The 56532-nt window shown below is 68.9% G+C and carries 59 protein-coding genes, 1 tRNA gene and 1 pseudogene; 24 read left to right on the forward strand and 37 right to left on the reverse strand.

Annotation, left to right across the window (positions count from 1 at the left end):
- From NG1_RS09045 to cobC, 7 genes are all read right to left on the reverse strand, one after another.
- The coding region (locus NG1_RS09045) for a non-ribosomal peptide synthetase (RefSeq protein ID WP_245659844.1) at positions 1–3915 on the reverse strand (3915 nt) is incomplete at its 3' end.
- A gap of 179 nt (positions 3916–4094) precedes the next feature.
- Complete coding sequence (locus NG1_RS09050; protein WP_062969613.1) at positions 4095–6566, reverse strand: FAD-dependent monooxygenase; 2472 nt, start codon at positions 6564–6566, stop codon at positions 4095–4097.
- 306 nt (positions 6567–6872) lie between these two features.
- On the reverse strand, positions 6873–8060 hold the full coding sequence (locus NG1_RS09055; RefSeq protein WP_062969614.1) for a bifunctional RNase H/acid phosphatase: 1188 nt from the start codon (positions 8058–8060) through the stop codon (positions 6873–6875).
- 31 nt (positions 8061–8091) lie between these two features.
- Positions 8092–8829 (reverse strand): zinc ribbon domain-containing protein, encoded by a 738-nt coding sequence (locus NG1_RS09060; RefSeq protein ID WP_062969781.1) that lies wholly within the window; start codon positions 8827–8829, stop codon positions 8092–8094.
- Between the two features lie 72 nt (positions 8830–8901).
- Entirely contained in the window at positions 8902–9546 is a 645-nt protein-coding gene (locus NG1_RS09065) for a hypothetical protein (protein ID WP_062969615.1), read from the reverse strand.
- A 136-nt stretch (positions 9547–9682) separates the two neighbouring features.
- Positions 9683–10792, reverse strand: coding sequence for a Nif3-like dinuclear metal center hexameric protein (locus tag NG1_RS09070; RefSeq protein ID WP_062969616.1), 1110 nt, complete (start codon positions 10790–10792; stop codon positions 9683–9685).
- Between the two features lie 231 nt (positions 10793–11023).
- On the reverse strand, positions 11024–12064 hold the full coding sequence (gene cobC / locus NG1_RS09075; RefSeq protein ID WP_062969617.1) for an Rv2231c family histidinol phosphate aminotransferase CobC: 1041 nt from the start codon (positions 12062–12064) through the stop codon (positions 11024–11026).
- Positions 12065–12108: 44 nt separating this feature from the next.
- On the opposite strand from cobC, the gene NG1_RS09080 reads away from it, so the two are divergent.
- Both NG1_RS09080 and NG1_RS09085 read left to right on the forward strand, forming a co-directional pair.
- The gene (locus NG1_RS09080; protein WP_051175021.1) at positions 12109–12627 is read left to right on the forward strand and encodes a low molecular weight protein-tyrosine-phosphatase; all 519 of its coding nucleotides are present in this window, start codon (positions 12109–12111) and stop codon (positions 12625–12627) included.
- Complete coding sequence (locus tag NG1_RS09085; protein ID WP_062969618.1) at positions 12627–13520, forward strand: SURF1 family cytochrome oxidase biogenesis protein; 894 nt, start codon at positions 12627–12629, stop codon at positions 13518–13520. Before NG1_RS09080 ends, NG1_RS09085 begins: the two co-directional genes overlap by 1 nt.
- Positions 13521–13577: 57 nt before the next feature.
- On the opposite strand, the gene NG1_RS09090 is transcribed toward NG1_RS09085, so the two are convergent.
- Complete coding sequence (locus NG1_RS09090; RefSeq protein WP_062969619.1) at positions 13578–13976, reverse strand: VOC family protein; 399 nt, start codon at positions 13974–13976, stop codon at positions 13578–13580.
- A 106-nt stretch (positions 13977–14082) separates the two neighbouring features.
- Positions 14083–15000 (reverse strand): cobalamin biosynthesis protein, encoded by a 918-nt coding sequence (locus NG1_RS09095; RefSeq protein WP_062969620.1) that lies wholly within the window; start codon positions 14998–15000, stop codon positions 14083–14085.
- A gap of 148 nt (positions 15001–15148) precedes the next feature.
- On the opposite strand from NG1_RS09095, the gene sigJ reads away from it, so the two are divergent.
- Positions 15149–16102, forward strand: a complete 954-nt coding sequence (gene sigJ, locus NG1_RS09100; protein ID WP_062969621.1) for an RNA polymerase sigma factor SigJ — start codon at positions 15149–15151, stop codon at positions 16100–16102.
- Here sigJ and ald read toward each other — a convergent pair whose 3' ends face one another.
- Both ald and NG1_RS09110 read right to left on the reverse strand, forming a co-directional pair.
- Positions 16103–17212 (reverse strand): alanine dehydrogenase, encoded by a 1110-nt coding sequence (ald, locus tag NG1_RS09105; RefSeq protein WP_062969782.1) that lies wholly within the window; start codon positions 17210–17212, stop codon positions 16103–16105.
- Between the two features lie 129 nt (positions 17213–17341).
- Positions 17342–18109, reverse strand: a complete 768-nt coding sequence (locus NG1_RS09110) for an MBL fold metallo-hydrolase (protein ID WP_062969622.1) — start codon at positions 18107–18109, stop codon at positions 17342–17344.
- 71 nt (positions 18110–18180) lie between these two features.
- Here NG1_RS09110 and NG1_RS09115 point away from each other — a divergent pair, with 71 nt between their 5' ends.
- The 3 genes from NG1_RS09115 (at position 18181) to NG1_RS09125 (ending at position 20019) form a co-directional block, all read left to right on the forward strand.
- Positions 18181–19149 (forward strand): GlxA family transcriptional regulator, encoded by a 969-nt coding sequence (locus NG1_RS09115; protein ID WP_062969623.1) that lies wholly within the window; start codon positions 18181–18183, stop codon positions 19147–19149.
- Between the two features lie 2 nt (positions 19150–19151).
- Positions 19152–19667 (forward strand): gamma carbonic anhydrase family protein, encoded by a 516-nt coding sequence (locus tag NG1_RS09120; protein ID WP_062969624.1) that lies wholly within the window; start codon positions 19152–19154, stop codon positions 19665–19667.
- Positions 19668–19833: 166 nt separating this feature from the next.
- Positions 19834–20019 (forward strand): hypothetical protein, encoded by a 186-nt coding sequence (locus NG1_RS09125; RefSeq protein WP_040865840.1) that lies wholly within the window; start codon positions 19834–19836, stop codon positions 20017–20019.
- A gap of 24 nt (positions 20020–20043) precedes the next feature.
- Here the strand turns inward: NG1_RS09125 and NG1_RS09130 are convergent, their stop codons facing one another.
- Both NG1_RS09130 and NG1_RS09135 read right to left on the reverse strand, forming a co-directional pair.
- Positions 20044–21042 (reverse strand): GAF domain-containing protein, encoded by a 999-nt coding sequence (locus NG1_RS09130; protein WP_062969625.1) that lies wholly within the window; start codon positions 21040–21042, stop codon positions 20044–20046.
- A 104-nt stretch (positions 21043–21146) separates the two neighbouring features.
- Positions 21147–21959 (reverse strand): SDR family NAD(P)-dependent oxidoreductase, encoded by an 813-nt coding sequence (locus NG1_RS09135; protein ID WP_062969626.1) that lies wholly within the window; start codon positions 21957–21959, stop codon positions 21147–21149.
- 342 nt (positions 21960–22301) lie between these two features.
- Between NG1_RS09135 and NG1_RS38170 the strand changes: the two are divergent.
- Positions 22302–22658, forward strand: a pseudogene (locus NG1_RS38170) (TetR/AcrR family transcriptional regulator); the annotation flags it as partial.
- Here the strand turns inward: NG1_RS38170 and NG1_RS38175 are convergent.
- Positions 22626–24593, reverse strand: coding sequence for an Eco57I restriction-modification methylase domain-containing protein (locus NG1_RS38175; protein ID WP_084498798.1), 1968 nt, complete (start codon positions 24591–24593; stop codon positions 22626–22628). The pseudogene NG1_RS38170 and the gene NG1_RS38175 sit on opposite strands and share 33 nt — an antisense overlap.
- Before the next feature lie 172 nt (positions 24594–24765).
- Between NG1_RS38175 and NG1_RS09150 the strand changes: the two genes are divergently transcribed.
- On the forward strand, positions 24766–25452 hold the full coding sequence (locus NG1_RS09150; protein ID WP_062969628.1) for a nitroreductase: 687 nt from the start codon (positions 24766–24768) through the stop codon (positions 25450–25452).
- An 81-nt stretch (positions 25453–25533) separates the two neighbouring features.
- Here the strand turns inward: NG1_RS09150 and NG1_RS09155 are convergent, their stop codons facing one another.
- From NG1_RS09155 to aceE, 7 genes are all read right to left on the reverse strand, one after another.
- Positions 25534–26019, reverse strand: a complete 486-nt coding sequence (locus NG1_RS09155; RefSeq protein ID WP_062969629.1) for a winged helix-turn-helix transcriptional regulator — start codon at positions 26017–26019, stop codon at positions 25534–25536.
- A gap of 188 nt (positions 26020–26207) precedes the next feature.
- Positions 26208–27641, reverse strand: coding sequence for an acyl-CoA carboxylase subunit beta (locus NG1_RS09160; protein WP_040865737.1), 1434 nt, complete (start codon positions 27639–27641; stop codon positions 26208–26210).
- 122 nt (positions 27642–27763) lie between these two features.
- Complete coding sequence (locus NG1_RS09165) at positions 27764–29014, reverse strand: KasA/KasB family beta-ketoacyl-ACP synthase (RefSeq protein ID WP_062969630.1); 1251 nt, start codon at positions 29012–29014, stop codon at positions 27764–27766.
- Positions 29015–29024: 10 nt separating this feature from the next.
- Complete coding sequence (gene acpM / locus NG1_RS09170) at positions 29025–29324, reverse strand: meromycolate extension acyl carrier protein AcpM (protein WP_040865735.1); 300 nt, start codon at positions 29322–29324, stop codon at positions 29025–29027.
- A 120-nt stretch (positions 29325–29444) separates the two neighbouring features.
- Positions 29445–30359, reverse strand: coding sequence for an ACP S-malonyltransferase (locus tag NG1_RS09175; RefSeq protein WP_062969631.1), 915 nt, complete (start codon positions 30357–30359; stop codon positions 29445–29447).
- Positions 30360–30487: 128 nt separating this feature from the next.
- Entirely contained in the window at positions 30488–31822 is a 1335-nt protein-coding gene (locus tag NG1_RS09180) for a PucR family transcriptional regulator (protein ID WP_062969632.1), read from the reverse strand.
- Positions 31823–31833: 11 nt separating this feature from the next.
- On the reverse strand, positions 31834–34749 hold the full coding sequence (gene aceE, locus NG1_RS09185; RefSeq protein ID WP_062969633.1) for a pyruvate dehydrogenase (acetyl-transferring), homodimeric type: 2916 nt from the start codon (positions 34747–34749) through the stop codon (positions 31834–31836).
- Positions 34750–34962: 213 nt separating this feature from the next.
- Here aceE and NG1_RS09190 point away from each other — a divergent pair, with 213 nt between their 5' ends.
- The 4 genes from NG1_RS09190 to NG1_RS09205 all read left to right on the forward strand — a co-directional run bounded on the left by NG1_RS09190 (position 34963) and on the right by NG1_RS09205 (position 36700).
- Positions 34963–35520 carry an Rv2240c family protein gene (locus tag NG1_RS09190; protein WP_062969634.1) on the forward strand — a complete coding sequence of 186 codons (558 nt, stop codon included), beginning with the start codon at positions 34963–34965 and terminating at the stop codon, positions 35518–35520.
- Between the two features lie 126 nt (positions 35521–35646).
- Positions 35647–36069: a DUF3052 domain-containing protein gene (locus tag NG1_RS09195; RefSeq protein WP_062969783.1), complete on the forward strand. Its 423-nt coding sequence runs from the start codon at positions 35647–35649 to the stop codon at positions 36067–36069.
- Between the two features lie 77 nt (positions 36070–36146).
- Positions 36147–36611, forward strand: a complete 465-nt coding sequence (locus tag NG1_RS09200; RefSeq protein WP_062969784.1) for a peroxiredoxin — start codon at positions 36147–36149, stop codon at positions 36609–36611.
- A gap of 17 nt (positions 36612–36628) precedes the next feature.
- Positions 36629–36700: transfer RNA gene (locus NG1_RS09205), tRNA-Val, on the forward strand.
- Positions 36701–36816: 116 nt separating this feature from the next.
- Here the strand turns inward: NG1_RS09205 and NG1_RS37380 are convergent.
- On the reverse strand, positions 36817–37038 hold the full coding sequence (locus NG1_RS37380; protein ID WP_168434107.1) for a tyrosine-type recombinase/integrase: 222 nt from the start codon (positions 37036–37038) through the stop codon (positions 36817–36819).
- A 183-nt stretch (positions 37039–37221) separates the two neighbouring features.
- Positions 37222–37413 carry a hypothetical protein gene (locus tag NG1_RS09215; protein WP_062969636.1) on the reverse strand — a complete coding sequence of 64 codons (192 nt, stop codon included), beginning with the start codon at positions 37411–37413 and terminating at the stop codon, positions 37222–37224.
- Between the two features lie 636 nt (positions 37414–38049).
- Here NG1_RS09215 and NG1_RS09225 point away from each other — a divergent pair.
- From NG1_RS09225 to NG1_RS09235, 3 genes are read left to right on the forward strand one after another with little or no spacing between them, the layout of a single operon-like run.
- Positions 38050–38382, forward strand: coding sequence for a hypothetical protein (locus tag NG1_RS09225; RefSeq protein ID WP_062969638.1), 333 nt, complete (start codon positions 38050–38052; stop codon positions 38380–38382).
- Positions 38360–38887, forward strand: coding sequence for a DUF6879 family protein (locus NG1_RS09230; protein WP_062969639.1), 528 nt, complete (start codon positions 38360–38362; stop codon positions 38885–38887). The genes NG1_RS09225 and NG1_RS09230 overlap by 23 nt, the downstream gene beginning before the upstream one ends.
- Positions 38884–39750: a helix-turn-helix domain-containing protein gene (locus tag NG1_RS09235; RefSeq protein ID WP_062969640.1), complete on the forward strand. Its 867-nt coding sequence runs from the start codon at positions 38884–38886 to the stop codon at positions 39748–39750. The genes NG1_RS09230 and NG1_RS09235 overlap by 4 nt, the downstream gene beginning before the upstream one ends.
- Before the next feature lie 526 nt (positions 39751–40276).
- Here NG1_RS09235 and NG1_RS38780 read toward each other — a convergent pair.
- Together NG1_RS38780 and NG1_RS09240 are read right to left on the reverse strand one after the other, a co-directional pair.
- Positions 40277–40408: a hypothetical protein gene (locus NG1_RS38780; RefSeq protein ID WP_281218144.1), complete on the reverse strand. Its 132-nt coding sequence runs from the start codon at positions 40406–40408 to the stop codon at positions 40277–40279.
- A gap of 229 nt (positions 40409–40637) precedes the next feature.
- Positions 40638–41282 carry a nitroreductase family protein gene (locus NG1_RS09240; protein ID WP_062969641.1) on the reverse strand — a complete coding sequence of 215 codons (645 nt, stop codon included), beginning with the start codon at positions 41280–41282 and terminating at the stop codon, positions 40638–40640.
- 225 nt (positions 41283–41507) lie between these two features.
- Here NG1_RS09240 and NG1_RS37810 point away from each other — a divergent pair, with 225 nt between their 5' ends.
- Positions 41508–41876, forward strand: a complete 369-nt coding sequence (locus NG1_RS37810) for a MarR family winged helix-turn-helix transcriptional regulator (protein ID WP_281218159.1) — start codon at positions 41508–41510, stop codon at positions 41874–41876.
- 191 nt (positions 41877–42067) lie between these two features.
- On the opposite strand, the gene NG1_RS09250 is transcribed toward NG1_RS37810, so the two are convergent.
- Positions 42068–42508, reverse strand: coding sequence for a hypothetical protein (locus NG1_RS09250; protein WP_157113934.1), 441 nt, complete (start codon positions 42506–42508; stop codon positions 42068–42070).
- A 304-nt stretch (positions 42509–42812) separates the two neighbouring features.
- Here NG1_RS09250 and NG1_RS09255 point away from each other — a divergent pair, with 304 nt between their 5' ends.
- A complete protein-coding gene (locus NG1_RS09255) occupies positions 42813–43340 on the forward strand; it encodes a CAP family protein (protein ID WP_157113935.1) in 528 nt (175 codons plus the stop codon).
- Between the two features lie 434 nt (positions 43341–43774).
- On the opposite strand, the gene NG1_RS09260 is transcribed toward NG1_RS09255, so the two are convergent.
- Positions 43775–44302, reverse strand: a complete 528-nt coding sequence (locus tag NG1_RS09260) for an allene oxide cyclase barrel-like domain-containing protein (RefSeq protein WP_157113936.1) — start codon at positions 44300–44302, stop codon at positions 43775–43777.
- Between the two features lie 193 nt (positions 44303–44495).
- On the opposite strand from NG1_RS09260, the gene NG1_RS09265 reads away from it, so the two are divergent.
- Both NG1_RS09265 and NG1_RS09270 read left to right on the forward strand, forming a co-directional pair.
- Entirely contained in the window at positions 44496–45074 is a 579-nt protein-coding gene (locus NG1_RS09265) for a GNAT family N-acetyltransferase (protein ID WP_062969646.1), read from the forward strand.
- A gap of 93 nt (positions 45075–45167) precedes the next feature.
- Positions 45168–45890 (forward strand): hypothetical protein, encoded by a 723-nt coding sequence (locus NG1_RS09270; protein ID WP_062969647.1) that lies wholly within the window; start codon positions 45168–45170, stop codon positions 45888–45890.
- Positions 45891–46021: 131 nt separating this feature from the next.
- Here NG1_RS09270 and NG1_RS09275 read toward each other — a convergent pair whose 3' ends face one another.
- Positions 46022–46840, reverse strand: a complete 819-nt coding sequence (locus NG1_RS09275; RefSeq protein WP_062969648.1) for a class I SAM-dependent methyltransferase — start codon at positions 46838–46840, stop codon at positions 46022–46024.
- 326 nt (positions 46841–47166) lie between these two features.
- Between NG1_RS09275 and NG1_RS09280 the strand changes: the two genes are divergently transcribed.
- Positions 47167–48012 carry a methyltransferase domain-containing protein gene (locus NG1_RS09280; RefSeq protein ID WP_084498799.1) on the forward strand — a complete coding sequence of 282 codons (846 nt, stop codon included), beginning with the start codon at positions 47167–47169 and terminating at the stop codon, positions 48010–48012.
- A gap of 12 nt (positions 48013–48024) precedes the next feature.
- On the opposite strand, the gene NG1_RS09285 is transcribed toward NG1_RS09280, so the two are convergent.
- The 5 genes from NG1_RS09285 to NG1_RS35325 form a co-directional block, all read right to left on the reverse strand.
- Entirely contained in the window at positions 48025–48366 is a 342-nt protein-coding gene (locus tag NG1_RS09285; RefSeq protein WP_062969650.1) for a hypothetical protein, read from the reverse strand.
- Positions 48363–48740 (reverse strand): hypothetical protein, encoded by a 378-nt coding sequence (locus tag NG1_RS09290; protein WP_062969651.1) that lies wholly within the window; start codon positions 48738–48740, stop codon positions 48363–48365. The genes NG1_RS09285 and NG1_RS09290 overlap by 4 nt, the downstream gene beginning before the upstream one ends.
- A 166-nt stretch (positions 48741–48906) precedes the next feature.
- Entirely contained in the window at positions 48907–50028 is a 1122-nt protein-coding gene (locus NG1_RS09295) for a helix-turn-helix domain-containing protein (protein WP_062969652.1), read from the reverse strand.
- 46 nt (positions 50029–50074) lie between these two features.
- Positions 50075–50284 (reverse strand): hypothetical protein, encoded by a 210-nt coding sequence (locus NG1_RS09300; protein ID WP_157113937.1) that lies wholly within the window; start codon positions 50282–50284, stop codon positions 50075–50077.
- A gap of 115 nt (positions 50285–50399) precedes the next feature.
- Positions 50400–50567, reverse strand: a complete 168-nt coding sequence (locus tag NG1_RS35325) for a DUF3145 family protein (RefSeq protein WP_084498800.1) — start codon at positions 50565–50567, stop codon at positions 50400–50402.
- 88 nt (positions 50568–50655) lie between these two features.
- Between NG1_RS35325 and NG1_RS35330 the strand changes: the two genes are divergently transcribed.
- Both NG1_RS35330 and NG1_RS09305 read left to right on the forward strand, forming a co-directional pair.
- Positions 50656–50883, forward strand: coding sequence for a ribbon-helix-helix domain-containing protein (locus NG1_RS35330; RefSeq protein ID WP_157113938.1), 228 nt, complete (start codon positions 50656–50658; stop codon positions 50881–50883).
- Positions 50871–51296 (forward strand): type II toxin-antitoxin system VapC family toxin, encoded by a 426-nt coding sequence (locus NG1_RS09305; protein WP_245659846.1) that lies wholly within the window; start codon positions 50871–50873, stop codon positions 51294–51296. The genes NG1_RS35330 and NG1_RS09305 overlap by 13 nt, the downstream gene beginning before the upstream one ends.
- A gap of 253 nt (positions 51297–51549) precedes the next feature.
- Here NG1_RS09305 and NG1_RS09310 read toward each other — a convergent pair whose 3' ends face one another.
- Both NG1_RS09310 and NG1_RS09315 read right to left on the reverse strand, forming a co-directional pair.
- Complete coding sequence (locus tag NG1_RS09310) at positions 51550–52083, reverse strand: DUF3145 domain-containing protein (protein WP_040865831.1); 534 nt, start codon at positions 52081–52083, stop codon at positions 51550–51552.
- A 95-nt stretch (positions 52084–52178) separates the two neighbouring features.
- The gene (locus NG1_RS09315; RefSeq protein WP_062969654.1) at positions 52179–53012 is read right to left on the reverse strand and encodes a serine hydrolase domain-containing protein; all 834 of its coding nucleotides are present in this window, start codon (positions 53010–53012) and stop codon (positions 52179–52181) included.
- A 42-nt stretch (positions 53013–53054) separates the two neighbouring features.
- Here NG1_RS09315 and NG1_RS09320 point away from each other — a divergent pair, with 42 nt between their 5' ends.
- A complete protein-coding gene (locus NG1_RS09320) occupies positions 53055–54248 on the forward strand; it encodes a serine hydrolase domain-containing protein (RefSeq protein WP_062969655.1) in 1194 nt (397 codons plus the stop codon).
- A 107-nt stretch (positions 54249–54355) separates the two neighbouring features.
- A complete protein-coding gene (locus NG1_RS09325; protein WP_062969656.1) occupies positions 54356–54703 on the forward strand; it encodes an iron chaperone in 348 nt (115 codons plus the stop codon).
- Positions 54704–54710: 7 nt separating this feature from the next.
- Here the strand turns inward: NG1_RS09325 and NG1_RS09330 are convergent, their stop codons facing one another.
- Together NG1_RS09330 and NG1_RS09335 are read right to left on the reverse strand one after the other, a co-directional pair.
- Positions 54711–55841 (reverse strand): NDMA-dependent alcohol dehydrogenase, encoded by a 1131-nt coding sequence (locus NG1_RS09330; protein ID WP_062969657.1) that lies wholly within the window; start codon positions 55839–55841, stop codon positions 54711–54713.
- Positions 55842–55985: 144 nt separating this feature from the next.
- Positions 55986–56516, reverse strand: a complete 531-nt coding sequence (locus NG1_RS09335; protein ID WP_062969658.1) for a DinB family protein — start codon at positions 56514–56516, stop codon at positions 55986–55988.
- Between the last annotated feature and the right edge of the window lie 16 nt (positions 56517–56532).

Consider the following 56532-nt stretch of genomic DNA (forward strand, 5'->3'; position numbering starts at 1 on the left):
CTGGTGCACCCCGAGCGCGGTGAGCGCGGTGGGTTCGGCCCCGGCCAGGGCGGTCGACCAGTACTCGCGGGCCGCGGCGTCGTGCGCCGCGCCCTGCTCGGCCTGCGCGTACTCGGCGAGCACGGTGGCCGGATGGGCAGTGGCCTCCACCTGGGTGCGGGTCATGCCGATGTGGTTGAGGTAGTCCAGCAGCAGTTCCAGCACCGACGTGGCCACACTCCAGCCGTCCAGGATGGCGTGGTGGAAGCTCAGCACCAGGTCCACCGTGCCGACCGGCTCCTGCGGGCCGGGGCGGACGAAGACCCGGATGGCGAACAGCGGAGCGAGCGCGATGTCGTACTGCGCGTGGGCGCGCTCCTGGAGATAGATCTCGATCAGGTCTTCGCCGTCCGCCTCGCCCATGTCGCCGAGGTCGACGATCTCCAGCTCGTAGTGCGGTGCGACGTGCACGATCTGCAACGGGACCGAATACCTGCTCAGCTCGAACGACGAGCGCAGCGCGGGTTGCCGCCGCACCAGCCGGTCCACCGCGTCCCGGAATTGCGATTCGTCCCAGGGGATTTCGAGCCGATAGCGGAACACGTCCTTGTAGGTGACCGAGTCGGCGCGCTCGACGCTGTGATACAGCATGCCCAGTTGCAGGGCCGTTGCCGGGAACGCGTCCTCGGCCTGGTGCAGCGCGGCGCGGTCGATCAGCGGCACCGTTTGCAAGGGGGCCGCGATGCGCCCGCGCTCGTCGTGGCGGTCGTCGCGCACGACCCTGGCCAACTCGGCGATGGTCGGCGCCTGGTAGAAGGCGTCCACGTCGAAGTAGAGCCCGGCGCGCTCGGCGGCGGTGCGCACGGCCAGCGCGAGGATGGAATCGCCGCCGTGGGTGAAGAAGTTGTCGTGCACGCCGATCGACTCGACGCCCAGCACGGTGCGCCAGACCTGCGCGAGCCGGGTCTCCACCGCGGTGCGCGGCGCGCCGCCTGCCGCCTGCTCGGCGCCGTGGCCGAGGACGAGTTGCTCGGCGAGTGCGCGCCGGTCCAGTTTTCCGTTGCGGGTCAACGGTATCCGCTCCACCCGGATCAACCGGGACGGCACCATGTAGCGGGGCAGCCGGGCCGCGAGTTGCTCGGCGATCTCCTCGCCGGAGACGTCGGCGCCGACAAAATAGCCGACCAGTTGCACGCCGTGCGCCTCTGAGACCTCGTCCACCACGGCCGCCGTGCGTACCCCGGCGCAGCCGAGCATGGCGTTCTGCACCTCGCCGAGGGTGATCCGGTTGCCGCGGATCTTCACCTGGTCGTCGAAGCGGCCCAGGTACTCGAGGTTGCCGTCGGGCAGCCATCGCGCCAAGTCCCCGGTGCGGTAGCGGCGGCGGCCCGGCACCCCGCGGTCGTCGACGAACGCCGCCGCGGTCAGCTCGGGCTTGCCGCGATAACCGCGGGCCACACCCACACCCGCGATGTTCAGCTCCCCCGGCACCCCGACGGGCACCCGGCGGCCGATGTGGTCGAGCACGAGCAGGTCGATGTTGGCGATGGGACGGCCGATCGGCACCACGTCCGGCGACTCGTCGGCCGGGCAGTCGAAATAGGAGACGTCGACGGTGGCCTCGGTCGGGCCGTAGAGATTCACCAGCTGCGGCGCTGTGGCCCCGGCCGCGGCGAAGACGGCGTGGAACCGGCGTACCAGCGCGGGCGGTAGCGCCTCGCCGCTGCAGAACACCCGTCGCACGCTGCCGATCCGCGCGACCGTCGCGGGGTCGGCGGCCAGCTCGTCGACGAACGCGGCCAGCATGGAGGGCACGAAATGCAGCACCGTCACGTCGTGCGCGGCGATCGCGTCGGCGATGCGGCGCGGATCGCGTTCCCCGCCGGGTTCCAGCAAGGCCACCCGGGCACCGGTGATCGCCCACCAGAACAGCTCCCACACCGACACGTCGAAGGTGGCCGGCGTCTTCTGCAGGATCACGTCCGCGGCGTGCAGGGGGTAGCGCCGCTGCATCCAGGTCAGGCGGTTGACCACCGACCGGTGTTCGATCATCACGCCCTTGGGCACGCCCGTGGAGCCCGACGTGTAGATGAGGTACCCGAGATCGGCCGGGTGCGACACGCTTTCGACGCCGCGCGCCGGGACGGTGTCGGCCACCGCGATGCTGGTGATGCCCAGCTCGTCGAAGACCGCGCGATGCCGCGGCCCCGCCACCACGAAGCGCGCCCCGCAGTCGGCGAGCACGGTTCGGATGCGGGCGGCCGGAAAGTCCGGGTCGAGCGGCACGTACGCGCAACCGGCCCGCAACACGCCGAAGATCGCGACGAGCATCTCGGTCGAGCGGGGCAGCACGACCGGGACGCACTCGTTGCCGGTGACGCCCAGCGCGTGCAATCTGGCGGCGAATCCATCGGCGAGCGCGGACAATTCGGCGTAGCGCAGCGGCTGTTCCCCCGAGCCCGCTATCGGTTCGATCGCGATCCGCTCCGGATGCCGGGCGGCCACGTCGGCGACCAGCCGGTCGATGGTCGTGTACGGGAACTCCTCGCGCGGGCCCGCTTCGAACGCGGCGATGGCGGCCTGCTCCCGCGCGGGCATCAGCGGCAAGGCCGAGATCGGCACTCCGGGCCGGTCCAGCGCCGCCACCAGCAGCGCCCCGATGCCGCGCACGACCGACTCGAACGGGAAGTTCTCGTCGAAGACGTCCTTGTCGTAGTAGAGCTGGAGGTTCAGCGAGCCGTCGCGGGCGTGCTCGACGCCGAGGATGTTCAGCGCTTCGAGCACCGTGCCGGGATTGACGATGTCGAGGGTGCCGAGGATCTTGTCCAGGTGATCCGACGGCGGCATCTTGATGTAGGAGTAGGCGACATCGAACAGCGGCGGCGCCGTCGGGTCGCTGCTGAGCGCACGCGCCAGGTCGCCGTACGGAAAACGCTCGTAGCGCTTGAGTTCCCGGATCTGCGCGGCCACCTCGGTGGCGACCGCCGACAGCGGCTGGTCCGGGTCGACCCGGATGCGCAGGGGCACCACGTTCGTCCGGTGCCCGGCGGTGCGGAAGGTCTCGGCGCTGTGCCGGTTGAGCATCGGGACCCCGATCACCACCTCCTCGGAGCGGTGAATGGTGGTCAAGTAGGCGGCCAGCGCCGAAACGGTGAACGCGAAGACGGAGAAGCCGGTGGCCCGAATGCGATCGAGGAAAGCGGGTTCCACCACTACGCGCCGACGTCCCCGGTTGACGTCGGGGGTGCTCGCACGGCCGGAGAAGAGGGCGGGGACCACGCCCTCGAAGCGGCGCACCAGCGCGTCCCGATCCGCCACCCACTGCGCCGAGGACAGATACTCCTCGTGCTCGGCGGCGATCTTGCGATAGGTGGCCGCGCCGCGATCGGTCTGCTCGGTGACCGGATCCGGCTCGGCGAGCTGGTCGAGCGACAGGTCTTTGCGGCTGTAGTTGTCCACCAGGGCGCTCCACAGCGCGTTCACGCCCCAGCCGTCGATCATCGCGTGGTGCATCGCCACGTAGAGATGGAAATGGTCGGGACCGTCGACCAGCGCGGCGATCCGGAACGGCTGGCGCGGCGGGGAGGGCGTCACGTTCGCCCGGTTCACCCAGTCGCGCCGCGCCGCGGCGGGATCCGACGCCCAGCTGAGATCGACCAGCTCGACCTCGGGTAGCTCGTCGCAGACCCACTGCCAGAAGCGGCCTTCGGAGAACTCGAACCTCAGGCGCAGCGCGGCGTCAGCGAGCAGCGCCCTGCGGACCACCGCGCGCAACCGGGCCATATCGAAAGGCTCGTCCATGAACGCGCAGTAGGCGTTTCGGGTGACCGGCGCCGGGGCATACCGGTAGGAAACCGACAACACATCGCGCTGATAGGCGCTGACCGGCCAGGCTTCGGGGGGTCTTTCGGTAGTGGCAATCGGTTCGAATGGCACAGTCACTCCTATCGCGACAGTCGCGGCACCGGCCGTGCGCAGATCTACCCAAGCCCACCCTGATCACTGTCGCGCAAAGCTGCTACCACGCTTATCAAGTTATCGATATCGCGAATCACGGCATCGGCTCTGCCGATGCCGCGACTCTGCTGTTGTTATCGCGGTGTATGCGCGGCCGGTCAGCAGGCCGACAGCAGCGCGCGCACGCTTTCGTCGGCGAGACGGTCGGCCCGGTCGCGTGATACGGCGGGCTCGACGTAGCCGATATTGAGGGACAGCTCGTTGTGCGTCGCGTTGGCGGTTGCCATGATGAAACCGCTGACGGACATGCCGGAGACGAACTGCGCGCCCTCCAGCTGCCAGGAGCCGATCTTGTCCGGGAAGGGGTAGTCGCCCAGGTAGGTCATACAGAGATGACCCGGGCCGCGGGTGTCCATGAGTTTCACCGTGGACGCACTGGCCGACACCGACTTCGGCGCGGCCACCTTCAGCAGGTTCAACGCGGACAGATGGTCGCGCCGATCCATCCGCGCACCGTACTCCCGCTCGATCTCGGCGGCGATCTCCCACAGTGACGCCCACGGGGCGTACTTCGCCGGGGTGGCGATCATGCCCTGATAGGTGCCGACCTCGGTGTCGCCCGCGGCGCCGTCGAGATGGTCGCGGAAGTTGACCGAGCTGCCGACGGTGTACCAGGTGGCCTTCTCGGTGCCCGCCTCCCTGGCCGCCGCGATCAGCAGCGCGGCGGAGAGGGCGGCCTGCAGGCCGACGCCGTGGCGATCACAGCCCGCGGTGAGCGCGTCGAGCCGGTCGGCGTCGAGGCTGCGGTGCACTACCCGGCTGCGCCGCTGTGCGGGCGGCGCCAGCGTGGTGGGCTCCAGCCTGTGCGGCTTGCGCAGCTGCGACTTCTGGTCGCGCAGGAACGAACCCGCGGTGCGCAGCGCACCGCCCGCGCCCTGGAAGCGCGGCGGGAACAGCTCCTCCGGGCCCGGCCGCACCGGGGCGGGCGAGAAGTCCGCCGCTTCCCCGGCGGCGACTTGGAGCACCTGCTTCGCCACCGACAGCGCGCTCTCGCCGTCGGCGATGGCGTAGTGCAGCGTGACGATCAGCTCGTTGGTGCCATCGGTCTCCTTGATCAGCACCGCCCTGGCCAGCGGGCCGGTGCGCCAGTCGAACGGCTCGCGCAGTTCCACCTCGTCGGCCTCGGCCAGCCAGTTCGTGCTGTCCTCGGATTCGATCACACGCAGCGGAATCGGCGCCTGCACCGGCACGAAACGCGGTGCGGTGCCGTCGGGTTCGGCGGCGACGGCGACCCGCAAGAGCGGATGTCGGCGCTGCACCTCGTCCAGGCCCGCGCGGATCTGCTCGACCTCGACGTGCCCCCGGATCCGCACGCGCGACAGGATGTGCAGCGGCGCCAGCTGATCGGCGATCCAGTGCCAGCGCTCGACCGGCGAGAGCGGGCGCGGCAACCGGGCGGTCGGCCCGTCCGGCGCCGGGAAGGACATCGGCTTGCCGAGTTCGCGCAGGAAGAATTCGGTGGGGGCGTGCCGGAAGTAGGTGTCGCGCACCCGCACCAGGCGCGGGTCGGTGGTCTGCTCGATCTTGGCCAGCGAAGCCGAGCCGTTGACGAACATGGCGGTGCGGTCGGCGCGCAGTTTCTCGTAACGACGCAGTCCCGCGACCGGATCCAGGGAGTTGCGCAGCACAGCGGCCAGCACCACCGCGTCCTCGATGGCGGCGTTGGCGCCCTGGCCGAGGCTGGGCAGCATCGGGTGCGCCGCGTCGCCGAGCAGCGTCACCCGGCCGCGGCCCCATTGGGCCAGCGGCGGACGGTCCTGTGCGGGCACGGCCAGGATCGCCGCCTCGTCGGTCTGCTCGATGCAGGCGCGCACCTCCGGCGCCCAGTCGGCGTAGAGGCGCAGCAGCTCTTCCTTACCGCCCTGCCAGTTCGCGGCCTCGTCGGCGGGCAACGTCTTGGTGCCCCACCAGTACACCCGGCCGTGGCCGATGTCGTGGATGCCGAAACGCATTCCGGTGCCCCAGAAATGCGCCGAGAGGCCGCGGGCGACGTTGGGATGCTCGAAGGGGATGCAGGCCAGCCAGCACACGAAATTGCCGGGGCGCGGCTCGGCGCGGCCGTGCAATTGGGCCCGCACCACCGAGTGCATGCCGTCGGCGCCGACGAGCAGATCGCCCTCGGCGACCCTGCCGTCGGCGAACTCGACGCGCACGTGCTCGCCGTCGTCGACGAAGCGGGTGGCTTGCGCCCCGACGAACGTCGGTGTGTCACCGATCTCGCGCAGCAGCACGTCGTGCAGGTCGGTACGGTGCAGCGCGACGGCGGGAGCGCCGAGCTGGGCATCGAGCCGGTGCACGGGGAGCACCCGGATCGGGCTGCCGTCGGGGTTGCAGAAGCGGAAGGTCTCCACCCGGCCGCCGCGTTCGAGCAGTTGCTCATCCAGACCGAGGCCGAGGGTGCGCAGTGCGTTGATTCCGTTGGCCTGCACGGAAAGTCCGAAGCCCTGCGCCCGCAGCTCGGGACCCGCTTCATATAGTTCGACGCCGAAACCCGCCTGCCGCAGAGCAGCCGCGGTGGTGAGTCCTCCGATCCCTGCCCCGAGAACGACAACCTTGATCGGACTGCTCATCGAACCTGCACTCTCATCGAACCACTCGACGGCACAGGACCCCCTACCGCGACGCGGCGCGAGCGACACTGCCCGCGCGAAACCGTCCCACCGAGCAGCACTGATCGAGGCCACCGCGGCGACCCCGACCAGGCAGCTGGACGCCTGTGCCTGACCGACCGGAAGCCTACCGCTACTCGCCGCGCAAGGCAGAGTTGAAGTGAGATTCACCGCATCGCGCGATTGTGAAACGCAAATGTGTTGAAATGAGGCATAATTCGCCCTCCGCGCACCACATTCGCCCTCGATTCGGGCGCGGCGGCGGCCTCAGAGGTAGGACGTATCGTTCACCAGACGCACCGAAGACCCGCCGTCGAGATAGAACTCCGCTATCGATAGCGACGCCAGATCCAGATGCAACCGGTACAGCAACGCGGGGCCGACATCGAGGGCCAGCCGAAGCAATGTCTTGATCGGGGTCACGTGGCTGACCACAACCACATTGGCGCCGGGGTAGCGTCCGAGCAGATCGCGCAGCACGGCCTCCACCCGCTGCAAGACCTCCTCGAAGCTCTCCCCGCCGGGTGCCGCGACGGTGGGATCGCCGATCCAGCGGGCGTGCAGGCCGGGATCGCGCTGCGCGGCCTCCGCGAAGGTCAGCCCCTCCCACTCGCCGAAGTCGGTCTCGATCAACCCGTCGTGGACCTCCACCGGGACCTCGAGCGCGGCGGCGGCCGCCTCCGCGGTCTCCCTGGCCCGGCCGAGCGGAGAACTGATCACCGCGGCGATACCGCCTTTGGCGGCGAGCATTTTCGCGGCCCGCGCGGCCTGCTCCCGGCCCAAGGCGGTGAGCGGCGGATTGCCTCGCCCGGAATACCGGCGCTGCAACGACAATTCGGTTTGACCGTGGCGAAGCAGCAGCAACCGGGTGGGACGACCGGTGGCACCGGTCCACCCCGGCCCCTGCTGCGCGGATTCGGACTGCTCGGCGTTCGCGTCCCTGACTTCATCGATCCAGCTAGGCAGAGCGCGCTCGGTGACCGCCAGGGCCGGGTCCGCGGCCTCCCGCGCGTCCGCGGCCTGCGCGGTGGCCTCCGCGACGCCGGTGCCCTCGTCCATGGCCTCGTTCGCCAGCCGGTCGGCGTGCGAGTTCTGCGCGCGCGGAATCCAGTTGTAGGTCACCCGGCCCAATCCGGCGGCGATCCTGCGGGCTCGATCGGCGAGCGGGATCAAGGCCGCGTGCTTGATCTTCCAGCGACCGGACATCTGCTCGACGACCAGCTTGGAATCCATGCGCACCAGCACCGACTCGGCGCCCAGTTCCGCGGCCGCCTCCAATCCGGCGATCAATCCGCGATATTCGGCGACGTTGTTGGTGGCGATGCCGAGGAACTCCCGGCGCTCGGCGAGCACCCGGACGTGGCCTGCGTCGTAGACCACCGCACCGTATCCGGCCGGACCGGGATTGCCTCGCGATCCGCCGTCGGCTTCGACGATCACCTCGGGCAAGCTCATCGCTGTGCCCGGACAGCCGGTCGCGGCGAGCTCACAGCCCCGATTCCTTGGTCCGGACCAGGATCGCACCGCACTCCGGGCAGCGCACGATCACGTCGGGTGCGGTCTTGGCGATCCGCGCGATCTCGCCGCGATCGAGTTCGATGCGGCACGCGCCACAGCGGCGAGCCTGCAGCAGCGCGGCGCCCGCGCCGTGCTGTTCGCGCTGCCGGTCGTAGATAGCGAGCAGTTCGCCGGGCAGCTTCGCCACCGAGCCCCCGCGATCGGTCTCGCAGCGCGTCTGCGCCACGTCCAGATCCGCGAGCGCCTCGTCGCGCTGACGCAGGGCGACGGCGAGTTCCTCCTCGGTCTTGCTCAACCGCGCGCCCGCGTGCTCGTAGTCGGCGGCGGAGGCTTCGCGCCGCTCCATCACCTCGAGCAGCTCGTCCTCCAGCACCGAGCGGCGCCGCTCCAGGCTGCCCAGCTCGTGCTGGATCTCCGAAAGCTGTTTGGCGTTCACCGTTCCCGCGGCGAGCATGGCCTTGTCGCGCTCCTCGCGCTTGCGCACCGCCTCGACCTCGCCCTCCAGCTTGCGGATGTCGCGGTCGAGATCGTCCAGCGCGATCTGCACGGCCACCGCGGCGTCGGAGTGCGCGTTGCGCTCGGCTTCCAGTCGCGCCACCTCCTGCTGCTCGGGCAGCACGGTGCGGCGGTGCGCGATCCGGGTCAGCTCGGCGTCGACGGCGGCGAGCCGCAGCAACTCGGCCTGGAGCGGGGGTTCGACATTCAACGCGGGCAAACTCCTGGACGGGGTGGACGGGACTGGTGTTCAACCGTACCCCGCCGGACCGGCGGACCCGCGTCAGCCGCCGACGGTGCGGGTTTTGATGGCGTCGCGGGAGATGTAGACGTCGTACTCGCCGGGCACCGCGATCACCGCGTTGCCGTAGGCCGAGCGCACGAACGGCTGGGTCCACCAGCGGCCCTCGCGCATGTCGGCGAAGAAGTCCTTGTCGCCGTCGTTGAGGAAGATCTGGTTCTGCTGGGTCGCGACGCCGTCGAGGCGCTGCCCGTACAGGCGGCTGATCCGGTAGCCGGAGTGGAAGCCAAGGGCGTTGACCCACGGCTCCAGCTCCACGATGCCCGCTTGCAGCACCCACATGTCGCCCTCGACGCGGTAGGTCTCGCGCTGTTCGGGGTGGTCGTCGTCGCCGTAGAGGATGAGATCGACGTCGAGCTGGTGTTCTTGCCCCGCCACCGGCTTGGCCACCACGTGGGCCGCCTTGATCTCCCCGGTCAGGCCGAGGTACGTCTGCAGCAGGGTCGCGATCCACAGCAGCACCGCCGCGACCAGCAACAGCGCGAGCCCGCCGGTCCCGCGCGCGAGCAGCGGCCGCATCCCGACCCGGCGCGCGGCGATCAGGCCGGAGACGATCAGCGCCAGACCGGCGACCAGCAGCAGGATCAGCCCGATCTGCACGAGCCCGAAATCAACCGGGAAGTTCATGCGGTAGTTGTACCCCGCTCGAACTACTCGATTCACCCAAACCGGCCAACCTTTTCCGGCGCGGCGCGGATACGCCCCGACACGCCGTCGCCGGTTCGTCGCCGCGACAACGGCTTCGGACGCGCAGGTGCGGCGCTCAGCCCGGCGCGCGTACCGTCCACGGGTCGGTGCGCAGCGTGGACACCCTGGTCTCCAGGCCGGGCAGGGCGGTTCGCACCACCGTCTCGGCCTGCGCGCACCAAGGGAATTCGGTCGCCCAGTGCGCGGCGTCGACCACGGCGGGGCCGCCCTTGCGCAGGTGCTCGTCGACCGGATGGTGGCGCAGGTCGGAGGTGAGGTAGACATCGACGCCGAGCCCCGCGGCCCTGCCCAGGTAGGAGTCACCCGCGCCCCCGCACACCGCCACGGTGTAGACGGTGCGGTCGGGATCACCCGCGGCGCGAACACCCCACGCGGTGGGCGGGAGAGCGCGGCCTACGCGTTCGGTGAAGGCGCGCAACGATTCCGGTTCCGGCAGGGTGCCGACGCGGCCGATGCCGAGCGACGACGGCAACTGGGCGCGTTCACTGATGTGATAGGCCGGGTCCGCGCTCGGATGGGCGGCGCGCAGCGCGGCGAGCACGGCCGAACGCGCCGCGGGCGGTGCCGTCACCTCCACCCGGTCCTCCTCGACGTGCTGGAGTTCGGTCAGGGAGCCTTGCTCCGGAGTGGGCCGGAACTGCCCTGTCGCGGGCACCCGCAGCGCACAGTCGCAAGCGTGTTCCCGCCTACCCGCTCCGGCGGCGAAAAGCGCGGCGAGCACCGCGTCGGTGTGCGTGCGTGGCACCTGGATCACCCAGTGATCCACGGCGGATTCGGGTTTCGCGTCCAGCGGGCCGGTCACCGTGAGGCCGAGCGCCGCGGCGAGCGCGTCGGACACGCCGGGGTCGGCGGAGTCGGCGTTGGTGTGCGCGGTGAACAGCGCGCAACCGGAACGGATCAGCCGGTGCAGCAGCGCGCCTTTCGGCGTGCTCGCCGCGACGGTGTCGACGCCGCGCAGCAGCAGCGGATGGTGCACCACCAAGGCCTGCGCGCGCCAGTCGATCGCCTCGTCGACGACCGCCGCGGTGGCGTCGACCGCGAACAGCACCCGGGTCAGTTCCTCGGCCGGGTCACCGCAGACCAGGCCGACCGAGTCCCACGGCTCGGCCAGCGCGGGCGGGTACGCCGCGTCGAGCACCCCGATGAGATCCGCGAGCGTGGTCATCGTCCACCTTCCTTCGCTTCCGTCCTGCACTGCTTCACTGGGTTCTTTCCGGATCGGCTCGGATCTCGAGCACCCACCCGTGGCCCGAACGCGCGATAGCCGTATGGCTGACGCGAGTCCGGAGCCGACGGCACATTCCGGCCGAGACGTCCGCCGCGTGTGACACCCATCCCCCGCACGGCCGGGGCGAAGCATCGAATCCGCACTCCCCGCCTGATCGAAGCGGTGCGCCTACCGGACATCGGCCGACCGGATCGCGGCGATCAGCCGATCGACCTCCTCGACGCCACGGACCGCGACGCGCAGGTGGTCCGGGCCGAGACCGGGGAAGGTGTCCGCACGACGGACCGCGATGCCCTCGGCAGCCAGGTGTTTGCGCAGCAATTCGCCGTCCGCCACGCGGACCAGCAGGAACGGGCCTTCCGCCGGCGTGTGGACTTCGACGCCCAGCCCGGTCAGGCGCTCGATCATCGCCGCACGGTGCACGGCCAGCGCCCGCGCGCAGCGCTCGGACTCGGCCACGGCGGACGGGCTCGCGGTGGCGGTGATCGCCTCCAGCTGCAAAGTGCCCAGCGGCCAGTGCGCCCGCCCGCGGTCGAGGCACGCGAGCACTTCCGGTGCGCCGAGGAAATAGCCGCAGCGCAGCCCCGCCAGCGCCCACGTCTTGGTGAGGCTGCGCAGCACGAGCAGGTCGGGCGCGGAGTCGGCGGCGAGGGATTCCGGCTCGCCCGCCACCGCGTCGGCGAAGGCTTCGTCGACCACGATGACGCGGCCCGGCCTGCGCAGGGCGCGGATGGTGGCGGCGGGATGCAGCACCGAGGTCGGGTTGGTCGGGTTGCCGAGCACCACCAGGTCGGCCTCGGCGGGCACCGCGGCGGGATCCAGCCGGTAGGGCGCTTCCAGCACCACCCTGGTGACCGGGACGCCCGCCTCCCGCAACGCGAGTTCCGGCTCGGTGAACGACGGGTGCAGCACCGCGGCCGAACGCGGCGCCAGCCGCGGCAGCAGCGCGAACCCTTCCGCCGCGCCTGCCAGCAGCAATACCTCGCCGGGACCGCGGCCGTGCCGGGCCGCGACCGCGCGACGGGCGGCGTCGGCGTCCTCGGCGCTCGGATAGCGGCCCAGATCGGACAACCGCTCGGCCAGACGACGCCGCAGCCACTCCGGTGGTGCGAGCCCTTGGACGTTGACCGCGAAATCGAGCATGCCGGCACGCGCGTCCACGTCGCCGTGGTGACGCAGTTTCGCGCGATCGACGGTGTCCTCGGCCACGAGAGCACACCCTACGTGGCGGTCCCGGAGTAGAACCGGCCAGAATGGCAGGCGTGGGTCAGCTGCACGTCTCGTTCGTCTGTACCGGCAACATCTGCCGCTCTCCGATGGCGGAGAAGATCTTCGCCTCGCACCTGTACCGGGCCGGGTTGGCCAACCGGGTCCGGGTGAGCAGCGCGGGCACCGGTTCCTGGCACGTGGGCGCCGACGCGGACCCCCGCACCAGCGCCACCCTGCGCAAATACGGATACCCGACCGGGCACGTCGCCGCCGTGTTCGGCGCCGAGCACAGCGACGCCGACCTGGTGGTCGCCCTGGACCGCTCCCATCAGCGTGACCTGGTCCGCCTCGGCATCCCGGCCGAGCGGCTGCGGTTGCTGCGCGCCTTCGACCCCGACGCCGACGACCACGACGTGGCCGACCCCTACTACGGCGACGCGGCGGACTTCGAACTCGTGCGCGCTCAGATCGAGGCCGCCGTCCCCGGCCTGCTCGACTGGGTGCGCGCCGAACTGGCCGCCGAACCGCCCGACCTGCGACCCGTTCCCGACGAGCGACGCTGATGCGCAGGCTCGCGTTCCTGTTGCGCCCCAGCTGGCTGATCCTGGCCGTGCTGGTCGCCGCGTTCGCCTATCTGTGCTTCACCGTGCTCGCGCCGTGGCAACTCGGCAAGAACACGGCCACTTCGCACCGCAACCAGCTGATCGCCGACTCGGTGCGGGCCGATCCCGTCGACGTCACCACCGTGCTCTCCGACACCGGGAACGGCGCGCACACCGAATGGCGGCGGGTCACCGCCACCGGCGGTTACGTGCCCGACTCGACGGTGCTGGTGCGGCTGCGCCACCTCGACGGCGCTCCGGGGTACGCGGTGCTCGCGACGTTCCGTCTGGCCGACGGCCCCCTGCTGCTCGTCGACCGCGGGCTGGTTTCGGCCGTCGACGGGACGCGCCCGCCGCAGATCCCCGCGCCGCCCGCCGGGACGCAGCGCATCGAGGCCAGGGTCCGGATGTCCGAGGGCGTCACGCCGGGCAAGGAGCCGAGCGTCCAGGACGGCTATCGCCAGGTGTACTCCATCGACACCACGCAGGAATCGACGGTCCTCCAGCAGTCCCTCACCCCCGTGCCCACCGGCGGCGAGCGCGGCGGTTACCTCCAGTTGGGCGAGAACCAACCGGGCGCGTTCACCCCCACCCCCCTTCCTCAACTCGACGCGGGCCCGTATCTGTCCTACGGCCTGCAATGGCTGGCCTTCGGCATCATGGCTCCCCTCGGCCTCGGCTACTTCGTCTACGCCGAGATCCGGGAAAGAAGGAAAGAGAAGGCCTCCGCCGAGCCACCCCGCTCGCCGTCGCCCACCGAGTCGGCCCGGTCCGGGTCGATTCCCACGCCCACTCCGGCCGCACCGACTACGGAAGCCCGCTTGGCCGACCGCTACGGCCGCGGCCGCGGTTGATCCCGGCGCCGCAGCTACTCGGCACTACGCCGCGGCTCGACGCCGTCGGAGTTCGCGTCAGGGCTGATGTGGCCCGAGCAGATCCCACCGGTTCCCCGCGATGTCCAGGAAGACCGCGACCCGCCCGTACGGCTCGACGCGTGGCGCGCGCACGAACTCGACACCGCGGGAAACCATCCGGTCGTACGCCGACTGGAAGTCCCCCACCTGTAAGAAGAACCCGACCCGCCCCGCGACCTGCTGCCCGATCACCGCGGCTTGCGCCCTACCGTCGGCTCGGGCGAGCAGGATGCCCGTCTCGGCACCGGGCGGCCGCACGACCACCCAGCGTTTCGGGCGGCCGTCGTTCGTGAGCGCCGCCGAGTCCTCGACCAGCTCGAATCCCAGGGTGTCGACGAAGAATTCGATCGCGGGGTGGTACTCCGCCACGACGATGGTGATGAGTCCGATCCGCACCGCGAAACCCTATCCGGCCCCGTCGACCGCCCTGAAGACGTCGCCGTCCTCACGAGTTCGGCTCGGAGGTGGTCGCGCCCGACGGCCGCGACCTACGTCGAATCACTCAGCGCCTGGTCGCGGCGACGGCGGCGGCGAGCAGAGTGGCGGTGAGTTGCACGGCCTCGGAAAGGCGAACGGCGCGGCGCAGGTCGTGCACGGTGGGAGCCGGGCCGTCGCCGAGCACCGGGCGCATCTCCACACCGTGCGGGTATTCGGTACGGCCGCCCAGCCGGACGCCGAGCGCCCCGGCCATCGACGCTTCCACGACTCCCGCGTTGGGGCTCGGATGGCCGGCCGCGTCACGCCGCCATGCGGCCAGAACGGCAGCGGGCCGCCCGCCGATCAAGGGGGCGAGCGCGGCGGTGAGCACACCGGTGACCCGCGCCGGGATCAGATTGGCCGCGTCGTCGACGCGCGCGGCGGCCCAGCCGAAGCGCCGGTAGCGCTGGTTGCGGTAGCCGATCATCGCGTCGAGCGTGTTGATCGCGCGGTACCCGAGCAGACCCGGGACGCCCCCGACCGCACCCCAGACCACCGGGGCCACGGCCGCGTCGGAGGTGTTCTCGGCGATGGACTCCAGGGCCGCGCGGGCGAGCCCGTCCGCGTCGAGCGCCTGCGGATCGCGGCCGCACAGCGAGGGCAGCAGCGCGCGAGCCCCCTCGAGGTCGCCACCCTCCAGTCGATCGGCCATCGCGTGCCCGGCCCGGGCCAGGCTGCGTCCACCCAGGACGGTCCAGGTCGCGACCGCGGTCGACGCCACTCCGCCGCGCCGCGCGGCCATGCCGAGCCCGACCACCGTGCCGACGGCCAGCGCCTCGTGCGCCAGCCCCGCCGCGCGCCGGTCGGCATAGGTCACCGATTCCAGAGCCGCCACCGCCGAGCCGAATCCGGCCACCGGATGCCACCGCCGCGGATCGCCGAACGCCCGGTCGAGCGCGAATCCGAGCAGCAACCCGATCGCGGTAGAGGTCCCCTTCTGCACCCGGTGAGGCTATCGGTCGAGTGACCGGCCCCGCGCGGACGGCTCGCCTCTCGACGCCATGTCACACTCTGTTCCCCTGCGTCGTCGATCTTGTGACGCACCATAGACTCGCCCCGGCAGGGGCCGAACGACGAACAGGCGACCAGAAGTGACTTCCGAACAGCGTGAGCCCCTCGACCAAGCCGAGCTGGCCCGGCAGTTCGAGGAGCACCGCGGGTATCTGCGCAGGCTCGCCTACAGCACGCTGGGCAGTCTCAGCGACGCCGACGATGTCGTGCAGGAAGCGTGGCTGCGGTTGCAGCGCCAGTACGAGGCGGGCGCCGCGGGCGAGATCGACAACCTGCGCGCGTGGCTGTCCACCGTGACCGGCCGGCTCGCCCTCGACCACCTCGGCTCCGCCCGTGTGCGCCGCGAACAGTACGTCGGTGAATGGCTGCCGGAGCCGGAGGTGACCAGCTGGGAGGATCCCGCCGACCGGATCACCCAGGACGAGCGGGTCACCACCGCGCTGCTGGTCGTGCTCGAGTCCCTGTCGCCCGCCGAGCGCACCGCGTTCGTGCTCCAGGACGTGTTCGGCATGAGCGGCCCGGAGGTCGCCGAGGTGGTCGGCCGCACCCCGGCCGCCGTCCGCCAGCTCGCCTCCCGGGCTCGCAAGCACGTCGAGCAGGGCACTCCGCGCTTCCCGGCCTCTCCGGACGAGCAGCAGAAGGTGGTGTCGGCCTTCGCCCTGGCCTGGCGGTCCGGCGATCTGAGCGCTCTGCTCGGTGTGCTCGACGCGAACGTCAGCCTCACCGCCGACGGCGGCGGCAAGGTGCCCGCGATCCGGCAGCCCGTGCACGGCGCCGAGATCGTGGCCAAGCTGCTGCTCGGCTGGTACCACGCGCCGTCCGCGACGGGCGCCTGGGGCCGCGCGGTGCTGGTCAACGGCCAACCCGGGCTGGTGGTCTTCGACGGCACCCACACGGGCGTCTTCGCCTTCACCGTCGACGACGGTCACATCGTGTCGATCGACGTGGTCCGCAACCCGGACAAGCTGCGTGACCTGCCCACCAGCGGCGAGCCGGACTGGTACCTGGGCGAGGGCCTCGCCGGGCAGGAGTAGTCAGCCCGCGACGCCGAGCGGCCGCGAATACCCGTGCGCGGCGGCGACTTCCGCCGACAGCAGCCGCCCGGCGTCCGCGGTGAGCCCGTGGGCCAGATCGGGGTGCGTGGCGCATGCCTCCTGCCAGCCGAGGTCGGCGATCGCCCGTACGTAGGGCAGGGTCGCGTTGGTGAGCGCGATCGTCGAGGTGTGCGGCACCGCGCCCGGCATGTTGGCAACGCAGTAGAACAGCGAATCCGCCACCCGGAAGGTGGGGTCCGCGTGCGTCGTCGGGCGCGCGGAGGCGAAGCAGCCACCCTGGTCGATCGAGATGTCCACCAGCACCGCGCCGGGGCGCATCCCGGCGACGAGGTCGTCGGAGACGAGTTCCGGCGCACGCGCGCCGGGGACCAGCACCGCGCCGATCACCAGGTCGGCCGACAGCACCGCCCGCCGGATCTCCGTGGCGTTCGACGCGACGGTGGTGATCCGCCCATCGAAGCGGGCGTCGAGTTCGCGCAACCGGTGCAGGTTGGTATCCAGCACGCTGACGCGCGCGCCCATGCCCATGGCGACCGCGGCCGCGTTCGATCCCGCGACGCCGCCGCCGAGCACGACGACTTCCGCGGGACGCACGCCGGGGACGCCGCCGGGCAGCAGCCCCGCACCGCCGAGCGGGGCCATCAGGTGATACGCGCCCACCTGGGCGCCGAGCTTGCCCGCGATCTCGCTCATCGGAGCCAGCAGCGGCAGCGAGCCGTCGGCGGCGCGGACCATCTCGTAGGCGATCGCGGTGATGCCCGAGCGCAGCACGGCGTCGGTGCACTCGCGCGACGCGGCCAGGTGCAGGAAGGTGAACAGCACCTGCCCGCGGCGCATCCTCGGATACTCCGGCGCGATCGGTTCCTTCACCTTCAGCACCAGCTCGGCTTCCCGCCACACCTGGTCGGCGTCCGGGACCAGGCGGGCCCCCACCGCGGCGTAGCCTGCGTCGGGAAATCCCGATCCGACACCCGCGCCCGCCTGCACCAGCACCTCGTGTCCGTGCCCGATCAGTTCCCCGGCGCCCGCCGGAGTCAGGGCTACCCGGAACTCTTGCTCCTTGACCTCCCGTGGAACTCCGATCCTCATACCGTCATCGTCGCCCCGCCACCGGGCCCGCGCCACGACCGACGCGCCGAACGCGCACGGCGACCACCCGCGCCCGCACCGCGGGCGAGTTTCTCGGCACGTTGCCCAGCTGAGCGCGGGCGGCACTGCTCACACGATCGCGGCGCGGCCCAGCGGCGGTATCCGCAACTGCTCGGCGCGGCCGCCGTAACGGAAGACGTGGCCCAGGTAGTCGAGGTTCTCGCTGAAGTGCGCCCAGCCTTCGGCATGCACCGGCACGATCACCGCGTCGCCGAGTACCTCGGCCGCCCGCAGCGCGGTGCGAGCGTTCAAGGTGGCGTCGGCGTCGCCGAAACGGCCGATGTTGGCGGCGCCGATGTTTAGTACGGCGATGTCGATGCGGCCGATCCGCTCGACGATCTCGCGCACCACGTCGACGGAGGCGTTGTCACCGGAGACGTATACCGTCGGCTCGCCCTCGGCGCGCAGTACGAAGCCGGTGACGATCCCACTGAACGGCTCGCAGCCCTCGGGACCGTGCAGGGCGGGCACGCCGGTCACCCGGACGCCGTGCACCGTCACGGTCTCCCAGTTCCAGAGTCCGCGCACACCTTCGATCCGGGTCGCGGCGCCGGGCGTGGACAGTACGGTCGGCACCGTGGTCAGCAGTTTCCTGCCGGAGTCGTCCAGGTTGTCGGCGTGTTCGTCGTGCGAGAGCAGCACCACGTCCACGGGACCCACCTCGTCGGCCGACACCGCGGGGCCGGTGAGTTTGTGCAAGGTGACGACGCCCGGGTAGTCGCCCGGCTCGTCGAAGGTGGGGTCGGTCAGCCAGGTGCGGCCCGCGTAGCGGAACCGCAGTGTCGGACCTCCGATGTGCAGGACTTCTACCCCGGTGCGTTCGATCGTGTCGCTCATGCCGTTGATCTTGTCCGGCCCGCGTACCGGTAACCAGTGGCCCGTGAGCCGCTTACCATTAAGATCGGGCCATGCGCACGGTGGCCGTCTTGGCGTTCGACGGAATCAGCCCGTTTCACCTGTCGGTGCCCAGCCTCGTCTTCGGCCGGGTCGGCATCGGAGGACCCCCGCCCTATCGGGTGGACGTGTGCGCCGAGCAGCCCGGAAGCCTGGCGACCCCGGCCGGATTCGACATCCGTGTCCAGCACGGCCTCGACACGCTGACGCGCGCCGACACCGTCGTGATCCCGAGCTGGCGAGCAGGCGAACCGCTGTCCGGCGAACTGAGCGCCGCTCTGCGCGCCGCCCACGCGGGCGGCGCCAGGATCGTCGGGTTGTGCCTCGGCTCGTGGGCGGTGGCCGCCAGCGGACTGGCCGACGGACGGGAAGTGACCACGCACTGGGCCTCCGCCGCCGAACTGGCCCGCGCGTTTCCGGCCGTCCGGGTCCGCGCCGACACGCTGTGGTCGGATCTGGGCGACGTCGTCACCTCGGCGGGCGTGGCCGCGGCGCTGGACTGCTGCTTGCACCTGGTGCGCGGTGATCTCGGCAGCAAAGCGGCCACCGAACTGGCCAGAGCGCTGGTCACCGCTCCGCACCGCAGCGGCTCCCAGGCGCAGTACATCCCGGTCGCGGTCCCCGACGCCGCCGACGACGATCCGATCGAGCGCGCCATGGTCTGGGCGCGAACCCATCTCGGCGACCCGGTCGACCTGGACAGCTGGGCCCGCGTCGCGCTCATGTCGCGGCGCACCTTCACCCGCCGCTTCCGCGACCGCACCGGCACCAGCCCGCAGCAGTGGCTGCTGCTCCAGCGCACCGACCGGGCGCGGCTGCTGCTCGAGTCCACCACCGACACCGTGGAACGCATCGCCGTCGACACCGGCTTCGGCTCGGCGATGAGCCTGCGCCACCACTTCCACCGCATCCTCGGCACCAGCCCCGCCGCCCACCGCACCAGCTTCCAAGGGCAGAGCCGAGCGGTTGCACTAAGTTCGTGACCATGCGGATTCAGCTGGGCGAGCATGCGCCGGAGATCGAGCAGAGCGCGTGGATCGCGCCGAACGCCACCGTGATCGGCCGCGTGCGGCTCGGCGCCGAGGTGAGCGTCTGGTACAGCGCGGTGCTGCGCGGCGACCTGGAGACGATCGAGGTCGGCGCGCGCAGCAATATCCAGGACGGCTGCGTGCTGCACGCCGACCCCGGCTTCCCGCTCACCGTCGGCGCGGGGGTCTCGGTGGGCCACAACGCGATCCTGCACGGCTGCACCATCGGCGACGACGTGCTGGTCGGCATGGGAGCCACCATCCTCAACGGCGCCGTCGTCGGGCCGGGCAGCCTGATCGCGGCCAACGCGCTGATCCCGGAAGGGGCGCGGATTCCGCCCGGTTCCCTCGTCGCGGGAGTGCCCGGCAAGGTGCGCCGGGAGCTCGGCCCCGAGGAGCAAGATCGCATTCGCCTGAATGCGACTGTCTACCTAGCAAATACGGCTCAACATCGCACGGGAAATCAGGTGTGAAACAGGACACACTGATCAAGTGTCCAGTCAAGATCGCTGATAGCATTCAGCCAGCGTGCCCGGCGACCCGGGCTCTCCTGTCGACACGGTTGTCGTGCGACTTGTAGCGCAGTGGTGAACCCACCCGGGTCGGTGGGTGGGCGAGCGTGAGGCAGGAGGTATCACGGTGTCGTACGTGCAGTCGGGTGTGCACGGGCCCAAGGGCCGGATCAGCGTCGCCGACATCGCGGCCCAACCCGGCGGAGTCGAGGCACTCCAGCGCCGGGTTCATGAATTGCGTTCCCGCGGTGTGGATTTCGCCGCGAACGCGATCGAGAAGGAGATGGCCGAGCTGGACCTGCCGTGCCGATGACTCCGTTACCACGGTCACCGCGGTTCACGATTCCGCGGTGACCGTGGCCAGTCCGGCCGTGGTGTGCTGATCCAGCGCCATCAACGCGGCCCGTATCCGTACCGGTTGCCAACCACCGTCGAGCCTGCGCAGACGCACCGCTCCCTCGGTGCGATGCCGCGCCAGGTCCCGTGACATGGTCTTCGCGGTGGCCAGATCGTCCGGATGGATCTGCGGCCTCGGCTGCCCCGGCCGGTCCTCCCAGGCGATGTCCGGCATGGGCGCGCCGATCCACCGGATCAGCCGCAACGAGCGCAGATTGACGATCGCGCGGTACTCGCCGGGTTCGGTGGCGGCTTCCAGCAGCGTGTACTCCAGGATCGCGGGCGGCGGCGCCGCGGAGACCGCGGTAGCCGCGCCGATGTCCTGGGTCACGCCGCGCAACAGCACGTGACACTCGCCGCGGTCATCGGGCTCGGCGACGATCCGGCAGGCGAAATGCGCGGCGCGCAGCGCGTCGTCGTCCCGCCGGACGGTCCATACCGCCTGGTGCTCGGTGCCCGGCGCGGAGTTGACGATCTTGGCCAGCGCTTCGCTCTCGTCGCGGTTGGTCACCAACCGGGTGAACGCGCCCGCGATGGCCACCTCGGCGGCACGGTTCTGCGGCGCGACGCCGTACAGGTCCAGCAGGTCGGTACTGCGCACCGAGCGGTTGGCGGTGAGATCGAAGTGCCACGCCCCCATCGGGTCGGCCGCCGTGACCGGCTCCCGCCGCGGGCCCACCCACAGCCGGACGGCATGCGCCCGCCGCGGCGCGATGAGCAGCGGCTCGGCCAGCACCGTGCGCCGCCCGTCAGCGGAGACTTCCGCCACCGGCGCACCGGTCGCGCATGCCCGCCCGAGTGCCGCCTCCGCGTCGGCCAGCGACAGCGGATTGCGCACGATGTTGGTCAGCGGCACGAACGACTTCGGCGCGGACCCCACCGCGATCACTCGTCCCGGAGAACCCGAGAAACACTCGACGAGAACCCATTTCGTCACCACGCGGGTCCCCGCGCCCTACCGCCGCGCGACCCGTCCGGCTTCCCCCGTAGAGTGAAATATGTTCGGCTGGTTGTCATTTCGTCAATCCCCATCCCTGACCGCGATCAGGAACGGAATACCATGTCCAGCACCTTCTCGTGGTACGACCCGGCGATTCTTGTGACCAGGTCCACAGCGATGGCGTCCAGTCCGACCAGAATCTTGGCCTCGCCGCGCGCGGCGCCACGCAGGATCGTCCGCGCCGCGGCGGCGGGACTGGTCCGCGCCACGTGCCCTTCGAATCGGCGCACCACCTCCTCCGCGTCGATCCCCGGCGCGACGCTCGCCGACCGGGCGATCCCGGTGAGCACGCCACCGGGGTACACCCCGGTGACCCGCACCGAGCCGCCCGCCGCCCGCATGTCCTGGCGCAGCGAGTCGGTGAAACCGCGCACGGCGAACTTCGCCGCGTTGTACGGCGCGTGCCGCGCCACGGCCACCAACCCGAAGGCCGAGGACATGTTGACGACATGCGCGCGATCGGCGGCCAGCAGATGCGGCAGGAAGGCCTTGGTCCCGTTGACCACACCCCAGAAGTCGACGGCCATCACTTGTTCGAAGTCGCTGAACGGCGACTCGAGCACGCTGCCGACGTGCAGGATGCCCGCGTTGTTGAACAGCGCCTCCACCCGGCCGAAGCGCGCGACGGTCCGCTCCGCGTACGCGAGCACGGCCGCGCGGTCGGTGACGTCCACCGTACTCACCTCCGGCTCCCGTCCGGTGGCCGCGCACAAAGCCCCCGTCTCGGCAACAGCCTCCCCCGACTTGTCCGACAGTGCCAGCCATGCCCCCGCACCGGCCAATGCCACGGCCAATTCCCGGCCGATACCGGAACCCGCCCCGGTGATCGCCACGACTCGATCCGCGAAATACCCCATGGCTCAACCCCTTTCCGCACCGGCCGAGGGTCAGGGCCGGACGCCGACCACAGGCTAACCAGTCGAACATGGACGCGCGACCTACTCGGCGGGACCGCCCCGTCCGGCGATGCCCGCTCACGCTTCGCCCACTCGATGAAATAATGGACGTTCCCGTCCGCACCGTCGCGACGCCGCGCCCACCGGCCACGGCCCGGCCGCCGCGCCGAACCCACTGGAGATCCGATGCCAACCATCTCGCCCATGCTGCAACGCATCCTCGAGAAACCGGTCGCCGACGGCGAGAAGCTCCTGGAAAGCGCGCTCTCGGCGTTCCTGGATTTCGGCATCAAGCGGACCAGCATGGGCGAGATCGCCCGCCGCGCGGGTATCAGCCCGGCCACGCTGTACCGGCGCTACGAGTCCAAGAACGATCTGGTCGAGGCGGTCAGCGTGCGGGAGGCGCAGCGCTTCGTCGCCTCGATCGAGAAGCAGGTGCGCACCGTCTCGGGCAACGACGATCAGCTGGTGGAGATCTTCGTGGCGTTCATCGGCGCCATCGCGGGCAACGAACTGCTGCGCAGGCTGCTGCGGACCGAGCCCGACCTGATCCTGCCCCGGCTGACCACCGAGGCGGGACCGATCCTCGCCGTCGGCCGCGACTACCTGGCCGAGAAGCTGCGCGAGCTACGGGATGCCGGTGGCACGCACGACTTCGACGCCGATCTGGTCGCCGAGATCATGGCCCGGCTGGCGCTGTCGCTCGCTCTCACCCCTGACGGCCTGATCCCGGTCAGCGATCGCGGCGCGGCGCGCGAATTCGCCCGCCGCACCCTGCTGCCGATGGTCGGCGTCCGGGTCAGCGCGTAGTCCGACGCCGAACGCGGCGGCCACCCGCTCGTCCAGCTCTGCCCGCGCCGCGAGATCCGGCACCCGGCCCTCCACGAACTCACGGACCAGATCGATCACACCCGCCGACCGGGTGGCCGCCGGATCGGGCACCGGCAGCCGAGACACGTACTGGGTGATCCACCGACGCCTGCCCGAGTACAGGCGATTGCCGCAGACCACGTCGTAGAACCGCAACCCCAGGGCCGAATTGGCCACCCCCATCAGCAGATACGCCAAGCGCGTCGCCTCGGCGGGCAGATCGGCCAGATCGGGCAGCGAGATCCAGTAACAGTCGCCGTTGACCACCGCGCCCGAGCCGTCCAGCGCGAAACGCGGCCGGTCGCTGATGTCCGGGAAGACCAGCTTCGGCTCGCGCCACAGGTGCGGCCGCTGCGGGACCCAGATCTCGTACCAGGCGCGACCGCTCTCGGTGACGTAGCGGCGACCGGCCAGCGTCTCCCGATGGGACCGCAGATACGCGGCCGCGGCGGGATATTCGTCGAGATCGATCGGCGTGCGGCGTGCACTGGCCAGATCGTAGGGATACAGCACGCGAACCTCGCGGGCGCGGGTAGTCCGCCACGGCGCGAGATCGTGGTGGGTGATCAGGTCGAGCAGCAATTCGGACTCCGGACACGGCTCGGCCTGATCCCAGCGGTCGGAGATGAACACACGGTCGGCGGTCGTCTTGATGCCCACTCGAATGCGCGCCACATCGCCGAAACTGCGCCAAGTCGTCTCCGCTATCCGCGCCAACCAGGAATCGATCGCGTCGTGCGACATCCGCCACGCGACCTCCGGTTCCCGCGCCACACCCCGGCGAGTCCTTCGTTCCGCCGTCAGCTCTGGTCCCCCGTCGCCCGTCGCCGCGCCGGTCGAACCGCCGTCGCGTCCGCGATCGGCTCCGGCGGAGTCCGGGGACGTCGACCCCCGGGGTTCGGTCGCCAGCTCACCGACCTCGATGACGAAGGTCCGGCCGTTGTACTCGACGATCGAGCCGCCCGGGTCGACCAGCGCCTCGAACAGCGTCTTCGCACCGGGTGTTTTGCCGGTGGCCTCGTAGGCGGAGACGTAGCGGCAGCCGTCGCCGTGCCCGGCGCGCCGCGCGATGGCGATCGCGGGGAGCACGGCGGCGGTGAACAGTTTGGTGTCCCCCAGGTCGTACAGCTCGACCGGAACCAGATCGGTCACCAGCAGCCGCCGGATGTTCGCTCCTGCCTTGGTGGTCAGGAACCGGTTGGCGCACAACAGGCCGAGCACGCCTCCCGCGGCCAGCAGCCGCGGCAGCGTCGCGACGAACGGATGGGTGAGGTCGATCCGCCCGCGCAGGCCGAACCGCTTGCTCAGCAGCTGCGCCGTCGATCCACCCAGCTGCTGGGTGCGCACATACGGCGGGTTGGTGATCACCGCGTCGAACGAGCCGTCCGCCAGCTGGGCCTCCACCGCGAGGAAGTCGGCCCTGCGCCATTGCGCGGCGATCCCCGCCGCCCGTGCGCGCTCGCGGGCGACCGCGAGTGCTCGGGCATCCAGGTCGTAGCCGACCAGCACCAGGCGGAGGCCGGGAAACCGGGTCGCGACCTCGTGGTGCACGGCGAACAGCAATTCGCCGTCGCCGCAGGCCGGATCGAGCACACGCAGGACGCCGGCGTCGGAGAACTCGACATGGCGTAGCAGCCGTTGCGCCAGGAACCGGGCCAGCACAGGGGGCGTGTAATGCCTGCCGTGCCGTTTGCGGTCCCGCGCGGCGGGAGCTTCGGACGCCATATCGGGATTCTGCCTCGTCGCGCCGTGCCGATCGGCGTAACTCGGACAACAGGATCGCGGGACCGCGCGTCGCGGCCGACTCGCCCGTCCCGGCCGACCGCCCGGCTTTCGCGGCGGGGTGTTCGATGCTAGCGTCTGGTCTCGAAATAAGACTGACAAAGGAGGCGGGGGAATGGCAGTGGTGACAGACGACTTCACGGCGCTGAGCCGGGTGCTCGACGAGCGGTGGACGTGCAGGCAATTCCATCCGCAGCCGGTCGAGCGCGACACCATCCATGCCCTGTTGCGGCTGGCCCAGCGGACGCCGTCGTGGTGCAACACCCAACCCTGGCAGGTCGTGGTGACGGAGGGGGCCGGCACGGATCGTTTCCGGAAGGAGCTCGTCGAGCACATCGCGACCGCCACGCCCGCACCGGATTTCGAGTTCCCGGCGCAATACACCGGGGCGTACCGGGACCGCAGGCGGGAATGCGGAAAGCAACTCTACGAAAGCGTCGGCATCGCCAAAGGCGATCACGAGAAAACCATGCGCCAAGCCGTGCGGAATTTCGAACTCTTCGACGCGCCGCATGTGGCGATCGTGACCAGCGAAGCCGATCTGGGCATCTACGGAGCGGTGGACTGCGGTCTCTACATCGGCAGTTTCCTCTTGGGCGCCCAGAGCCTCGGCCTCGGCGCGGCGCCGCAGGCCGCGCTGGCCACCTACTCCCCCTTCATCCGGGAGTATTTCGGCATCCCGGAGCAGCGCAAGGTCGTCGCCGGAATCTCGTTCGGATACCCCGACCTCGACCATCCCGTCAACGGCTTCCGCACCACCCGGGCCGAGCCCGGCGAAGTCGCCACCTGGTTCGCCGACTGATGCCGCCGTGCGCGGCCTCGCCCGGCGAGGTCGCGCGGACGGAGTATTCCGCTGCGCCCCCGTCGGTCACCGCGCTTTCCGCTAGCGCGCGCGACCCGCGGCGGCCTCGCTACCGGTGACGCCCAGCAGACCGGGTCCCGGTTCCGGGGTGACCTCCCGTGCGGTGAGTTCGGTTCCGCACGAATCGCATTCGAGCTTGATGTGCGCCTCGCCCGCGCAATCGCGATGGGCGTAGCGCACCGGAGGCCCTTCGGGCGCCATGTGGGTATCGCCCCAATCGCGGATGGCCAGCAGGATCGGGTAGATGTCGTGGCCTTTGGGGGTGAGGCGGTACTCCTCGTGCGCGCCCACGGCGGCCTTCTGCTTGACGAGGATGCCGTTGTCGATCAACCGGTCCAGCCGATCCTGCAGCCTGCTGCGCGAGATCCCCAGTGCGCTCTGGAAAGCGTTGAACCGCCGGATACCGGAGAAGCAGGACTTGAGGATCAGCAGAGTCCAGCGATCACCGAAGATCACGAGCGGGCGCGTGATCGAGCACGGCACGTCGGCCAGTTCTTCGTAGCGCACCTCCCGATGCTACCGACCACCGAGCCACCCTCGCCCCGTGAAACTTCACGACCTCCGCCTGCCCGGGCACATACACCATCCAAGCCACCGAATCGGCGCACGCCACCGCCGGTTCGCCGACCCCTTTGCGGGCAGCCTGGAAACGCGAAGCGGGCCCGGGAGTGCCGGGGCCCGCTTCGGTGGGTGGATCAGAGCGGAATGTTCTTGTGGTGGCTGGCGCGGGCCGGGGCCGCCGCGAGAGCCGCGGCGATGACGCTGCGGGTCTTCGCCGGGTCGATGACCTGGTCGACCACACCGATCGCGATGGCGCGCTCCACGCCGCCCGCGATGCGCTCGTGTTCGGCGGTGAGCCGCTCGTGCAGCGCTTCGCGCTCCTCCTCCGGCGCGGCCGCCAGGGCCTTCTTGTGCAGGATGCCGACCGCGGCCTTGGCGCCCATGACGGCCACCTCGGAACCGGGCCACGCGTAGACCGCCGTCGCGCCGAGCGAACGGGCGTTCATCGCGATGTAGGCGCCGCCGTAGATCTTGCGGGTGACCAGGGTGACCCGCGGTACGCGCGCCTCGGCGAACGCGTGCAGCAGCTTCGCACCGCGCCGCACCACGCCTTCCCATTCCTGGCCGACACCGGGCAGGTAACCCGGCACGTCGGTGACCACGATCAGCGGGATGCCGAACGCGTCGCACAGCCGCACGAAACGCGCCGCCTTCTCCGCGCTTTCGGAGTTCAGGCAGCCGCCGAGGCGGATCGGGTTGTTCGCCAGCACACCGACGGTGCGTCCGCCGAGACGACCGATGCCGGTGACGATGCTGCGGGCGTACAGCCCCTGCAACTCCTCGAACGACGACTCGCCGTCGACGTTGTCGAGCAGCTCGTGGATGATCGGCTTCACGTCGTAGGCGCGCTTGGCCGATTCCGGCAGCATCGCCTTCAGGTCCACGTCACCGTGCTCGGCCGCGACCAGGTCGAACTCGCCCTGCTCGGCGAACATCGACACCAGGCGGCGCGCGCGGTGCAGCGCGTCGGACTCGTCGTCGGCCACGATGTGGGTGACGCCGGACTTCTTGCCGTGCGTCTCCGGGCCGCCCAGGGTGGCCATGTCCACCTGCTCGCCGGTCACGCTGCGCACCACGTCCGGGCCGGTCACGAAGACGCGGCCTTCCGGAGCCATGATCACGATGTCGGTCAGCGCGGGACCGTAGGCGGCGCCACCGGCGGCGAAGCCGAGCACCACGGAGATCTGCGGAACCAGGCCGGACGCGCGGACCATGGCCTCGAAGACCAGGCCGACCGCGTGCAGCGCCTCGACGCCCTCGGCCAGGCGAGCGCCGCCGGAGTGCCACAGGCCGACCACGGGGACACCGGAGTCGATGGCGGTGTCGATGGCGTCGACGATGTGCTTGCAACCCTCCACGCCCATCGCGCCGCCCATGACGGTCGCGTCGGAGCAGTAGGCCACGGTGCGGACACCGTCCACCTCGCCGATGGCGGCGAGCACGCCGGACTTGTCGCGCGGGTGGAGCGGAAGAATGGTGCCGGGATCGAAGAAGCGCTGGAGTCGACCGAGCGGATCACGCGGGTCGGTCGCAGTCTCTTGATGCAACGCGGGAGCGATGATTGTCATCGCGTGGTCTCCTCACCTCGATGAGTGTGCCGCTGCTGCGGCTGCGTATGTCGAACCACGGCGGGGCCGGGCCAGTTCAACTGGCCGACCCCGCCGGGATCGTTGTGCAGTCGATCGCGCGGCTATGCCCGACCGAAGGCGAGCGCCACATTGTGCCCACCGAATCCGAAGGAGTTGTTGATCGCGTACTCGATCTCCTGACGACGGGCTTCGCCCCTCACCACATCGAGGTCGATCTCCGGATCCTGGTTCTCCAGGTTCAGCGTCGGCGGAACGATGCCGTCGCGGATGCTCATCACGGTCAGCACCGACTCGAGGGCGCCGACGGCGCCGATCGAGTGGCCGAGCGCCGACTTGGGCGCGTACACCGAGGCGTGGCTGCCCACGGCCTTGTTGATCGCGTTCGCCTCGGCGGTGTCGCCGATCGGCGTCGCGGTCGCGTGCGCGTTGATGTGCGTGATGTCCTTCTTGGTCAAACCCGCGGACTGCATCGCCCTGGTCATCGCCCGCGCGGCGCCGTCACCCGTGGGATCGGGGGCGACGAGGTGGAAGCCGTCGGAGGTGATGCCCGCACCGAGCAGGCGCGCGTGGATGGTCGCGCCACGGGCCTTCGCGTGCTCTTCGGTCTCGATGACCATCAGCGCGCCCGCCTCGCCGAAGACGAAGCCGTCGCGATCCTTGTCGAAGGGACGCGACGCGCCCTTCGGATCGTCGTTGCGGGTACTCATGGCGCGCATCATGGTGAACGCCGCGATCGGCACCGCGTCGATGAAGCCTTCGACGCCACCGGTGACGACGATGTCCGCGTCACCCATGACGATCATGCGCCAGGCGTTGGCGATGGCCTCGGAGCCGGACGAGCATGCCGAGACCGGAGTGACCACTCCTGCCCTGGCCTTCAATTCGAGACCGACAACGGCCGAAGGGCCGTTCGGCATGACCATCTGCACAGCCAACGGCGAGATCTTGCGATAGCCGCCGTTCTTCAGCTTGTCCACCGAATCGATGAGGGCGTCGCCGCCTCCCAATCCGGTGCCGATGGCCACACCCAGCCGCTCCGGGTCGACTTCCGGGCTGCCCGCGTTCCGCCAGACCTCGCGACCGAGCACGGTCGCGAGCTGCTCGACATAGGCCATGCGCCGGCATTCGACACGAGACAGCAGGGTGTCGGGCCGGACCTTCAGGTGGCCGCCGATGCGGACCGGAAGATCGTATTCCTCGACGAAGGAATCCTCGAGAACGTCGATGCCGCTCTCGCCGTTGAGGAGTCCCTTCCACGTCGCATCGACGTCACCCGCGATCGACGTGGTCGCCGCAAGGCTGGTTACGACGACGTTGGGGAAATTCCCGTTCAAGGTGGAAGGAGTGGTCACTGTTTCGGCCCTACTCGGCGTCGAACTTGGCCTTGAGCTCGGCCGCCGCGTCAGCGTTCTCGGCCTCGAGCTTCTGGATGTAGGCGACGGCGTCGCCGACCGTCTTCAGGCTGGCGAGATCCTCGTCGGGGATCTTGACGCCGTACTTGTCCTCGGTCTGCACCGCGATCTCGACCATGGACAGCGAGTCGATGTCCAGGTCATCGACGAAGGACTTCTCGACCGTCACCTCGGAGGGCTCGATGCCGGTCACCTCTTCGATGATCTTGCCGAGTTCCTCGACGATTTGTTCCTGGGTCAGAGCGGCCACTTCGTGGCTCCCTTCTTGATACTTTGTAGGGCTCTACTGGTTTTTTTCGGATCGAGCGCGGAAATGGTTACCGCCTCTCGGTCACGACCTCGCATCCGAATGCATGGTCGCGGAGGAAAGCTAGCCGGATACGGTCAGCTCAGCCAACGCGGGGAGGTCTTGCGGGGTCTTCAGGGCCAGCGTGGGCGTGCCCTTCAGCTCCCGTTTCGCGATGCCGACGAGGGTGCCCGCCGGCGGCAGCTCCGCCACTGCCGAGACGCCGGCTTGCCGGACGGTCTCGGTGCACAGATCCCAGCGAACTGGCCGAGTGACCTGCGCGGCGAGCTTATCTATCGCGTCACGTCCGGAGGCGACAGGCTTGCCGTCGAAATTCGAGAGCAAGGTCCTGGTCGGCTCGTTCGGCGTGATCTTCGTTATGGCATCGGTCACAGCATCCTGCGCCGAGGCCATGAACGCCGTGTGGAACGCGCCCGCGACGGGCAGCGCGCGAACCCTGGCCTTCTCCGGGGGGTTCGCAGCGAGCTCGGCGAGAGCGTCCAACCGACCCGCGGCCACGATCTGACCCACCGCGTTGCGGTTGGCCGGGACGAGGTCGAGTTCGGTGAGCCGTTCCAGCACGGCGGCTTCGTCGCCGCCGAGCACCGCGGACATCCCGGTCGGCTCCAGTGCGCACGCCTTGGCCATCTCCGCTCCGCGGATGGCGGCCAGCCGGACCGCGTCGTCGGCGGAGATGACTCCGGCGACCGCGGCGGCGGCGAGTTCACCGACCGAGTGCCCGGCCACGATGGTAGCGGCGGGCAGCTCGTCGGGCGAGATCTCCGCGAACGCGAGCAGCGCCGCGGCGACCACCAGCGGCTGGGTAACGGCCGTGTCGGTGATCTCTTCGGCCGTCGCGGTGGTACCGAGACGGACCAGGTCGAGGCCGGAGGCCTTGGACCACAGCGTCAGGCGTTCAGCCGCGCCGGGGAGGTCGAGCCAAGGCGCGAGCATGCCGGGTGTCTGAGAGCCCTGTCCAGGGGCGAACAACGCGATCACGCCTCTAAGAAAACACTGTGAGGCGGGCCGCACGAGATGTCGACGCGAATGAAGGTTCGGAAGCGCTTTTGTGGGGGTTCCACAAAAGACCACGTGGGCTGTCCGAATCGACCGATTCCGCGGATGCGTTACAAGCCCTCGGGGCTGAACGCGACCGGAGTTACCTCTGGGGCAGGAGACGACGATTCGTTACGGGTTCGTGTCAAACGACCTACTGTGGCGGCGATCCGGAGCACATATGCGTCTCTCGGATTCAGCGGATCACGGCCCGTGATCTCGCCGATGCGCTTGAGGCGATACCGGACCGTATTTGGATGGACGTACAGCTGACGCGCACACGTCTCGACCGCACCGCCGCAATCCAGATAGGCGTCGAGAGTGTCCGCCAGCGACGACCCCGCCGCGGCCAACGGTAGGACAAGGTACTCGTTCAGCGCGTCGATCGCAGCTCGATCACCCAACAAAGCGCGTTCGGGCAGCAATTCCGCCGCGTGCACCGGCCGAGGAGCCCCGCGCCAGCCCACCACGGCCTCCATCCCGGCCAGCGCTTCCACCGCGCTGGCGTGCGCCGCGCCGAGGGTGCGGGTGGTCGGCCCGATCACCACCGGGCCGTCGGAGAACACCTCGGCGAGCAGATCGGCCAGGAACGGGGAGACATGCGAGCTCTCCCCCAGGTGCCCGGAGACGACCATCACCAGCCGCGCGCCCTGCACCACCGCGAGCGCGGCCCGCCCGTGCCGCGCCGCGATGGAATGCACCGCCCCCACAGAAGACACGCCCTGCTCGCCGGGCGGGGTGCCCACCAGCACCGTCGCCGGTGCGGTGGCGTCCCAGTTCAGCGTCGCGGCCCGGGAGAGCATGTCCGCACCGGTGTCCCCGCGCACCACGGCGTCGACGACGAGCGCCTCCAGCCGGGTGTCCCACGCGCCGCGCGACTCGGCGGCGCTGGCGTACACCGAGGCGGCGGCGAACCCGAGCTCGCGCCCGTACCGCAGCACCGCCTCGGTCAAGGCGACCAGCTGCCGGTCGTTGCGCGCGAGCGCGGGCAGCCACTGCTCGAAGAACTCCATGGCGACGCGCACCATGTCCACGGTCTGGCGCAGCGTCAACCGCCGCGCGAGATCCTGCGGAATCACCTGGAAGGCGTCCAGGCTGAACCGGATGTCGCTGTCCGGGTCCTGGAGCCATTCCAGGAAGTTCACCACCGCGGTCTGCACCAGCATCTGCACGCCGGCCCGCTGCGCGGCGTCCAGATCGGCGAAGAACGGCAACCGATCCTGCATCGACCCCACCGCCTCGGTGGAGAGGCGGCCGGAGAACTGCTTCACGCGTTTGAGCAGCGTGTCCGGAAGGGGGTCGCGGGTCTGCCGGTTCGGGGAGAGCGCGCCCGTCGGCAGATACACCTCGTGCTCGGAAGAGCCTTCGGAGATCCGTCGCGGCCGCGGCGGTTTACGGTCCACCATCCAATATTCCGCTACGCGAGGTCTTCGTCCGAACTCACCGCTGCCTTCGGCGCGGCGTCCACGTCGGCGATCCCGTACTTCGCCGCCGCTTCCACGGCCTTGGCCGGGTCGAGCTTGCCGGTGCGGCCGAGCCCGGCCAGCGCCGCGACCACGATGGACTGCGCGTCGACGTTGAACACCCGTCGCGCGGCCGGGCGGGTGTCGGAGAAGCCGAACCCGTCCGTGCCGAGCGTGGTGAAGTCGCCGGGCACCCACTTGCGAACCTGGTCGGGCACCGCGCGCATCCAGTCGGTGGCCGCGACGTACGGGCCCTCGGCGCGCGAGAGCGCCTCGGTGACGTACGGGAGGCCGGGATCGCTGCCCGGATCGCGCAGTGCGGCGATCTCCTTGTCGAGCGCGTCCTTGCGGAGTTCGCCCCAGGAGGTCACCGACCATACGTCCGCCTGCACGCCCCACTCCTGCGCGAGCAGCGCCTGCGCGCGCAAGCCGTCCGGCACGGTGACGCCGGACACGAGGATCTGGGCGCGCACCTGGCCCTCGCCTCCGCGCTTGTACAGATAGACGCCCTTGAGCAGACCTTCGACGTCGAGGCCTTCCGGCTCGGCAGGCTGCGGGTACGGCTCGTTGTAGAGGGTGATGTAGTAGAAGATGTCCTCGCCGCCGAACTCGCCCGCGCTGCCGTGCGGATGAGTGCCGGGCAGCGGCGCGGCGCCCTTCGGCGCCGCGCCACCGCCGTACATCCGGCGCAGGCCGTCGCGCACGATGTGGGCGATCTCGAACGCGAACGCCGGGTCGTAGGTCACCACGGCCGGATTGGTCGAGGCGAGCAGCAGCGAGTGCCCGTCGTTGTGCTGGAGGCCCTCACCGGTCAGCGTGGTGCGCCCAGCGGTCGCCCCGAGCACGAAGCCGCGGGCGAGCTGGTCGGCCGCCGCCCACAGGCCGTCGCCGGTGCGCTGGAAGCCGAACATCGAGTAGAAGATGTACAGCGGGATCATCGGCTCGCCGTGCGTGGCGTACGAGGTGCCCGCCGCGGTGAACGAGGCCGTCGACCCCGCCTCGTTGATGCCCTCGTGCAGGATCTGCCCGACGGTGCTCTCTTTGTAGGCAAGCATCAATTCCGCGTCGACCGATGTGTACAACTGGCCGTTGCGGTTGTAGATCTTCAACGAAGGGAACCACGAGTCCATACCGAAGGTCCTGGCCTCGTCGGGGATGATCGGCACGATCCGCTTGCCGATCTCCTTGTCCCGCAGCAGCTCCTTCATCAGCCGCACCAGGGCCATCGTGGTGGCGACGTTCTGCTTGCCCGAACCCTTGCGCACCGAGCGGTAGGCCTCGTCACCGGGCAGCTTCAGCGGCTTGGCCGCGGCGCGCCGCTCGGGCAGGAACCCGCCGAGCGCCTTGCGCCGGTCGAGCATGTACTGGACCTCGCGAGCCTCCATACCGGGGTGGTAGTACGGGGGCAGGTACGGATCCTTCTCCAGCTCGGCATCGCTGATCGGGATCCGCTGCAGGTCGCGGAAGTCCTTGAGGTCCTGCAGGGTCAGCTTCTTCATCTGGTGCGTGGCGTTGCGGCCCTCGAAGTGCTTGCCGAGGGTGTAGCCCTTGATGGTCTTGGCCAGGATCACCGTCGGCTGGCCCTTGTGCGCCATCGCGGCCGCGTAGGCCGCGTACACCTTTCGGTAGTCGTGGCCACCGCGCTTGAGGTTCCAGATCTCCTGGTCGGACAGGTCCTGCACCAGCGCCTTGGTGCGCGGGTCGCGGCCGAAGAAGTGGTCGCGCACGTATGCGCCGTCGTTGGCCTTGTAGGTCTGGTAGTCGCCGTCGGGGGTGCTGTTCATCAGGTTCACCAGCGCCCCGTCGCGGTCGGCGCCGAGCAGCGCGTCCCACTCGCGGCCCCAGATCACCTTGATGACGTTCCAGCCCGCGCCGCGGAAGAACGACTCCAGCTCCTGGATGATCTTGCCGTTGCCGCGCACCGGCCCGTCCAAGCGCTGCAGGTTGCAGTTGACGACGAAGGTCAGGTTGTCCAGACCCTCCATGGCCGCGACGTGCGCGAGACCCCGCGACTCCGGCTCGTCCATCTCGCCGTCGCCGAGGAACGCCCATACGTGCTGGTCAGAGGTGTCCTTGATCCCGCGATCGTTCAGGTAGTGATTGAAGCGCGCCTGGTAGATGGCGTTCATCGGGCCCAGGCCCATGGACACCGTCGGGAACTCCCAGAAGTTGTTCAGCAGCCGCGGGTGCGGATAGGACGGCAGCCCGTGGCCGGGACCGCCGTGGCTGTACTCCTGACGGAACCCGTCGAGCTGATCGGCCGACAGCCTGCCCTCCAGGAACGCGCGGGCGTAGATGCCCGGCGAGGCGTGGCCCTGGATGAAGATCGAGTCACCGCCGCTGGGATGGTCCTTGCCGCGGAAGAAGTGGTTGAAGCCGACCTCGTAGAGCGCCGCCGAGGACGCGTAGGTCGAGATGTGGCCGCCCACGCCGATGCCGGGGCGCTGGGCGCGATGCACCATGATCGCGGCGTTCCAGCGGATCCAGGCGCGGAAGCGCCGCTCCACCTCCTCGTCGCCGGGGAACCACGGCTCGTTCTCGGTGGGAATGGTGTTGACATAGTCGGTGGAGGTCAACGACGGAATGGCGACACGCCGTTCACCGGCCCGCTCCAGCAAGCGGAGCATGAGGTAACGCGCCCGGCCGGGGCCCTCCCGGTCGAGCATCTCATCGAACGACTCGAGCCATTCGCTGGTTTCCTCCGGGTCGATGTCCGGTAGGTAGGACGCCACCCCTTCGCGGATCACCCGCACCCGGCCGCCCGGCTGCGGCGCGTGCGACCCGTTGGGATCGCCGCTCGCGGCGGGCGCGGGGGCGGAGCTGTCTCCGGCGGATTTCGCCGGTGCGGAAGAGTGGATCAGGTCGGTCAAATCTGCTCCTCGTACAGGGGTGGACATGCTGATGGCGTCGGTATCCCCGGGCGGGTTCGCTGGTTGGCGGACCGCCCGTTTACGAAAGGTTCGGGCGCACCATCCATCCTTGCCGATGGCGCGTCCCAAATCATCATGTCAGCCGGAAATCCAGTACCGTTCGACAGGCAAGGTGAGCAGGAGAGCGTGGCAGCCCTGAGGAGCGGGAGGACGATGAAGCTGCTGAACCCACGCGGGTTCGGAATGGTGTGCGCCACCGGCGCGGTCGCTATCGGGGTGGTCGTCGCGGGATGCGCCAACCGGGTGGACGGCGTGGCCGGTCCGAACGCGAGCGATCTGGCGGCGTACAAGACCGAGGCGGCGTCCTCGTCGGCGGCGGCGACATCCTCCCGGCGCGCTGCGGCCCAGGGCAAGGCCATCGCCGACAACTGCGGTCAGTTCCCCACCACCACCGGAGCGGGCGTAAGCAAGTACAACGACTTCGTCGACGCGCACGATTCGAACGCGCCCGACTACGACGCCAAGCGCGACTCCGCGGTGCAGACCCTGGAGGACGCCGCCAACAAGGTGGAAAGCGGCGTGAACTCCGCCAGGGACGCACTGCCCGTGGACTTGGCCGGCCTGTTCACCGAGTACGTGAACGCGGCACGCGCGCTGGCCGCCGAGACGCGCAAGATGACCTACACCGCCCCCGTCGCGGCGCTCAACGACGCCAGCAGGCGGGTCAACGACGCGCGCAACGCCGTCCGCGACTCGTGCCCGAAGCGCTGAGAAAGCCCTTGACGCACCCTCGCAACGCGACATTCGGTAGCTATTTCGCCGGATCGGCTTGCGCTGAAGCCCATAACCATGTTCGCTTGCAACTATCCATTGTCGGGAGTTGAGGAGGACACCACCGTGGTCGCCGCGGCGGACGCGCAGAACTACGCTCAGAAGCTTGGCATTACACACGGCTTGGTTGTCCAGGAATTGGGCTGGGACGAGGACGTCGACGACGACCTGAGAGCCGACGTCGAGGACGCGATCGGCGGCGAACTCGTCGACGAGGACTCCGACGAGGTGATCGACGTCGTGCTGCTGTGGTGGCGCGACGGGGACGGGGATCTGGTCGACGCCTTGATGGACGCCATAGCCCCCCTCGCCGACGAGGGTTTCGTGTGGGTGCTCACCCCCAAGACCGGACAGCCGGGCCACGTCGAGCCGAGCGAGATCGCCGAATCCGCACCGACCGCAGGTCTGACCCAGACCTCGGCGATCAGCCTCGGCTCATGGGCGGGTAGCAGGCTGGTACAGCCCAAGGCGCCCTCGAAGCAGCGCTGAGCCACCGCGCTATGGTTTCCACCAGGGCGGTGTCGCACGCCCGCCCGGTGGAGACCCGACACGATGGAGGATTCGCTATGCCGCTCGAGGTTGGCACTGTCGCGCCGGACTTCACGCTGAAGGACCAGAACAACCAGGAAGTCAGCCTGTCGGACTTCCGCGGGAAGAAGAACGTCCTCATCGTCTTCTACCCGCTCGCCTTCACCGGGATCTGCCAGGGCGAGCTGTGCAAGGTCCGCGACGAGCTGCCCAAGTTCCAGAACGACAACGCGGAGATCGTGGCGATCTCGGTCGGCCCGCCGCCCACGCACAAGATCTGGGCCGCCGAACAGGGCTACACCTTCCCGCTGCTGTCGGATTTCTGGCCGCACGGCGCGGTGGCCCAGGCCTACGGCGTCTTCAACGAGAAGTCCGGCTACCCCAACCGCGGCACGTTCGTCGTCGACCGCGAGGGCCTCATCCGCTTCGCCGAGATGAACGGCCCCGGGGAGCCCCGTGACCAGGCGGCTTGGGAGAAAGCGCTCGCCGCGCTAGATTCATAAGCCGCCGGTAACGGTCCGGGCGTATAGCTCAGCGGTAGAGCACTGGTTTTACACACCAGCGGTCGGGGGTTCGATCCCCTCTGCGCCCACTTCCGAAACAGCATGTCAGACGCTGTTTCACTTTCCCCCGTTCCACTCCCCCAACGTCGGACGCTCTGGTGAACTTGCCAAGAACGTGCCAACGGACCGGCGAACTAGGTTCCGGTCACGGTGTTCTCGTCGCCGAACAACGCGCCCCCGCCGCCTCGAGCGCTTCGGGGTAGACGTGGCCGTAGACCCTTGACAGCACCGCCGGATCGTGGCCGAGCCACTTCGCCGCCGCGCTCGGCGTCGCGCCGGAATCCAGGAGGATCGTCGCGGCGGTGTGCCGCGCGTCGTGCAGCCGGAGCACGGGCACGCCCGCCGCTGGAATTCGTCGGTGAACCACTCCGGCCGGATAGGCTCGGCATCCTCGCGCACGGCGATCAGACGTTCGTTGGTCCACGACTCCCCCAGGGCCAGCGCTTCGGCCTTTCTGAGCGTAGACCCCACGCCGGGGCCGAATGATCTGCCCGGACTCGCGCGGCCGATTTCGACCGAGACGAACCCGACCGCCGTTCCGCTGCTGGCGTCACGCGCCATCCATCGCAACTTCGGCCTCACAAACGCGCATTTCTCCTGCCAGCTCTCCCCGCTCGCGGTCTATCAGTTGGTGCTTCAGTTCGTGTACGAAGTGCAGAACATCCGCGTTCTCCCACCACTGTTCAAGGAACACCCTGTCTTCTGGGACATACTCGGTGAGCACAATCTCAAACAGCGACATGGCCGCAATCTTCCCGGTTCGGCGGTGTCGCCGGGCGGCTTCGGCGATCTGGAGCCGATCAGCACTTCGGCCAGCGCACCGCCCAGACCAGTACACCGATCGGCAAGCAGATGGCGACGACCCACCCGATAACGATCATCGGCGGACCCGCTGCACTCTCGCGTGCCGCGCGAAGGATTCACGGGGCGCGGCACATTCGACATCGGCCGACTGGAGAAGTCGTACCAAGTCCCACGCGGTGACGTGTGCGACAGATGACAAGAGCACAGTTTCAACCCCCGCCGACTCGACCTGTTCCACCAGATCGAGCACCGAGGAGGGATCAGCCCACCGCACCCGGTAGCCGAGCCGCCGCGCCAACCGACGCACCTGGGCCGCATCCCATTCCGTTGTCGGCGACAACGGGTCGATCCATCCGAGCGCGTCCACCGTCCCCTGCCCTTCTCAGTCGTTGGCAAGCTCCCCGCGCCGGGGAATCGGGCCGCCCGGCGCGAGGGCTGAAAAGCACGCTAGGCGTGAGTTGTTCGCGTCCTCCACAAAAGTGCGGCGAAGTGAGCAAGGGATTGCACATCCGCCTCTCGGGCTGTGACCATCGACAAGGCACGCACTCCATGTGACACCAGAGAAGGGCACCACATGCGAGTTCGATTCATCGGCGGGGTATCCGGCGGCGACGGATCGCCCCGGCTCTACATCACCGAGATCCAGCCACCGCGCTATGCGGTACAGGGCTGGAAAACCGGCCACCCTGGCACTGTGGAGATTCCGCACAAACTGTTGTGGTTCGTCGAGCCTGGCACCTGTGTGTCGGGGCTGCGCGATACCGGACACGGTTCGTTCCTGCTGTCCGGTGAGCCCGTCACCGACGCGGAGGCGCTGGAGTTCATGGCGATTCCGGACCACGAGACTGCGGTGTTGGTGCCGATCGGTCAGGAGGTGCGCCCGGATGCGCCTGCTGCACGGCGCTAGCGAGCTGCGGCCGGTGTTCGCCACCGCGCACCGGTCCGCTTTCCACCTCGAGACGCACGACGACTACACCAGCGAGTCGGAATCCGAATCGCTCGCCGCGTTCCGTGCCGACGAGACCAGTGACCCCGGCGGGGAATGGTTCGCCGGCTGGACGAACCACGTAGCCACCACGGTGGCGCGCGGTGTCGCGGTGCGCCGTGCACGGATCGTCACCGAGCCGCACACGCTCTACACGCGGTATCTCCTCGCACTGAGCCGCCACAACACCGCAGCCGGTGAAGACATCCGCTATCTCGCGCGGCGCGATGCCGATCCGTCCGACGCGGAAACCGAGGATTTCTGGCTGTTCGATGACCAGGCGGTCGCGTTCTCGCTGTTCGACGCGCGCGGAATCTGGGTCGGCGCGGCGCTGACCGACGAACCCGTGATCGTCGCGCACGCGGTCGCGATCCGTGACCGCGTGTGGTCGGCGGCAATTCCGTTCAGGGAATATGCCGCCCGATGAACGGAGCGGCACGGGCGAAAGTAGCTCTCGGGGCACGGCTCCGAGAGCTGCGCAGAGATGCCGGGTTGGATGGGAGACAGCTCAGCACCGCCGCCGAGTGGCACTGGTCGAAAACCTCCCGGATCGAGAACGGCAAGCAAATGCCGAGCGAGAACGACTTGGCGGTGTGGTGCCGCGTTTGTAACACGCCGCTCGCGCTGCCTGATCTCGTCGCGGCACTGCGCAATGTCCGCGCCCAATGGGCCGAGTGGCGGCGGATCACCGCGACCGGGCACACCCGCCGCCAACAACGCGGCCGGGAAATCGAATCCGAGACACGACAGCTCCGCATCTACAACCCGACGATCGTTCCCGGACTGCTCCAGACCAAGGACTACGCCCGCGCAGTGCTCACGCAGTGCATCGGATTTCTCGGCACGCCCGACGACCTGGACACTGCCGTGGCGGCGCGCATGGCGCGACAGGAGATCTTGCGGAGCGGTGGCGCACGGATAGCCGTGTTAATTCATGAGGCGGCGCTACACACCACGCTCGGAGATGACGACGTGATGGCCGGGCAAATGCGGCACCTGCTCGATACAGCGTTCGGCAATCCCCGGCTGTCCTTCGCCGTGGTGCCGCCGCGCGCACCGTTCGTCTACCTCTCGGGCAGTTTCCACCTGTTCGATCGTCGGCAAGTCCTGATCGAGACCGCCAGCGCCGAACTCAGCATCACGGCGCCGAGCGAGTTGGAGTTGTACGAACGGCTATGGGCGGGGCTGTGCGGTCACGCGGTCCACGGAGATGCCGCACGCGCGCTGATTGTGTCGGCTCTGGACGGCCGCACCAACCCCGGCGCATCTCCTACGACATCCACACGTTGATCGGAGCGGGGGCAGCATCCCACCAGTTCAGCGCCGATATTGCGAAACCTCCGAACTTGCCGAGAACGTGCCAGGGCGGGCAGATACAGCCTGGACAGAACCACACACAGCGGACATCGGACCGCTGCTGATCTGGACAGATCGGAGAGAGTGGAACCGGGGCGGACGGTTTCTGCGCGGTAAAGGCCGAAGGTCTCTAGCCAGTTGATTGTTGTTGTTGCGATTTGCGGGCGGGGTTGGTCGGTTCGCGGCTACGGTCTGTGGCCGTGCCCGGCACCAGTTTGATTGCCCGCCGCCGGGCCAGGTACCGCTCGACATGAGCCCGGCCACCGGCCCGGGCTCATGAGAAGTGTCACGACGAAACCGACCCGCGCGCGGGGAGAGTTCCACGCCCGAACCCAGCGCATACCAGCACGACCACGCCCCCTCAGCGGAGGCGCATGCTCGGCCGGGTCGTCGCCGCTGAGCCGTCGTGCCCTCGGGCGCGAACACGGTGATCGGTGATCGACTCCATGGGCGACGGTCTTCACCACATCAGAAAGATCGCCGCCAGGCCCACGACGTAGCCGATGACCATCGCGGCCACACCACCGAGCACCACCACAAGCCAGGACTTGCCGAGCCACCGAAGTGTCACCACCACGAGGGTGGTGAGCACGAGAATTCCGATGAGCAAAGCTACGGCAGGTGCGTGATTGGACTCCACGCTGGTCGAATCGGCTCATCGGGAGTCGATGTTTCACCGAGTTGGGCTGCCAGGAGAAAATTGCCGAACTGGCTGTACCCAGCCGAGGTGTGCGCGCATGCGGCGTGGCGCGCGTTGGACGGCCATCCAGATTGGTTGGCTGGCACGGCTTTCTAACGCCAACTAGCCGAATACGGTGCATTTACCAGTTGTTCCAGTGCAGTACTTGGTCGCGGGGGATGCGTTGGGCGGGACGGAAATCGGTGCCGAGGGTGAAGGCGAGGGGGATCAGGGCCGCGAGCATGATCTGGTTGTGGGGAACATCGAGCGTGTGGGCGAGTTCGCGTTCGAGCGGGGCCTGCGCGGTGGTCCAAACCGTGCCGAGGCCTCGTGCGCGGGCGGCAAGCATGAAGCTCCACGCGGCGGGCAAGATGGACCCCCAGGTTCCAGCTTGCTCGGCGACGGATGCGCGGTCGGTTCGGCCTTCGACGGCGGGGATGACTATGGCCGGAACTTGGTGGATGTGGTTGTAGAGATACTCGAGCCCGCCGGCGATTCGCGGCCAGGATCCGTGGGCGTTCATCCGGTACAGATCGTGTGAGGTCAGCGGGGTGCCTTGGGCGAGGTGCACTGCCCTGCGGTAGATGTCGGCGACGGCCGCGCGCTGGGCCTGGTCGGTGACGACGACGAAATGCCAGCGTTGGCGATTGCGGCCAGTGGGCGCCTGGGTCGCGACGTCGACGCATTCCTCGATCAGATGTCGCGGTACGGGCCTGGTGAGGTCGAGGCGTTTGCGCACTGCTCTGGTGGTGGACAAGACCTGATCGGCGGACAGGTTCAACGACATCGGCAATCCTCTCGAAACGATGCACTTTCGTCTGCCACAAAATCATCTGTGCTCAGATGATTTTAATCGTATGGGTCGATCCGTCTGCCGTCAAACAATCTCGAGGAAGACGATTGTGCTAGTTTTGCCGGTATGCCGAACAGGACCGATGCTCGCGCGCAGCCTGTCTACCTACCGCGACTCGCCGCGGAGCGCCCCGACATCGCATTGTGTCGCGCGTCGGCGATGGTGACCCGAGCCGCAGATGCTGCGGCCGGGAACAGTGGCCTCGGAGTGGGGCATCATCTGGTGTTGAAGATGCTCGCGGCAGTCGGGCCGTGTTCGCAGCAGGTACTCTGCGCCGAATTGCGCATCGATCGCAGCGTCATGGTCGGTATCGCGGACGACCTGGAGAAATCCGGTTACGTTCGCCGGGAACGCGACCCTGCGGATCGACGCGCGTACGCGGTTACCATCACGCAGCCGGGACGCCGCGTGCTCGCCAAGGCGGAGAAGACTATTCCCGAATTTCTAGACCAGACCTTTTCGGCACTCACCTCGGCCGAGCGTGACCAGCTCACAACACTGCTGAGCAAGCTCCTGTTCAACGGTTGACGAATCCGGATCCATCCCGGGCGGACATCCTGCTGCCGCGACCCGCGCGTTCGCGAACAGTGCAACAGCTACAGACTGGCGAGAGATTCGGTGGCCTCGATTCGACCGCCACCGTGCCCGGCCGACTCCACGGCTCGGCACGCTGCACCGACGGCAGCTGGGTCGGCTTGGTCGAGTTCCTGGCCGCACTGTCACGCCGACCGCCACGGCAGGAGCCGACGAACCGCCTTTCGTCCCGAGGTGATGTGCGGGGGTCGCGACATCAGGGAATCCTTGCCCCGAATACACCACCCGAACGCCACCCACCGGTCGTCGTCATCGGTGATCACATACTCTTCGGCGCCCCCGAGAATGATCGCCTCGACCGCCGCGGCCGCCTGGGACGGCTTGTCCTCGAATTGGATTTCGTAGTCGGCGATGGCGCGGACACACCAGCCCGTTTCGATGCGCACCGCGGCGTCGCCCATATCCACGAGTTTGATGTGTGGATTGGCCCCGCGCACTTCGGCTTCCGTGGACGAGGAGCCGCTGGAGAGCACCAGGGTGCCGGGATTCGAAAACGTCTGGATGGCGTAACGCTCGGCGATGGCAAACACCTCCGAGCAGAACATCTCCCATTCCGTCCCAGTCACCCCGGCCTCCCAGCCCGAACCCGCCCCAGCACAGCTGGATACCACCGCAGATGCGCACCCCCGTTGAGATCGATTGCCGCCCCAGGATAGGCGTGCCTGCGGACGAAGGGGCCAGGGGAAGGTCAGGGGATGGACAGCCGAGTTGTAGACCGGCTGTAGACGGGGGTCCGGAAACATCCACGAGAAATCACGCTCACATCGACCCGGTAGGCTCGCCGTATCCCGAAACACTCACGGCCTGTGGGGGTTCCAGGGTTTGCATGGTCCGCTTCTGTTGTGCCCTACTCTGCCTCGGGAGGTCGTCGTGCGTGTCGGACGGTTGGTATCGGTTGTTGCCGCGGTGATGCTCGCCGCGTTCGTCGCCGGCGGAGGCCCCGCCGCCGGACAGAGCGATTACGCGCAGACCGGGCTCAACCTGCACAACCAATACCGGGCCAAGCACGGTTCCCCGGCCATGACCTCGACCCAGAACCTGAACAACCTGGCCGACCAATGCGCGAAGTACTACGCCCAAAAGAACACGATCGATCACAGCTGCCCTTACAAGAACGGGGCCGGGGAGAACCTCGCCGGGGGACGGGGCAGCTGGGACGGTGTCTCCTTTGTCCAGATGGGCACGCAGATGTGGTACGACGAGGTCAAGAACTACGACTTCGACAACCCCGGGTTCAGCATGTCAACGGGCCATTTCACGCAGTTGGTGTGGAAGGCCAGCACCCGGCTCGGTATCGGGTACGCCTCGCAGAACGGCTGGACTGTCGTCGTCGGTCTCTACAACCCACCCGGCAACGTGCAGGGACAGTTCCCCCAGAACGTGGCACGCCCGCGCTGAGCCGGGCCTGTCCACGGCGATCACGCGCTGCACATCGCGATCCAGCGTAATCGAGCGCAGGCCCTCGTCCTCGGAGTCGACGCGCTCGTCGGTCTCCGAGAATCAGCGCGGTGTCGATGACGGGGTCTCCGGCCTGGGCGACCATCGGCTTACGGTTGACCCGATGCAGCGCCTGCCCCTCGCTGTTGTGGCGGTGGCGCCGCACCACGGCGACGATCTCGCCGGACACCGTGGTGGTCGCACCAGCGTTCGGGGTTCGATCCCCTCTGCGCCCACAGAAGTGCAGCTTGTGGAGGTAGCGGCACACCTGCTGCCAGTACTCGAGGTCTCACCGAACCGGCCCCGATTCGCTCCTCTCGGGTGAACTCCGTCGCTACCCACACGGGCAACCCACGGATCAGCCGGACAATCCGAGGCCGGGGATCCGGTCGATGTCAGGTGAGGTGGAGGGTCAGTTGGGTTCGGTCCGCGGCGACGACCTCGACATGGATGTAACCCCGGGCCGCCGTGTACTTGCCGGTGCCCCCGGTGATCGCGATGTCGTAGGCGCGCGCGCCGGGCGTGCGGGGATCGGTCACCGTGCCCTTGGTGGTGATCCGGCCCTCGGGCAGCGACAGCGCGCCGTCACACCGCATCTGCACCGAAGCGTTTTCGGCGATGGACACGACCGTGCAAACCCCGGAGCCGCGGCCGAACCCGGCCTCATCGCGCCGAAGATCGTCGATGTGAGTCACCTGATCGCCCGGACCGAGTCGCTTGTCGCCATCCCGGTCGAAAAACGAGGAACTCGTCTCGATCGCGGTCAACTCGATCACCTCGGCGGCCGCCGATGCCGCCGCCGGGCCGGTGACCACCGCCGCCGCGACCACGGCGATCGCCCCGCCCTGAATCCTGTTCGCCACTCGCAGACCTCCCGGTGCGGTTCGGTTTGAAGCGGTACAGCCGCACAAGATATCCGGCACCCGCCGCCCCCGGCCGCCACCGCGGCATGTGACGGCGTTTCTTGTCTCTCACCCGGCCTCGCGAGACCGCCGTGCGGCAGGATCGTACTTCTAAAGGCAGGCGGCACCGCGGAACAGGCGCGCCGCGCGTTCGCGGCTCGGTCGGCGCGTCCATTGCCAAGATCGCAGGCAGCGAGGTCGGTATCGTCGCGATATGCCCGCGTTGATCGCTCCGACGGCACGTCTGCATACGGCCTGGCTCGAGGCGCATGAGGAGTGGGGGCCCGGCCCGCACGAGGACGGTTTCGGATTGCGGCCGTCCGACGAGGTGAAATCGCCGACGGGTTTCGCGGCCTGGGTGGCTCGGCTGGACCACGAATCGGGTCGGGCGGTGGACGAGACGGGCCGGGCACGGTGCACCTACCGATGGATCGTCGAGGGTGACCGAGTGCTCGGCGGGATCGCTCTGCGGCATGGCTTCGACGACTTCGTGCGGTGGGCCGGTCACATCGGCTACGGGATCCGGCCGTCCGCGCGGCGGCGCGGGCTGGCCACCTGGGCTCTGGGCCGGATGCTGGACGAGGCGGGGAAACTCGGCATGGACCGCGTGTTGATCGTCTGCGCGGCCGACAACATCGCCTCGGCGAAGACCATCGAGCGCCGAGGCGGCGTTCTCGAGCGCATCGTCGACACCCGACTCGGTCCGGCACGGCGTTATTGGGTCGATATCGGCGCTCATGACCAGGTGGCCGCCCGCCATGGACAACAGACAACGGCCACACCGGGGCAGTGAGGAACACCCCTCGGTCGGGGTCGAACTTTTCCTGCCCTCCCTTCTGCGGTCGTAAAATAATCGGCACGAGTCCACTCCTCGAGGAGGTCGGCGATGACCGACAGCCCACGATCGATTGCCGCGACCGACAAGGCGCTCCCTTCGGGTACGGATGAGGAGCGATTCTCCGGCTACGGAGTGATGGGAATACCGTTCGCCAGCGGTCACTACCTGGCGCTGCGGCACTTCCCTGCCAGCTCGGTCGGCGCGGGGTACGACGCGGTGTGGCATCGGGACCCCGACGGCAAATGGGTGATCTACAGCAGTGTCTCCCCGGCCACCAGCTGCGCCCGCTATTTCGGATCAGCACTCGAAGACGCGCGAACCGAAGACATCTCGGTCGATTGGACCGGCCCCGCCACCTTCACAGTGCGGGTGGGCGACAAGATCGTGTGGGATCTCCAGCTGGGACGATCGGTGGCGACAGCCGCGATGACGGGTCTCGGCCGCATGATGCCCGCCGCTCTGTGGCGACGTCCTGCCGTCTTGTCGCTCATGTCGCGGGCGGCGGGACCGGCGCTCGGCGTGGGGCGGGTACAGCTCAGCGGTACTTCGCCGAACGGTCAATTGTTCCGGGCCAACCCCCGGATGCTGTGGACCGTCGAAAACAGCACTGCCCGGATCGACGGAATAGATATCGGTCCTCCGGGACCGCTGGCCGAGCAGGCCAAACTCGGTGACTTCTGGCTGCCGCAACGTGGGATGTTCGCCGTGGGCGAGTCCTATTTCGAACAATACGATCCGACGCGCCATCACCCGGCCCGCCCCGGTGCATGACGGACGCGCCGGTTCGGTTGCTCAACGGTTTCACCGGACCGCCGGACACCTGCGGTCGGCGCATAGCGCCCATGCCCGGGTAGACCCCCGCGTTCCGGGCGCGGACGCCGAACGAATAGCCCGTGGCGCAGTCAGCCCGCTCGGCGTCCGGTGACCAACAGGTACTCCCATTCCATCCGCCCATCGCCCAGGTCGTGCTGGGACGCGAGTTCCGCGAGAGCCCGGTCCAACTGCGCGATCTTGTCGGGTTCCCCCGCAATGGCCTTGTACACCGCGACCGTCGGTCCGTAGTACGTCTTGAAGAAGTCGCGGAACTCGGCGGCGTCGGCGAAGCGGTCGATGACCGCGTTCTCCCGGCGTAGCTCCAGGTCGGCGACGCGATCGCCGAGCAGCGACCGGACATGCGCTTCGTCGCCCCAGAGCGGGGGCGGCTGCGCGCCGGGCGGGGGCGGCGGAGCGAACGGTTTCATCGTGGCGAACATCTGCCCGATGAATCCGGAGGGCGTCCAGTTGATCAGCCCGATCGTGCCGCCCGGTTTGGCCACGCGCACCAGTTCGTCCGCTGCTGCCTGGTGAAACGGCGCGAACATGACACCGACGCAGGAGATCACCGCGTCGAACTCGGCATCGGAGAAGGGCAAGGCCTCGGCGTCGGCTTCCTGCCACCGAAGGTCGACGCCCCGTTCGGCGGCGACGCGCCGGCCCGCCTCGAACAGTTCCGGCGTGAGGTCGCTCGCCACGACATCCGCACCGGCCTCGGCAGCAGGGATCGCGGCGTTCCCGGACCCGGCCGCGACGTCGAGCACCCGTTGCCCCGGGCCGATACGGCAGGCCTCCACGAGACGACGGCCCAGCCCCGGGATGACTTCGGCGGCGATCGACGAATAGTCGCCCAGTGCCCACATCACGCGATGCCGCCGCTTGAGATCAGCGGAGCCGGATTCGGTCATCTGACGCTCCTCTGTAGTCGGGCTCGCGAAAGGGCCGTCGAATCTTCCGCGCCGGCCACGATCGCTCTCGCCGACAGTGGGCGAGTGCACTCTCACGAATCAGCGCGGCTCATCGAAACCGTGAGCCGAGCGAGTGTTACCCGGTAAAGGGCGCAACAAACGGAGCCACCTGCGGCGACAGGTCAGCTACTGCCCGTCGAGTCGCTGTCGGCAGAGTTCGTGCGGCCCGTTGCGAGATTTCCGGGCAGGACGCTGCCACGGCAGCCGCCGAGGCGACGCGAAGGACGTGTTGCCATCCGCCGGGGTGCCGGGATTACTGTCGGGATATGCCGAGCGAGCCCGCGCCGTCCACCCCGTCATTCCATGTGAACGCGATTCCCGACGCGTCGCGCCCTACTACCACCGACGACCCGATGGCCGTGCTGGTCGGCATCCTGGATCTCCAGGCGGCGCTGCCGGGTATTCGGCGCATGCGCGCGTGGGCGCACGAGGTTTTGGCCGTCCAACCCGGCGAGCGCGCGCTGGATATCGGCGCCGGAACAGGCACCGAGGTGATCGAACTGGCCCGCCGAGTCGGGCCGGGCGGCGAAGCGGTCGGCGTCGACCCGAATCCCGCGATGCTCGCGATCGCCCGTGGGCGCGCCGAGACGGCGGACGCTCGGGCCCGTTTCGTCGAAGGCACCGCCTACCATCTGCCGTTCCCGGACGATTCCTTCGACGCGGTGCGCTGCGAGCGCGTCTACCAGCACCTCGACGACCCGGCCGCCGCCACCGCCGAGATCGCGCGGGTCCTGCGGCCGGGCGGGCGCGTGCTGCTCATCGACAGCGACTGGCACACGGCCATCGCGCATCCCGGCGACGACGATGTGATGGCCCGCCTGTCCACGTCGCTGCTCGCGACCACCCCGAATCCGAAGTCGGGCCGAAGCCTGCGCGGCCTGCTCACCGCCGCCGGTTTCGCGATCGACGACATCGGATCGGAGGCGGTGATCTGGGATCCGCAGACCATCCGCCCCCTCTTCGCCCAGATGACCGAGCGCGCCCGCGCCGACGGCGTGATCACCGAGCAGGAACGCGACGACCTGGCCGCCACCATGGAGGCGGGCATCGCCAAAGGCGACTACCACCTCTCGGTCACCATGTTCGCCGTGCTCGGCCACCGAGGAGAGTGAGCCGCCCGGCTCTCACCGCTGCCGCCCCGCATCCGGCCGGATACGCCCGGCCTCCACGAGGACTCGCCACGCAGCCGTCTTGCGCGGACATTCCCCCACGCGACACGCACGGTGCCGCTGCATGGTCATCTGCGCCTCCCCCACGCCCATCGCGTGATCGGGCGCGTCATGCGGGAAACCCAGCGGCCAAACCGTCGTGTCCATGTCTCCGCGCTCCCGTTCCACTCGCCGGGTGATCTCGTCCACGCTGCGCCCCTCCGGCAACCGAACAGGCCACAGCCATGAGGTCATGCCGACCAGCAAGGTGAGCAGCACCGCACCGATCGCGACCGCCAATAGTTGCCACCCGTTCACGGCAACCTCCGGTACGGGTGATCGATGGGCAACAGAGACGGCCACCGATACCCGCGCGGATACGTCTGCTCGGGAGTGATCAGGTCGCATAGTTCGGTGACCGCACGGGCGAACGGCTCGACATGAGCCAACCCAGGCACGATCACCGCGACCGCATCCGCCACCCGGATATGCTCGACCGCCAGCAGAGCCGTCGTCCGGACCGCCGTAGCGAAGACGATCAGCTCCACCACGAAATACCCACGCGCAGCAGCTATTTCACGGATCAACCACTCATCGCGTTGCTCGTCCGCACCGGAAACCTCGCGCCGAATGAAGCCCAGCGCGTTCGGCCCCATCGATGTGGCGCTGGTGCAACCGCCTTCACCGTCCATCCCCTGTCACTCCCCTGCTCGTTGTGTTGGTGAGCACCCGCCGCCGAGGAGTGGAACGGCGTCGACTCGGCGGCGAGGCTGGGCACCAGCGTGCCCGCCGAGCGGAAAGTGACGATTACAGAGCGCTATACCGCGTGTGGATCAATGCCGAGACTGTTCGCCAACGTCAGATGGCCTTGCGGTGCGCGCGGCGAGCAATCGCCGCCACGGAATCAAGGACCATCGGGTCCATTCGGGTACGTTGCGGGTCGACCATTTCGGCCTCCGAGAAGGCCCGCACCGCCTCGGCATCGTTGCCTGCGGCGGTGAGAGCATGGCCGTAGTCGGTCCAGAAATAGACGATTCGATTCGGCGCACGAACCGGTCGTGGATCCACGGTGCGAGCCACCCTGATAGCCGTGTCGCTGTCACCGAGTTCACTCGCCACCGACACATGCCAGATCGCCGCGCTGGTCGGGCCGAACCACAGGCGACCGAACCCACCGTCCTCGGTCTCACCGAGCGAGCGCGCCTCGGCGTACGCCTCATCGAGCAGGTCGGAGGCGGTACCGCTCTGTCCCGCAATCGCATTGGCGATGGCCCCCCGGCACAGCAGGTTCCCGTATGCCTGTCGAACCGCGGTCGCGCCGAGGAAAGGTTGCATCTCTGCCGCAGTACGGGACGCCAATCGACCAGCCAATGCCGCATTCTCCGGCGGCATCGCGTTCAGTCTGGAAATCTCGGCCAAGCCGATCCACTCGGAATGCTCCAGATTCCGAGCACACCGAAGCCCGGCATCCGCGATCCCCGAGGCGAGGTCAGGAAACCCCACCCCCTTGACCAGGAATCTGGCGTTGAACGTCAGCTCGACGAATTCCGGCCCACCGAAGTAGAAGGCATCCCGCAGCAGGTCGGCCATGCCCGGGGCAAGCGCGGCGTAGTCCGCGTTATTGCGCAGGATCGTCGAACGGGCAACCGCTTCGCGTACAGCCTCCCGTGGCCGTTCCGGCTTCCGGCGTTCTTCCACCGAGATCTCGAGGTAAGCCGACCTGATCTCCGGAATCGCCGCCATGGCAACAGCCTTGGCCGGATCCGTCGGATCTCCCGGTTGCCCCAGCAGCTGTGCGACGGTGACGTTCAGCGCACGAGCGATGGCAACCTGGGTCGCCCGCCGATCCAAAGCCCGCTGCCCACTCTCGATCTGCGAGATATAGCCCTGCGTCAGCCCGGCGCGATCAGCCAGCACCTTCTGACTGATCCCACCCCGCCGCCTGCGCCAGTACCGGATGCGTTGCCCGGTGTGCTCCATGCCTCGAGGGTAGGTCGTCGCCGGGAGGGGTACCAGCCCGAATCCCTCAGAACAGATGACACTGGTCGGGCGGCAGGACGCGCACCACGCACAGGCCGACGATGCCGAAGAACAGGACGCTCGCGATCGCGCCTCGTACCGCGTCGACGACGCCCGGGGGCACTTCTACGGCCGCTGCGACCGGTTCGGCGGTTGCCGTCGCAGGTGCGGCGGTCGCGGCCGTCAGGGCGATCGCTGCGGCGGCGATGATGCGCATACCGGCATGCTTCATGGTCGACTCCTCGTGCTCGGCCCCGACCGTGTGACGACCCTATCCCCGTCGGCGAAACCGGGGCAGACGCCAATTCCGGTGGCTACCGGAGCCGTGAAATCTACCCCACGTCCCGGCGCAGCCAAGTGACCTCGGCGCCGGTTTCCGTTCCGTAGCGGTAGATTTCGAGGTCCTCGTCCCATGCGGTGCCTAGGGCGCGGTCGATTTCGGCGGCCAGGTCGTAAGCGGAGAAGCTAGCCGAGTTCGCGGGTGACCCGGAGCGTGGCACGCAAACCCATCTCCGCCGCTCATGATGTCAATGTTTGGCGTTCGAAGGCCGTGCCACGGTCCGATACCGAGGGGTATGCTGGCATACCATGAAGCGTACGACGGTGAAACTGCCGGATGACCTGGACAGCCGACTTCGGCATGAAGCAGCCCGGCGGCAGATGACCGTTTCCGAATGGACCCGAGAGGCCATCTCGGCCCACTTGCCAGGATCAAATGAATCCCGCAGGTTCGGAGCCGCCGGAGCCGGACATAGTGGGCGATCGGACATTTCGGAGCGGATCGAGGAGATCCTGCGCGGGGAGTGGGACCGATAACGCGACTGCTGGTCGACGCCGGCCCGCTCTACGCCTACGTCGACGCCGACGATGCACACCACGCCCGCTGCTTGGACCTGCTCCAACACCACCGAGGCCCTCTCGTGGTGCCGACTTTGGTCATCACAGAAGCGGCCTATCTGATTGCGACCCGGTTGGGCACGAACGCGGAAGTTCGGTTTCTCGGAGACTTCGCCGAGGGACTATTCGAGGTCGAGCCGGTGCACCCCAGCGATTGGCTGCGGATTGCGGAGTTGACCTCGAAATACCGCAACTTGCCACTAGGCACCGCCGACGCTTCTGTCATCGCGACAGCCGAACGACTCGGCATTCGCCAAGTCGCCACATTGGATCGCCGTCACTTCTCAGTGGTCCGGCCGAAGCACATCGACTCCCTAGAGATACTTCCCTGACGAGCCGGTCAGTGGCCCGAGCCGCTGACCACACTCAGGCAGGTGCCCGTCCCCGATACGACGTGCAGGCTACGGCGGACGCCGATCGGCGTAGTCGCACGATGCCGAACCGCGCTTGTCACGAGCATTCCTTGTCGAGTCGACGACCTAGGGCGATTCACCGCCGCGACAGTCGGTTCTGTAGCAATCCGGGCTGTCGCCGTCGCGCAGCGCGGCCGCGGCGATAGGTGCGATCGCGTGTCCGTCGTGACACCTACCCCACGTCCCGGCGCAGCCAAGTGACCTCGGCGCCGGTTTCCGTTCCGTAGCGGTAGATTTCGAGGTCCTCGTCCCATGCGGTGCCTAGGGCGCGGTCGATTTCGGCGGCCAGGTCGTAGGCGGAGTACTTGCCGAGTTCGCGGGTGGCCTGGAGCATGGCGCGCAGGCGCATCTCGCCGACCATGACGTCGCCGTTGGCGCTGGTGGAGCCGTGCCACAGACCGAGGCCGGGGACGAAGCTGTAGCGTTCGCCGTCCACGCCGTCGCTGGGGTCCTCGGTCACCTCGAAGCGCAGAACGGGCCAGGAGCGCAACGATTGGGCGATCTTCGAGGCGGTGCCGACCGGACCGATCCACTCACTGGTGGCGCGCAGTTGGCCGTCGGCTGGTTGGGCGGTCCAGCGCAGCTTCGCCGGGGCACCCAGGGCCGAGGTGAGTGCCCACTCGACATGCGGGCACAGCGCGGCAGGCGACGAGTGGATGTAGACCACACCCGCCGTCGCGTCCGCGAACTGACTCGATGCGCGCACCACCAATACCTCCAGCTTCGACGAGGACCGTCTTCCCCAACGATTCGTCGGACTGGCGTTGCCTGAGTGTACTGGAGTGCCCGAAGTTACACGTGTTACTTCGCGACCGTGTTGCGACCGGCTGTCGCCTCCGCGATCACGGCGTCGCTCAGTGGTGGCCAGGCCGCCCGCGCCCAGTCGCCGAAATTCTCGTCGCTCAAGGCGAGACACGCCAACCCCGATTTCGGGTCAACCCATAAAAATGTCCCGGATTGGCCGAAATGTCCATAGGTTTGTGGCGAATTCGTGCCACCGGTCCAGTGCGGAGACTTGCCGTCGCGGATTTCGAAGCCGAGTCCCCAGTCGTTGGGGCGCTGCGAACCGTAACCGGGCAGCACGCCGTTCAGGCCGGGGAACTGGACGGAGGTGGCCTCCGCGTGCGTCTGCGCCGAGATCAACCGGGGGTTCAGCAATTCGGCGGCGAAGCGGGCCAGGTCCGTCGCGCTGGACCGTCCCGCGTGCCCGGCCGGACCGGCCAGGACCGAAGCGGTCATGCCCAGCGGCTCGAACACGGCGTCGCGCAGGTACTCGTCGAACGCGATCCCGGTCTGCGCGGTGAGGAATTCGGCGAGCACTTCGAAACCCGCGCTGGAGTAGATCCGCCGGGAGCCGGGCGACGCCTGGATGTCGGTGGTGTCGAACGCGAGTCCGGAGGCGTGCGCCAGCAGATGACGCACCGTGGCGCCGGGCGGTCCGGCGGGCTGGTCGAGGTCGACCGCGCCCTCCTCCACCGCGACGAGCACGGCGTAGGCGACCAGCGGCTTGGTCACCGACGCGAGCGGGAACACCCGCTCGACATCGCCTTCGCTCGCGACGCCGCCGTCGGCGGTGACCACCGCGGCCGCGGCGTGCCGGACCGGCCATTCCCGAATCTGCTCGAGTGAACGCACCCTGCGAGCCTACGAGAACCGGGTAGCTACCATCGACTCGCCATGAGTGAAAAGCCCACTGTTCACGGCGAGGTCGCATCAGATTTCGAACCGGTCGCCGACGCCTTCCGCCGCAACTTCGAGCGCCACGGCGAAATCGGCGCCGCCGTCGCGGTCTACGCCGGTGAACGCCCCGTGGTCGACCTGTGGGCCGGCTTCCGTGATCGCAGGCGCACGCTGCCCTGGGAGCAGGACACGATCGTTCCGGTGTTCTCCTCGACCAAGGGCATGGCGGCGTTCACCGTCGCCACCGCGGTAACCAAGGGTCTGCTCGACTACGAGCAGCCGGTGGCGAAGTACTGGCCGGAGTTCGCCGCCCACGGCAAGGACGCGATCACGGTGCGCCAGCTGATCGACCACCAGGCCGGGCTGTCCGGCCTCAGCGAGATCGTGCGGCTGCCCCAGATCGCCGACCTGGACGGCCTCGCACGCATTCTCGCGGCGCAGAAACCGGCTTGGCGGCCCGGCACAAGGCACGGTTATCACGCGATCACCCTCGGCCTGTACCAGGGCGAGCTGCTGCGCCGCGTCGACCCGCACCACCGCACGCTCGGACGGATCTTCGCCGAGGACATCGCCGCACCGCTCGGTGTCGATTTCCACATCGGTCTGCCCGCCGAGCAGAGCATGGACCGCATCGCCGCGATGTCGGCCACCCGCGGCCTGGACGTGTTGCGCTACGAGCGCGATCTCCCGCTGCGCATCGGCGCGGAGATCTACGCCGGACGCGGGCTGTCGCACGCGGCGCTGACCAACCCGCGCTGCGGGGCTCCGGCGCGGGCGACCCGGCGCGAGTTCCTCGAGGTGGAACTGCCCGGATCCAACGGGGTGGGCAACGCCCGCGCGCTGGCCGAGGTCTACGGCGCGGCCGCCGGTCGCACCGGCGCGCTCCCGATCGACGACGCGCTGCTGGACCGGCTCGCCACCGACCGCACCGCCGACGACGTCCCCGCCGAGGACTTGGTGCTGCACACCAAGAGCCGCTACCACCTCGGCTTCCGCAAGTCGCGCGGTAGCTTCCGCTTCGGCTCCGACAAACACGCCTACGGCACCACGGGCCTCGGCGGTTCGTTCGGCTTCGCCGACCCGGCCACCGGCCTGGGCTTCGGTTACACGATGAACCGGCTCGGCCTTGCCGTCCTCGACGACATCCGCAGCCGCAACCTGCGCGAAGCCCTGCTGCGCTGCCGGATCTGAACTCCGGCGCCGCGCCGGGCCTCTCGCGAACCGCTGTCCGGCGCACGGGTTCCTACACTCGGGAGGCACTCGCCGTCCAGCTACCGACCGTGGAATCGAGGGAGCTCATGGCAGACCGACCGGCCACCGTAGACGCATATCTCGCCGCGTTCCCCGACGACGCGCGCGGCATCCTCGACGCGATCCGGCGCACCATCCAGGCCGCCCTGCCGGAGGCCACCGAGGCGATCAGCTACGACATCCCCACCTTCCGGTTGCACGGCCGCGACGTCGTGCACTTCGCGGGGTGGAAGCAGCACGTCAGCCTCTACCCGATCCCGGACGGCGATCCCGCGTTGGCACGCGAGCTCGAGCGGTACCGGGCGGGCAAGGGAACGCTGCGGTTCCGGCTCGGCGAACCGGTGCCGTACGACCTGATCGCACGGATCGTCACCGCGCTCGCCGAGCGGCGGTGAGGGCGCTCTACCAGTCGGCCTCGGTGTACTTGATGATGCCGCGGATGTTCTTGCCGTCCAGCATGTCCTGGTAGCCCTGGTTGATCTCTTCCAGGGAGTAGCTGCGGGTGACCATGTCGTCCAGGTTGAGCTGGCCGGCCTTGTACAGCGACAGCAGGCGCGGCGCGTCCTGGCGGGCGTTGCCACCGCCGAAGATGCAGCCTTTCACCGTCTTCTGCAACATCGACAGCAGGAAGCTGTTCAGCTTGACGTCGTTCTCGTCCATCCGGCCCATCGAGGTGACCACCAGGGTGCCCGCCTTCGAGGTGAGGATCAGGCCCTCCTCGATGTACTCGCCGTGCATCTCGCCCATGGTCAGGATGACCTTCTCGGCCATCCGGCCCTCGGTGGCCTCCAGCAGCGGCATGATCGCGGCGGCCATGCTCTCGTAGGTGTGCGTGGCGCCGAACTTCTGCGCCTGCTCGCGCTTCCACGGATTCGGGTCGATGGCCACCACCTTCGACGCGCCCGACAGCACCGCACCCTGCAACGCGCTCATGCCGACGCCGCCGATGCCCGCGATCACCACGGTCTCGCCCGGCGCCACCTGCGCCACGTGGGTGGAGGAGCCGAAACCGGTGGGGACGCCACAGCCGACCAGGCAGGCCACCTCGAACGGAATGCTCGGATCGATCTTCACCACGGAGGTGTGGTGCACCGTCATGTACGGCGCGAAGGTGCCCAGCAGGCACATCGGGATGACGTTCTCGCCGCGGGCCTGGATGCGGTAGGTGCCGTCGCTGATCGCCTGCCCCATCAGCAGGCCTGCGCCCAGGTCGCACAGTGCCATGTGTCCTGCCACGCAGGCCGGACAGCGGCCACAGGCGGGGATGAACGACAGGATCACGTGGTCGCCGACCTGGAGGTCGGCCGGGCAGTTCGGGCCGAGCTTGGTGATCACGCCCGCGCCCTCGTGCCCGCCCATCACAGGGAAGGACGGCATCGGGGTCGCGCCGGTCACGATGTGGTGGTCGGAGTGGCACATACCGGCGGTTTCCATCCGGATCTGCACCTCGCCGGCGACCGGGTCACCGACCTCGATCTCCTCCACCGACCACGGCTGGTCGATCCCCCACAGGATCGCGCCCTTCGTCTTCATTCCTGTCGACCCTCTCGCATGCACGTGCTTTCATGTGACTGCACCCACAGTACGAGAAAAATGTAACGCGTTCTAGTACCGGCCGGAAAATTCGTCGGCAAAGCGTGACATCGGCGCCGAACGCGTTACAGTTCGGCGATGCGTTCACCCGCGGACGTCGTGCACGTGGTGCAAGAGATCATGGAGGATGTACCGGGCGAACGACTCCACCGTGAACTCCGCTCCGTCACTGCGCGCACCGCGCAGACCGCGCCGCTCGGGTGGCACCGATTCGAAAGCCAGCGCCGCCCGCTCGGCGGCCTCGGCCAACTGCACGGCCACCACGGCCGGATCCTGCTCGTTGTAGCGGTCGGTGACCGCGGCCGCGTCCTGATCCCAGTTCGGGAAGCGCGGCGGCTCCCCCTCGGAGTTGTCGGTCAGCATCAGGCCCAGGCGAGTGTCGGACATGCGGCACACGTCGCGCACGTGCGCGCCGTACTCCAGCTCCGACCAGGTCGATTCGTCCGGCCGCGCGCGCACGCCGGGGCGGTCGAGCACCGCGGCGAAACGGACGGCCGTCTCCCGGATCAACGCGGGCACGGCTTCGTAGGCGGTCGCGGCGGCGTCGAAACCGCATTCGGGACAGGGGCGGCTCAACACCCAGGTCCAGTCCTTGACATCGGGAACGATCGGCATGCGCTCAACCTAGGCG

Origin of the sequence: Nocardia gamkensis NBRC 108242, from assembly GCF_001612985.1 — a bacterium.
Taxonomy (GTDB): Bacteria; Actinomycetota; Actinomycetes; order Mycobacteriales; family Mycobacteriaceae; genus Nocardia; species Nocardia gamkensis.

Excerpts from the sequence above, each read along its gene's own strand:
- NG1_RS09050 (WP_062969613.1), bottom strand. The coding sequence starts at position 6,566 with ATGAGCAGTCCGATCAAGGTTGTCGTTCTCGGGGCAGGGATCGGAGGA.
- NG1_RS09055 (WP_062969614.1), bottom strand. The coding sequence starts at position 8,060 with ATGAGCTTGCCCGAGGTGATCGTCGAAGCCGACGGCGGATCGCGAGGC.
- NG1_RS09065 (WP_062969615.1), bottom strand. The coding sequence starts at position 9,546 with ATGAACTTCCCGGTTGATTTCGGGCTCGTGCAGATCGGGCTGATCCTG.
- NG1_RS09070 (WP_062969616.1), bottom strand. The coding sequence starts at position 10,792 with ATGACCACGCTCGCGGATCTCATCGGGGTGCTCGACGCGGCGTACCCG.
- NG1_RS09080 (WP_051175021.1), top strand. The coding sequence starts at position 12,109 with ATGGCAGGCGTGGGTCAGCTGCACGTCTCGTTCGTCTGTACCGGCAAC.
- NG1_RS09085 (WP_062969618.1), top strand. The coding sequence starts at position 12,627 with ATGCGCAGGCTCGCGTTCCTGTTGCGCCCCAGCTGGCTGATCCTGGCC.
- ald (WP_062969782.1), bottom strand. The coding sequence starts at position 17,212 with ATGAGGATCGGAGTTCCACGGGAGGTCAAGGAGCAAGAGTTCCGGGTA.
- NG1_RS09110 (WP_062969622.1), bottom strand. The coding sequence starts at position 18,109 with ATGAGCGACACGATCGAACGCACCGGGGTAGAAGTCCTGCACATCGGA.
- NG1_RS09115 (WP_062969623.1), top strand. The coding sequence starts at position 18,181 with ATGCGCACGGTGGCCGTCTTGGCGTTCGACGGAATCAGCCCGTTTCAC.
- NG1_RS09120 (WP_062969624.1), top strand. The coding sequence starts at position 19,152 with ATGCGGATTCAGCTGGGCGAGCATGCGCCGGAGATCGAGCAGAGCGCG.
- NG1_RS09135 (WP_062969626.1), bottom strand. The coding sequence starts at position 21,959 with ATGGGGTATTTCGCGGATCGAGTCGTGGCGATCACCGGGGCGGGTTCC.
- NG1_RS38175 (WP_084498798.1), bottom strand. The coding sequence starts at position 24,593 with ATGGCGTCCGAAGCTCCCGCCGCGCGGGACCGCAAACGGCACGGCAGG.
- NG1_RS09150 (WP_062969628.1), top strand. The coding sequence starts at position 24,766 with ATGGCAGTGGTGACAGACGACTTCACGGCGCTGAGCCGGGTGCTCGAC.
- NG1_RS09160 (WP_040865737.1), bottom strand. The coding sequence starts at position 27,641 with ATGACAATCATCGCTCCCGCGTTGCATCAAGAGACTGCGACCGACCCG.
- NG1_RS09180 (WP_062969632.1), bottom strand. The coding sequence starts at position 31,822 with ATGGTGGACCGTAAACCGCCGCGGCCGCGACGGATCTCCGAAGGCTCT.
- NG1_RS09190 (WP_062969634.1), top strand. The coding sequence starts at position 34,963 with ATGAAGCTGCTGAACCCACGCGGGTTCGGAATGGTGTGCGCCACCGGC.
- NG1_RS09200 (WP_062969784.1), top strand. The coding sequence starts at position 36,147 with ATGCCGCTCGAGGTTGGCACTGTCGCGCCGGACTTCACGCTGAAGGAC.
- NG1_RS09215 (WP_062969636.1), bottom strand. The coding sequence starts at position 37,413 with ATGTCGCTGTTTGAGATTGTGCTCACCGAGTATGTCCCAGAAGACAGG.
- NG1_RS09225 (WP_062969638.1), top strand. The coding sequence starts at position 38,050 with ATGCGAGTTCGATTCATCGGCGGGGTATCCGGCGGCGACGGATCGCCC.
- NG1_RS09230 (WP_062969639.1), top strand. The coding sequence starts at position 38,360 with ATGCGCCTGCTGCACGGCGCTAGCGAGCTGCGGCCGGTGTTCGCCACC.
- NG1_RS09235 (WP_062969640.1), top strand. The coding sequence starts at position 38,884 with ATGAACGGAGCGGCACGGGCGAAAGTAGCTCTCGGGGCACGGCTCCGA.
- NG1_RS09240 (WP_062969641.1), bottom strand. The coding sequence starts at position 41,282 with ATGTCGTTGAACCTGTCCGCCGATCAGGTCTTGTCCACCACCAGAGCA.
- NG1_RS37810 (WP_281218159.1), top strand. The coding sequence starts at position 41,508 with ATGGTGACCCGAGCCGCAGATGCTGCGGCCGGGAACAGTGGCCTCGGA.
- NG1_RS09265 (WP_062969646.1), top strand. The coding sequence starts at position 44,496 with ATGCCCGCGTTGATCGCTCCGACGGCACGTCTGCATACGGCCTGGCTC.
- NG1_RS09270 (WP_062969647.1), top strand. The coding sequence starts at position 45,168 with ATGACCGACAGCCCACGATCGATTGCCGCGACCGACAAGGCGCTCCCT.
- NG1_RS09275 (WP_062969648.1), bottom strand. The coding sequence starts at position 46,840 with ATGACCGAATCCGGCTCCGCTGATCTCAAGCGGCGGCATCGCGTGATG.
- NG1_RS09280 (WP_084498799.1), top strand. The coding sequence starts at position 47,167 with ATGCCGAGCGAGCCCGCGCCGTCCACCCCGTCATTCCATGTGAACGCG.
- NG1_RS09290 (WP_062969651.1), bottom strand. The coding sequence starts at position 48,740 with ATGGACGGTGAAGGCGGTTGCACCAGCGCCACATCGATGGGGCCGAAC.
- NG1_RS09295 (WP_062969652.1), bottom strand. The coding sequence starts at position 50,028 with ATGGAGCACACCGGGCAACGCATCCGGTACTGGCGCAGGCGGCGGGGT.
- NG1_RS09300 (WP_157113937.1), bottom strand. The coding sequence starts at position 50,284 with ATGCGCATCATCGCCGCCGCAGCGATCGCCCTGACGGCCGCGACCGCC.
- NG1_RS35330 (WP_157113938.1), top strand. The coding sequence starts at position 50,656 with ATGAAGCGTACGACGGTGAAACTGCCGGATGACCTGGACAGCCGACTT.
- NG1_RS09320 (WP_062969655.1), top strand. The coding sequence starts at position 53,055 with ATGAGTGAAAAGCCCACTGTTCACGGCGAGGTCGCATCAGATTTCGAA.
- NG1_RS09325 (WP_062969656.1), top strand. The coding sequence starts at position 54,356 with ATGGCAGACCGACCGGCCACCGTAGACGCATATCTCGCCGCGTTCCCC.
- NG1_RS09330 (WP_062969657.1), bottom strand. The coding sequence starts at position 55,841 with ATGAAGACGAAGGGCGCGATCCTGTGGGGGATCGACCAGCCGTGGTCG.
- NG1_RS09335 (WP_062969658.1), bottom strand. The coding sequence starts at position 56,516 with ATGCCGATCGTTCCCGATGTCAAGGACTGGACCTGGGTGTTGAGCCGC.